The sequence below is a fragment of the Kitasatospora sp. NPDC101176 genome (assembly GCF_044768035.1).
In the GTDB taxonomy this organism is placed as follows: domain Bacteria; phylum Actinomycetota; class Actinomycetes; order Streptomycetales; family Streptomycetaceae; genus Kitasatospora.
Genome location: NZ_JBIWPA010000001.1, coordinates 648,730 through 689,369 on the forward strand (window position 1 = coordinate 648,730; position 40,640 = coordinate 689,369).

At 74.5% G+C, this 40,640-nt stretch carries 17 protein-coding genes and 2 rRNA genes (1 of these 19 running past the window's edge); 6 read left to right on the forward strand and 13 right to left on the reverse strand.

Translation table 11 applies throughout. The features are described 5' to 3' along the window. The 6 genes from ACIRS1_RS02635 to ACIRS1_RS02660 form a co-directional block, all read right to left on the reverse strand. A protein-coding gene (locus ACIRS1_RS02635) for an amino acid adenylation domain-containing protein (RefSeq protein WP_402836251.1) crosses the window boundary here: on the reverse strand, positions 1-4,407 show its 5' portion. It extends 216 nt beyond the left edge of the window; only the first 4,407 of its 4,623 coding nucleotides appear in the window; it begins with the start codon at positions 4,405-4,407; the stop codon falls past the left edge of the window. An 11-nt stretch (positions 4,408-4,418) separates the two neighbouring features. Continuing rightward, a complete protein-coding gene (locus ACIRS1_RS02640) occupies positions 4,419-16,904 on the reverse strand; it encodes an amino acid adenylation domain-containing protein (RefSeq protein ID WP_402836253.1) in 12,486 nt (4,161 codons plus the stop codon). Next, positions 16,901-23,236, reverse strand: a complete 6,336-nt coding sequence (locus tag ACIRS1_RS02645) for an amino acid adenylation domain-containing protein (protein WP_402836255.1) — start codon at positions 23,234-23,236, stop codon at positions 16,901-16,903. The genes ACIRS1_RS02640 and ACIRS1_RS02645 overlap by 4 nt, the downstream gene beginning before the upstream one ends. 18 nt (positions 23,237-23,254) lie before the next feature. Next, positions 23,255-24,415, reverse strand: coding sequence for a serine hydrolase domain-containing protein (locus ACIRS1_RS02650; RefSeq protein WP_402836257.1), 1,161 nt, complete (start codon positions 24,413-24,415; stop codon positions 23,255-23,257). Positions 24,416-24,846: 431 nt separating this feature from the next. Then, positions 24,847-27,417, reverse strand: a complete 2,571-nt coding sequence (locus tag ACIRS1_RS02655; RefSeq protein ID WP_360214068.1) for an FtsX-like permease family protein — start codon at positions 27,415-27,417, stop codon at positions 24,847-24,849. A gap of 3 nt (positions 27,418-27,420) precedes the next feature. Next, complete coding sequence (locus tag ACIRS1_RS02660) at positions 27,421-28,155, reverse strand: ABC transporter ATP-binding protein (RefSeq protein WP_360214112.1); 735 nt, start codon at positions 28,153-28,155, stop codon at positions 27,421-27,423. A 244-nt stretch (positions 28,156-28,399) separates the two neighbouring features. Here ACIRS1_RS02660 and ACIRS1_RS02665 point away from each other — a divergent pair, with 244 nt between their 5' ends. Beyond that, the gene (locus ACIRS1_RS02665; RefSeq protein ID WP_360214066.1) at positions 28,400-29,740 is read left to right on the forward strand and encodes a sensor domain-containing protein; all 1,341 of its coding nucleotides are present in this window, start codon (positions 28,400-28,402) and stop codon (positions 29,738-29,740) included. Then, positions 29,728-30,372 carry a response regulator gene (locus ACIRS1_RS02670; RefSeq protein ID WP_402836259.1) on the forward strand — a complete coding sequence of 215 codons (645 nt, stop codon included), beginning with the start codon at positions 29,728-29,730 and terminating at the stop codon, positions 30,370-30,372. The genes ACIRS1_RS02665 and ACIRS1_RS02670 overlap by 13 nt, the downstream gene beginning before the upstream one ends. Positions 30,373-30,492: 120 nt before the next feature. Here the strand turns inward: ACIRS1_RS02670 and ACIRS1_RS02675 are convergent, their stop codons facing one another. Genes ACIRS1_RS02675 through leuC form a run of 5 tightly spaced genes read right to left on the reverse strand, consistent with a single transcriptional unit; the run spans position 30,493 to position 36,141 of the window. Next, entirely contained in the window at positions 30,493-31,827 is a 1,335-nt protein-coding gene (locus tag ACIRS1_RS02675) for an MFS transporter (RefSeq protein WP_402836261.1), read from the reverse strand. Beyond that, the gene (locus tag ACIRS1_RS02680; RefSeq protein ID WP_360214060.1) at positions 31,824-32,852 is read right to left on the reverse strand and encodes a TauD/TfdA family dioxygenase; all 1,029 of its coding nucleotides are present in this window, start codon (positions 32,850-32,852) and stop codon (positions 31,824-31,826) included. The genes ACIRS1_RS02675 and ACIRS1_RS02680 overlap by 4 nt, the downstream gene beginning before the upstream one ends. Then, the gene (locus ACIRS1_RS02685; RefSeq protein WP_402836263.1) at positions 32,849-34,060 is read right to left on the reverse strand and encodes a pyridoxal phosphate-dependent aminotransferase; all 1,212 of its coding nucleotides are present in this window, start codon (positions 34,058-34,060) and stop codon (positions 32,849-32,851) included. The genes ACIRS1_RS02680 and ACIRS1_RS02685 overlap by 4 nt, the downstream gene beginning before the upstream one ends. After that, positions 34,057-34,704 (reverse strand): 3-isopropylmalate dehydratase small subunit, encoded by a 648-nt coding sequence (gene leuD, locus ACIRS1_RS02690; RefSeq protein WP_360214056.1) that lies wholly within the window; start codon positions 34,702-34,704, stop codon positions 34,057-34,059. The genes ACIRS1_RS02685 and leuD overlap by 4 nt, the downstream gene beginning before the upstream one ends. A gap of 36 nt (positions 34,705-34,740) precedes the next feature. Beyond that, positions 34,741-36,141, reverse strand: a complete 1,401-nt coding sequence (gene leuC / locus ACIRS1_RS02695) for a 3-isopropylmalate dehydratase large subunit (protein WP_360214054.1) — start codon at positions 36,139-36,141, stop codon at positions 34,741-34,743. Positions 36,142-36,459: 318 nt separating this feature from the next. On the opposite strand from leuC, the gene ACIRS1_RS02700 reads away from it, so the two are divergent. From ACIRS1_RS02700 to ACIRS1_RS02715, 4 genes are all read left to right on the forward strand, one after another. Continuing rightward, positions 36,460-36,888, forward strand: a complete 429-nt coding sequence (locus ACIRS1_RS02700) for a hypothetical protein (protein ID WP_360214052.1) — start codon at positions 36,460-36,462, stop codon at positions 36,886-36,888. Between the two features lie 760 nt (positions 36,889-37,648). After that, the gene (locus tag ACIRS1_RS02705) at positions 37,649-38,278 is read left to right on the forward strand and encodes a hypothetical protein (RefSeq protein ID WP_402836266.1); all 630 of its coding nucleotides are present in this window, start codon (positions 37,649-37,651) and stop codon (positions 38,276-38,278) included. A gap of 117 nt (positions 38,279-38,395) precedes the next feature. Next, positions 38,396-39,199, forward strand: coding sequence for a winged helix-turn-helix domain-containing protein (locus ACIRS1_RS02710; protein WP_360214048.1), 804 nt, complete (start codon positions 38,396-38,398; stop codon positions 39,197-39,199). A 289-nt stretch (positions 39,200-39,488) separates the two neighbouring features. Continuing rightward, the gene (locus ACIRS1_RS02715) at positions 39,489-40,148 is read left to right on the forward strand and encodes an ATP-binding cassette domain-containing protein (RefSeq protein ID WP_402836268.1); all 660 of its coding nucleotides are present in this window, start codon (positions 39,489-39,491) and stop codon (positions 40,146-40,148) included. A gap of 211 nt (positions 40,149-40,359) precedes the next feature. Here ACIRS1_RS02715 and rrf read toward each other — a convergent pair. Both rrf and ACIRS1_RS02725 read right to left on the reverse strand, forming a co-directional pair. Further along, positions 40,360-40,476, reverse strand: a 5S ribosomal RNA gene (rrf, locus tag ACIRS1_RS02720). A 71-nt stretch (positions 40,477-40,547) separates the two neighbouring features. Beyond that, a 23S ribosomal RNA gene (locus ACIRS1_RS02725) occupies positions 40,548-40,640 on the reverse strand; the annotation flags it as partial.

Sequence of the window (40,640 nt, forward strand, 5' to 3'; positions counted from 1 at the left end):
CCCCTCGGGCAGCTGGTTGTCCCACTGGCCGAGGTAGTTGAAGCCGATCCGCGCCCGCGGCGCGGGGACCCGCAGGTCCTCGCGGCCGCCGGCGGCCACCAGCCCGAGGACGCCGTGGCCGAGGCCGCGGCGCGGGACGGCCCGCAGCCGGCGCTTGACGACCCGGACCGCGGCGGCCGGTGCGAGGTCCGCGGGCGCGTCCAGCAGCACCGGGTAGATGGTGGTGAACCAGCCGACGGTGCGGGACAGGTCGACCCCGTCCAGGATCTCCTCGCGGCCGTGGCCCTCCAGGTCGACCACGGTGCCGCCCTCCTCGGCGTACCCGCGGACGGCGAGCGCCCGGGCCAGTGCGGTCAGCAGCACCTCGTGCACCTGGGCGCGCAGCACCCCGGGCACCCGACGCAGCAGCGCCTCGGTCTCCTCCTCGCCCAGGGTGCGCCGCACGGTGCGCCGGTCGCCGAAGCGGCCGGCCGCGGCCGGCTCGCCGACGGGCGCGGGCAGGGCCCGCCAGTGCGCCAGCTCGTCGTCGAAGCCGCCGGCCAGGGCGTGCTCGCGCAGCCGGCGCGACCACTGCCCGAAGGAGGTGGAGCGCGGGGCGGGGCGCAGCGGCCGGCCGGCCGCCAGCTCGGCGTAGCCGGCGCGCAGGTCGTCCAGCAGGATGCGCCAGGAGACGCCGTCCACCACCAGGTGGTGCGCGGTGAGGAAGAGCCGGGCCGGACGGTCCGGTCCGAGGTCGGCGAGGACGGCGCGCAGCAGCGGGCCGTCGGCCAGCCGCAGGCCGCGCTGGGCCCGCCCGAAGGCCTCGGCGGTCCGCTCCCGCACCGTGGCGTCGTCCGCGCCGGCGAGGTCGAGCGGTTCGAACCCCCAGTGGCCGTCGGACTCCTCGGCGACCTCGGCGACCTCCTGGGACCACCGCCCCGCGTCGTCGCGGGTGTAGCGGGCGCGCAGCACGTCGTGCCGGTCGACCAGCCCGGCCAGGGCCGCGCGCACCGCCGCGAGGTCGGCGCCCGGGACCAGCTCGAACAGCACGGACTGGTTGAAGTGGTCCGGGTTGACGGTGTGGTGGTCGAAGAACCACTGCTGGACGGCGGTCAGCGGGACGGGGCCGGTGCGGTACGGGTCCGCCTCCTCCGGCTCGTCCTCCCCGGTGCCGGCCACCCTGGCCAGTGCGGCCACGGTCTTGTGCTGGAAGAGGTCCCGGGCGGTGAAGTGCAGGCCCGCCTCGCGGGCCCGGGCGACCACCTGGGTGGAGAGGATGGAGTCCCCGCCGAGCAGGAAGAAGTCGTCCTCCGCGCCGACCTCCTGGACGCCCAGCACCGAACGGAACACCTCGGCCAGCGCGGTCTCCACCGGGCCGTCGGGCGGGGTGACGGCCCGGGCCAGCGCCTCCCGGGCGTCCGGGAGGGCGTCCCGGTCGACCTTGCCGTTGACGGTGAGCGGCAGCGCGTCCAGCGGGACGAGCGCGGCCGGCACCATGAAGGCGGGCAGCTCCTCGGTGAGGGCCTCGCGGAGCTCGCGGACGGCCCCGCCCGGCTCGTGGCCGTCCGCGGCGACCAGGTAGCCGACGAGCTGCTTGCCGCGGTCGCTCTCGCGGACCACCACGGCGGCCTCGGCGACGGCCGGGTGGCGCTGCATGGCGGCCTCGATCTCGCCGGGTTCGACCCGGAAGCCGCGGATCTTGACCTGGTCGTCGGCGCGGCCGCGGAAGTCGATCCGTCCGTCCGGCAGCCAGGCGGCGAGGTCGCCGGTGCGGTAGAGCCGGGCCTTCGGGTCCTCGTCGAAGGGGTGCGGGACGAACCTCCGGCGGGTCAGCTCGGGGCGGCCCAGGTAGCCCTGGGCGACGCCGCGGCCGCCGAGGTGGATCTCACCGGTGACGGTGGGCGGCACCGGGTTGCCCTGCCCGTCCAGCAGGTACACCTCGGTGTTGGGCAGCGGCCGCCCGATGGACAGCCGGTCGCCGCCCTCCTCGGCGCCGACCTCGAACATGGTGGCGCCGACGGTGTTCTCGGTCGGGCCGTAGCCATTGATGAACCGGTGCACCCGCGACCACCGGCGGGCCAGGCCGACGGGGCAGCGGTCGCCGACCGCGAGCACCACCGAGCCGGCCGGCAGCGCCTGCGGGTCGACGGCGGCGAGCGCCGCCGGCGGCAGTCCGAGCACGGTGGGCCGGCCCGCCGCCATGGCGCGCAGCTGCTCGGTGCCGAGCGCCTCGGACTCGTTCGCCGGGACGGCGAGCGCCGCACCGGACACCAGGGCGAGGAAGGTCTCCCAGACCGCGCCGTCGAAGCTCGGCGAGGAGAGCTGGCAAACGGTGTGGGCGGGGCCGGTGCCGACGATCAGCCGGGAGGCGTTGATCATGTTGGTCAGGCCGCCGTGGCCCAGCAGCACGCCCTTGGGCGTACCGGTGGAGCCGGAGGTGTAGACGACGTAGGCGAGCGCGTCCGGCTCCACCGCCAGGCCCTCGGGCACCTCCCCGGTGTGCGCCTCCAGCAGCGGCCGCAGGTCCTCCAGGACCAGCGGTTCGGCGGCGGACTCGCCCGGCGCGGCGGCCAGCGAGCGCTGGGTGAGGACGAACCGGGCGCCGGTCTCCCCCAGCATCAGCTCCCGGCGGGCGGCCGGGAAGCGCGGGTTGAGCGGCAGGAAGGCCGCCCCGGCCCGGAGCACCGCGAGGGTGGCGGCCACCTGCGCGGGCCCGCGCTCGCAGCAGATGCCGACCACGTCGCCGGGGCGGGTGCCGCGCTCGCGCAGCACCCCGGCCAGCAGGCCTGCCATCCGGTCGAGTTCGGCGTAGCTGAGGCGCTCCTCGCCGCGCACCACCGCGAGGTCGTCGGGCCGCTCGGCGGCCCGCCTGGCGACCAGCAGGTGCACCGGCTCCTGCTCCGGGAACGCCACCGGGTTGCGGGCCCAGTCCACGGTGAGCCGGTGGTGCTCCTTCGGGCTCAGCAGGTCGAGCGCGCCGATCGCCCGGTCGGGGTCGGCCGCGATCGAGCCGAGCAGGGTGGTGAGGTGGCCGGCGAACCGGCGCACCGTCGCCTCGTCGTACAGGTCGGTGCTGTACTCCAGGGCCGACCAGAGGCTGCCGTCGGGCCGCTCCTCGAAGGCCACCACCAGGTCGAAGCCGGTGCTGGCCTGCGGCAGGGCGAGCTGCTCCATGGTCAGCCCGGGCAGGTCGAGCCGCGCCTCGGGGGCGTTCTGCAGGACGACGAGCACCTGGGCGAGCGGCATCCGGCTGGGGTCGCGCTCGGGCTGGACGGCGTCCACCACCCGCTCGAACGGGACCTCGGCGTGGTCGAAGCCGGCCAGCACGGTGTCCCGGACCCGGCCCAGGAACTCCCGGAAGCTCAGGTCGGGTTCGGGCCGGGCGCGGAGCACCAGGGTGTTCAGGAAGAGCCCGACCAGGTCCGCCAGCTCGGGCTCGTCGCGCCCGGCCACCGGCGTTCCGACGGCGACGTCCTCCTGCCGGGAGAGCCGGGCCAGCAGCAGCTGGGTGGCGGCGGTGAGCGTCATGAAGAGCGTCGCCGCGGAGGCCTCGGTGAGCTCGCGCAGCCCGGCGAGCGTCCGGGCCGGGACGGTGAACTCGTGGAAGGCGCCGGCGCCGGTGGGCACCGCGGGGCGCTGCCGGTCGGTCGGCAGCTCCAGCACCGGCACGCCGGCGAGCTGCTCGCGCCAGTAGTCGACCTGCTCGTCGAGCCGCCCGTCGGAGAGCCGCTCGCGCTGCCACACCGAGTAGTCCGCGTACTGCGGCCCGGGCGCCGGGAGGTCCGGCTCGCGGCCCTGGAGCGCGGCCGCGTAGTTCTGGCCGAGCTCCCGGGTGACGATCGACAGCGACCAGCCGTCGTGGGCGATGTGGTGGATGCTCAGCACGAGGACGTGCTCGCGCTCGGAGAGCCGCACCAGCAGGGTCCGCAGCACCGGGCCGGTGCGCAGGTCGAAGGGCCGCACCGCCTCCTCGCGGACCAGCCGCAGCAGCTCCTCCTCGCGGTCCTCGGCGCTCCCGCCGACGGCCTCCACGACCGGCAGCGGGATGTCCACCGACGGGTGCGGGACCTGCACGGGGACGCCGTCCACCTGGTCGTAGGTGGTGCGCAGCGCCTCGTGCCGGTCGACGACCGCGGCCAGCGCACGGCGCAGCGCGGCGTGGTCGAGCTCGCCGCGCAGCCGCAGCGCGAACGAGGAGTTGTAACCGACCGCCAGCGGGTCGAACTCGTAGAGGAACCACATCCGCTGCTGGGCGAAGGACATCGGCAGCGGGCGGCCGCGCTCGACGGTGCGCAGCGCGGTGGGCGCGGCCGCCGCCGGGGCGGGCGCCTCGGCGCCCGCCAGCCGGTCCCGCAGCAGGGCCCTGAGGTGTTCGGGCAGGGCCGCGATGCGGTCCTCCCGGGACGTGGTCGTCCGGACTTCACTCATGGTCGTCGTCCTCACTCCGCCGCGGGCGCCGACTGGCGCGCGGCCTCTCGCTCGAGTTCCTCCAGCAGCGCGTCCTCGACCAGCCGGGCGACCGCGGCCACGGTGGGGTTCTCGAGGAGGCTGCGGAACGCGATCCGGACACCGAAGGTCTGCTTGATCCTGGTGATCGCCTGGACGCTGGTCAGGGACTGCCCGCCGAGGGCGAAGAAGCTGTCGTGCGCGCCGACCCGCTCGACGTGCAGGGTCTCGGCCCAGATCCCGGCGATCAGCCGTTCCGTCCCGTCGCGCGGCTCCACCCACTCCTCGGCGGCCTCGACGGCCGTCTCCTCCGGGTCGGGCAGCGCGGCCCGGTCGATCTTGCCGTGCCGGGTGAGCGGGAACTCCGCCACCTCGGTGTAGGCGGCCGGCACCAGGTGGGCGGGGAGCCGCTCCGCGAGGTAGCCGGCCAGTTCGGCGCCGCCGGGCAGGCCGCCCGCGGCGGGGCGCAGGTAGGCGACCAGGCGGGCGTGCTCGGCCTCGCCGCGGACCAGGACCACCGACTCGGCGACGCCCGGGTGCTCGTCCAGGGCCGCGGTGATCTCGCCCGGCTCGATCCGGTAGCCGCGCAGCTTGACCTGGTCGTCGAGCCGGCCGAGGAACTCCAGCCGGCCGTCGGAGAGCCGGCGGACCCGGTCCCCGGTGCGGTACAGCCGCTCCTTCGGGTCGAACGGGGCGGCCAGGAAGGCCCGTTCGGTCAGGTCGGGCCGGCCCAGGTAGCCGCGGGCCAGGCCGTCGCCGGCCAGGTACAGCTCGCCGGGCGCGCCGACCGGGGCGAGGTTGCGCTCGGCGTCGAGGACGTAGGCCCGGACGTTCTGGACCGGCAGGCCGAGGACCGGCCGGGGGCTGTCGGCGATCCGGCAGACCAGCGCGTCCACGGTCGCCTCGGTGGGCCCGTAGAAGTTGTAGGCGAGCAGGCCGGTGCGGGCCCGCAGCCGGTCCCACTGGGCCTGGCCGATCGCCTCGCCGCCGAGCGCGGCGCCGCGCAGCGGGTGGGCGCCGTCGTCGAGCAGTCCGGCGTCGTCCAGCTGGCGGAACCAGGACGGGGTGGTCTGCAGGAAGTCGATCCGCTGCTCGGCACGGTACGCGACCAGGGCGTGCGCGTCGCGCCGGACCTCGTCGTCGACCAGGTGCAGCTCGTGCCCGGCGACCATCCACAGGACCGGGTTCCACGAGGCGTCGAAGGAGGCGGGCGCCAGGTGGGCGACCCGGACCTGCCGGCCGCCGCAGGCCTCGCGCAGCGGCTCGAAGACCGTCCGCAGGTGGCTGTCGAACAGGTTCGCCAGGCTGCCGTGCTCGATCAGCACGCCCTTGGGCCGGCCGGTGGAGCCGGAAGTGTGGATGACGTAGGCGGCGTGCTCGGGGGCGAGCGCCACCTCGGGCGCGGTGGCCGGCCGGGCGGCGATCGCGTCCCGCTCCCGGTCCGGGGCGAGCAGGTCGACGTCCGCGGGCAGCGTCAGCAGGGCGCCGGTCGCCTCGTCGGCGATCACCACCCGGGGGCGGACGTCCTCGACCAGCAGCCGCAGCCGCTCGGCCGGGGCGGCCGGGTCCAGCGGGGTGTACACGCCGCCCGCCTTGAGCACCGCGAGCAGCGCGGTGATCAGGCCGGTCCCGCGCCGCAGGCAGACCGCGACCGGCACCTCGGGGCCGACGCCCCGGTCGGCGAGGTGGTGGGCGAGCCGGTTGGCCCGCTCGTCCAGCTCGGCGAACGTGAGCCGCTCGCCGTCGTGGACCAGCGCGACGGCCTGCGGGGTCTGCGCGGCCCGGCGGGCGAACCGCCCGGGCACCAGGGCGTCGTCGGTCAGCGCGGTCTCGGTGGCGTTGTACCCGGTGACCAGCCGCTCCCGGTGGGCGGGGGCGAGCGCGGGCAGCTCGGCCAGGGTGCGCCCGGGCTCGGCCGCGAGGTCCTCCAGCAGGGCCCGCAGGTCTCCGGTGACCCGGTCGGCGGTGTCCGCGTCGAAGAGCCCGGGGTCGTAGGCGAGCCGGAAGGAGAGCCGCTCGCCCGCGAAGACCGCCAGCACCATCGCGTAGCTGGTGGGCTCCTGCGAGCGCACGTCACGGATACCGATGCCCTGGTCGGAGCCCATCTCGCCGTCGAAGGGGTAGTTCTCGACGACCACGTAGCTGTCGAACAGGTCGACGCCGGCGGGCAGTCCGGTCCAGCCGCGGATCTGCGCCAGCGACACGTACTCGTGGCTGCGGGCCTGGACCTGACCGCGCTGGAGGTCGCCCAGCCAGTCGAGGACGGGCTGCTCGGGCCTGACCTCCACCCGCACCGGCAGGTTGTTGATGAACAGACCGATCATCGACTCGACGTCGGGCAGGTCCGCGGGGCGGCCGGAGACGGCCGAGCCGAAGCAGACCTCCCGTTCGCCCGAGTAGCGCGAGAGCAGCAGGGCCCAGGCGCCCTGGGCGAGCGTGTTGATGGTGAGGCGGTGGCGCCGGGCGACCTCGGCGAGGCGCTCGGTGGTGGCCCGGTCCAGCTGGAAGACGCTGGTCGCCTCGCTGCCCTGGCGGGCCGCCTCCTCGCCGGTGCGGTCGGCCGGCAGCGCGGTCGGGGCGGTGAAGCCGTCCAGCAGCCCGCGCCAGTAGCGTTCGGCGTCGCCGAGGTCCTGCTCGCCGAGCCAGGCGACGTAGTCGCGGAACGGGCGGCGGGCGGCCGGGGCGGGCCGGTCGTGGCCGGTCAGCCGCAGGTAGTCGTCGACCACCTCGGAGACCAGCTCGGCGCTGCTCCAGCCGTCCAGCAGCAGGTGGTGCGAGGTCCAGACGACCCGCAGGGCGCCGTCCGGCTCGTCGATCAGGGCCAGCCGCATCAGCGGCGCGGCGGCCAGGTCGATGCCGCGGGTGCGGTCCTCGGCGAGGTGGCGGGCGAGCCGCTCCTCGCGCTCGGCGGCGGGCAGGTCCCGCCAGTCCAGCCGCTCGACGGGCACGGTGACCTTCTCCCGGACGACCTGCAGCGGCTGGTCGGTGTCCACCCGGGCGAAGGCGGTGCGCAGCATCGGGGTGCGGTCGGCGAGGCGCTGCCAGGCCTCGGCGAAGGCGTCCGGGTCCACGCCGCCCTCCAGGAGGAAGGACAGCTGGCCGAGGTAGACGCCCTCGCCCTCCTCGGTGAGGCTGTGGAACAGCAGGCCGTGCTGCATCGGGGTGGCCGGGTAGAGGTCGGCGATCCGGCCGGCGCGGCCGAGCTCGTCCAGCAGCGGCTGGTCGACCCGGGCGAGCGGGAAGTCCGAGGGGGTCGCGCCGGAGGCGGTGGCACCGGCCTCCCGGCAGTGCGCGACGATCCCGCGCAGGGCCGCCACCAGCTGGTCGGCGACCCGCTGGACGGTCTCCGTGGTGTGGGTGGCGGTGGAGTGGAACAGCTCGAAGCCCAGCTCGCCGTCGCGCACGTACGCGACGATGTCGAGCGGGTACTCCAGCAGCTCCGCGGGCGACTGCTCGTCGCCGTAGCCGAGCCGCACGTCCCGCAGCAGGGCGCCGTCGTGGCCGTCGACGACCCGGCCGAGGTAGTTGAAGCCGACCTGGGCGCGGGCCCCCTCGGCGAGCAGCTCGCCGGGCGCGCCGGCGGGGCTGAGGTGGCGCAGCGCGCCGTAGCCGATGCCGCGCTGCGGGAGGCTGCGCAGCTGCTCCTTGACGGACCGCAGGCGGGCGCCCCAGTCGGCGTCGGCGTCGGTGTCCAGGGCGACCGGGAAGGAGCTGGTGAACCAGCCGGTGGTGCGGCTCAGGTCGACGTCGTCGAAGATCTCCTCGCGGCCGTGGCCCTCCAGGTCGACCAGGACGGCGGAGCCGCCGGTCCAGTCGGCGAGGACCCGGGCGAGCGCGGTCAGCAGCACGTCGTTGACCTGGGTGCGGTAGACCGCCGGGACCTCGCGCAGCAGCGCGTCGGTGGTCCCGGCGTCGAGGGCGGCCCGGACGGCGGCCGCGGTGGCCACGGTCGGGGTGCCGTCGGCGTCGGCGGGCAGCGGCGCGGCGGCCGCGCGGCCGGCCGCGAACCAGTGGTCGAGCTCTTCGTCGAAGCCGCCGACCGCGGTGTGCTCGGACAGCCGCCGGGACCAGTCCGGGAAGGAGGTGCCGCGCGGGCCGAGGTCGACCGGGCGCCCCGCGGCGGCCTGCCGGTAGGCGGTCTCCAGGTCGCCCAGCAGGATCTGCCAGGAGACCGCGTCGACGACCAGGTGGTGGGCGGTCAGGAAGAGCCGGGCGCCGGCGGTGCCGCCGAGGTCGGCGAGCACGGCCTTCACCAGCGGGCCCTCGGCCAGGTCGAAGCCGGCCTGGGCGGCGGTGGCGGCGGCCAGCAGTGCGCCCTCCGGGTCGGCCTCCAGGGCGAGGTCCAGCCGCTCCAGCGGCCAGGCGTCGCCGGGGGCGGCGATCTCCTGCTGCCAGCGGCCGTAGACGGTGCGGAACCGGGTGCGCAGCGCGTCGTGGTGGGTGAGCAGCGCGTCCAGCGCGGTGCGCAGGTGCGCCTCGTCGGGGAGCTCCCGCAGCTCGGCCAGCACGGACATGGTGCTGTGCTGCGGGGCCTCGGTGTGGTGCTGGAAGAAGGCCCGCTGGATCGGGGTCAGCGGCGCCCTTCCGGTGACGGGTTCGGTGTTCACGCCGGCCGGCTCCTCGGGTTCGTGGGTGGTGGTCGCCGCGGCGATCCCGGCGATGGTCTGGTGGCTGAAGATGTCCTGCGAGCTGAGGCGCAGGCCCAGCTGGCGTGCCCGGGAGACGACCTGGATGCTCAGGATCGAGTCGCCGCCGAGGTCGAAGAAGTTGTCGTCGACGCCGACCTCGGGCACCCGGAAGACCTCGGCCCAGAGCCCGGCGAGCGCCTGCTCGGCGGGGGTGCGGGGGGCGGTCCTGGTGGTGGCGGGGCGGTCGTCGGCGGCGGCCGCGGGCAGCGCCCGGCGGTCGACCTTGCCGTTGGCGTTCAGCGGCAGCCGGTCGAGCCGGACGAAGGCCTGCGGCACCATGTGCCGGGGCAGCGAGCCCTCCAGGTACCGGCGCAGGTCGGCGCTCTGCGGGTCGGTGCCGGGCACGGCCACCACGTAGCCGGTGAGCACGGCGCCGGGTTCGGTGCGCAGCGCCGCGACGGCGTCCAGGACGTCGGGGTGGCGGCGCAGCACGGCCTCGATCTCGGCCAGTTCCACCCGGAAGCCGCGGATCTTGACCTGGTCGTCGCCGCGGCCGAGGAACTCGACGTCCCCGGTGGGCAGGAAGCGCGCCTGGTCGCCGGTGCGGTAGAGCCGGCCGTCGGGGTGCGGGGTGAACGGGTCGGCGCTGAAGCGCTCCTCGGTGAGGTCGGGGCGGTTGAGGTAGCCGCGGGTGACGCCGAAGCCGCCGAGGTAGAGCTCGCCGACGACGCCGACCGGCAGCGGTTCGAGGTCCGCGTCCAGGACGTACATCCGGGTGCCCGGGACGGGCCGTCCGATCGGCACGCTCGCGACGTCGGGCAGCGACTGCGGGGTGACGGTGAAGTACGAGGACTCGACGGTGGCCTCGGTGACGCCGTAGGAGTTGAGCACCACGGTGCCGGGGGCGACGGCGGCCAGCAGCCGGCGGCAGTCGTCGGTGCGCCAGTTGTCCGAGCCGACGGCCAGGTAGCGCAGCGGCGGGAAGGGCCGGCCGGTGCGGGCGGCCTCGTCGGCCAGCGCGTTGGCCAGCGACGGGACGGTCTCGACGTGGGTGACGCGGTGGCGCTCGATCAGGTCGAACAGGCGGGCCGGGTCGGTGGTGGCCTCCTTCGGGCAGAGCACCAGGGCGCCGCCGGTGGTCAGCGCGTGGGTGAGGTCGGAAACGAAGACGTCGAAGGCCATGCTGGCGAGGTTGAGCTGGCGGGCCGGCGCCTGGTCGAGCCGGTACGCCTCGCGCCAGGCCGCGGCGGCCCGGGCGACGCTGCGGTGCTCGACCGTGACGCCCTTGGGCCGGCCGGTGGAGCCGGAGGTGTAGATGACGTAGGCCAGGTTGTCCGGGGTGACCTCGGTGCTGGGCGCCTCGGCGGGCCAGCTGTCGATCTCGGCGCGGTCGGCGTCCAGGCAGAGCACCGTCGCGTCGCAGAGCGGGAGCCGCTCGGCGAGGTCCTGCTGGGTGACGAGCATGGCGGCGGCGCTGTCGTCCAGCACCAGGCGCAGCCGCTCGGCCGGGTGGGAGGGGTCCAGCGGCAGGTAGGCGGCGCCCGCCTTGAGCACGCCGAGGGCGGCGACGACGGTGTCCGGGCCGCGGTCCAGGCAGATCGCGACCACGGTCTCCGGGCCGATGCCCTGGCCGACGAGGTGCTGGGCCAGCCGGTTGGCGCGGGCGTCGAGCTGGGTGTAGGTCAGCGAGGTGTCCTCGAAGACCACCGCCTCGGCGTCCGGGGTCAGCCGGACCTGCTCGGCGAACAGCTCGTGCAGGCAGGCGTCGCTGCCCGGGGTGCCGGTGTCGTTCCACTCGTACAGCACCCGGTCGCGGGCGCGCAGCGACAGCATCGGGACGTCGCCGACCCGCTGCTCGGGGGCGCTCGGCATGCTGCCGAGCAGGACGGCCAGCTGGTCGGCCAGCGCCTCGGCCCGGGCCCGGTCGTAGAGCGCCGGGTCGTAGGAGAGCAGCAGGGTCAGCGAGCCGTCGTCGTCGTAGGCGGTGAGGTCCAGCGTGAAGCTGGTGGTGTCGACGGCGCGGACGTCGCTGAGCCGCAGTCCGTGGCGCTCGGCGGCGGCGCCGTTGCCCGGGTAGTTCTCGAACACCACCAGGGTCTGGAAGAGCGCGCTGCCGCGCGGGACGCCGCTGCTGCGCTGGATCTCGGCGATCGAGGAGTACTCGAAGCGGCGGGACTCCGCCTGGTCGGCCTGCAGCGCCGCGAGCCACTCCACCAGCGGCGCGTCCGGGTCGACGGCGGTGCGCAGCGGCAGGGTGTTCAGCAGGTTGCCGACCATGGTGTCGGCGCCGGGCAGGTCGGTCGGGCGGCCGGCCACGGTGGTGCCGAAGCAGACGTCGCGCTGCCCCGAGTGTCGGGCCAGCAGGATCGCCCAGGCGCCCTGGACGGCGGTGTTGAGGGTGAGCCGGTGACGCCGGACCATCGCGACCAGCGCGTCCGTCTCGGCGCCCGACAGGCCGACCCGGACCTGACCGGCGGACTGCGACTCGTGGCCCTGCGGCACCGTGCAGCCGAACGGCAGCGGGGTCGGCGCGTCCAGGTCGCCCAGCAGGGCGCTCCAGTGCGCGGCGGCCGCGTCCTTGTCCTGCCGGGCCAGCCAGGCGACGTAGTCGCGGAAGGGCCGGCGCTCGGGCAGCGCGGGGGCCGCGCCCCGGCCGTCGGTGAGCGCCCGGTAGGCGGCGAAGAGGTCGGCGAACAGGTGCGAGGTGCTCCAGCCGTCCAGCACGGCGTGGTGGAAGGTCCACACGACGCGCACCGTCCGCTCGTCCTCGCGGGCCAGCGCCAGGCGCATCAGCGGCGCCCGGGACAGCTCGATCCCGGTGGCGCGCTCCTCGTCGATCAGGGCCCTGACCCGGCGCTCCAGCTCGGCGGCGGGCAGGCCGGTCCAGTCGAGGCGGCGGACCGTCAGTTCGGCGGTGCGCTCGACCACCTGGACGGGCTCGGGGACGCCGTCCCAGACCAGCCGGGTGCGCAGCGCGGGCGTGCGGTCGACGACGTGCTGCCAGGCGGCGGCCAGCGCGTCGACGTCGCGCACGCCCTCCAGCCGGAAGGCGACGTGGTCGGAGTAGGCGCCGACGCCGTCCTGGTTGAGGGTGTGGAAGAGCATGCCGCTCTGCATCGGGGTGAGCGGGTGGACGTCCTCGACCGAGGAGCCGGCCGGCACCAGCCGGTCGACGGTGGCCTGGTCGAGGCTGAGCAGCGGGAAGTCGCCGGGGGTGGCGCCGCCCGCGCCGGGGGTGAGGCAGTGTTCGACGAGTTCGGCCAGGGCCGCAGCGAAGTTGTCGGCGAAGCGCTGGACGGTGGCCCGGTCGTGGCGCTGCGGGGCGTAGTGGACGTCGAAGGTCAGTACGCCGTTGCGGACCTCGCCGACGACGTCCAGCAGGTGCGGCCGTTCCTCGTCCGGGTGGTGGTCGCGGCCGTAGTCCGGCTCGACGGCGCGGAACAGCTCGCTGCCGGCCGCCGCGTCGCTCCACTGGCCGAGGTAGTTGAAGCTCACCTGCGGCTGCGGCGCCGCGGCCAGCGCGCGGGCCCGCGGCTCGTCGCCGCGCAGGTGGCGCAGCGGGCCGTAGCCGGCGCCGCGGGCGGGCACGGCGCGCAGCAGCTCCTTGGTGTCGCGGATCAGCCGGCCGAGCGGGCGGTCGGCCGGGGACTCCAGCAGCACCGGGAAGATCGAGGTGAACCAGCCGACCGTGCGGGAGACGTCGACGCCGTCGAGGATCTCCTCGCGGCCGTGGCCCTCCAGGGTGATCAGGGTGCGGGACCGGCCGGTGAAACGGGCCAGCGCGCGGCCGAGCGCGGTCAGCAGGACGTCGTTGACCTGGGTGCGGTAGACGGCCGGCACGTCCTGGAGCAGCTGCCGGGTGCGCTCGGCGTCCAGGCCGGCGGAGACGGCACGGGTCTCGCCGACGGTGTTGCGGCCCTCCCGGTCGGTGGGCAGCTCGGCGGAGCCGGCCGGCACCGGGCGGGCCCAGTGGTCCAGCTCGGCGTCCAGGCCGCCGTCCCGGGTGAGGGCGGCGAGCCGGCGGGCCCAGCCGCGGTAGGAGGTGCCGGCCGGGCCGAGGTCGACGGCCCCGCCCCGGACGGCCTGGCGGTAGGCGGCCTCCAGGTCGTCCAGCAGGATGCGCCAGGAGACGCCGTCCACCGCGAGGTGGTGCACGGTGATCAGCAGGCGGGGCGGCCGGCCGGCGCCGTGGTCGAAGAGCAGGGTGCGCAGCAGCGGGCCCTCGACCGGGTCCAGCGAGGCCTGGGCGGCCTCGGCGAGGGCGCGCATGGCGGCGTCCCGCTCCTCGGGGGCGGCCTGGTCGAGGGTGATCCGCTCGATCCGGGCCTCGGAGGGCGTGCTGCCGGGTTCGAGCGCGGGGACGAGCTGCACGCGCCGGCCGTCGGGGCCGGTGGCGAAGCGGGAGCGCAGGGCGTCGTGCCGGCCGACCAGGCCGGCCACCGCGCGGGCCAGCGCCGCCTCGTCGACCGCGCCGTCCAGGGTGATCAGCACGGACTGGTTGAAGTGGTGCGCACCCCGGGTGTGGTGTTCGAAGAACCACTCCTGGACGGGGCCGAGCGGGGCCGGCTCGTGGTCCTCGGCCTCGGGCCCGGCCGCCGGGGCCTGCTCGACGGGCCGGGCGGCGCGGGCCAGGTCGGCGAGCGACTGCCGGGAGAAGATGTCCTTCGAGGTGATGACGAGGCCGGCCCGGCGGGCCCTGGCGACCACCTGGATGCTGAGGATGGAGTCGCCGCCGAGCTCGAAGAAGTTGTCGTCGGCGCCGACCCGGTCGATGCCGAGGACCTCCGACCAGACCTCGGCGAGCGCCTGCTCGGCCGGGTCCTCGGGGGCCCGGTAGTCCTCCCGTTCCAGGGTGGTCTCCGGCGCGGGCAGGGCCCGGACGTCGACCTTGCCGTTGGCGGTGAGCGGGAAGGCGTCCAGGGTGACGAAGGCCGTCGGCACGCTGTAGGACGGCAGCCGTTCCTCGGCGAAGGCGCGCAGGTCGAGCGGTGCCGGCGCGGCGCCGGGCTCCGCCCGCAGGTAGCCGACCAGCCGCTTGTGGTCGCCGTCGGCGAGGGCGACGACCAGGGCGGCGGCCACCCCCGGGTGCTGCTCCAGTACGGCCTCGACCTCGCCGGGCTCGATCCGGTAGCCGCGCACCTTGACCTGCGTGTCGGCGCGGCCGAGGTACTCGACCAGGCCGTCGGCCCAGCGCACCACGTCCCCGGTGCGGTACATCCGCTCGCCGGGACCGGTGGCGAACGGCGACGGGAGGAAGCGCTCCTCGGTCAGCTCGGGGCGGCCCAGGTAGCCGCGGGCCACGCCCGGGCCGGCGATCCAGAGCTCGCCGGGGGTGCCCGGCGGGACGGGCCGGCGGCGCTCGTCGAGGACGTACACCGCGGTGTTGGAGATCGGGCGACCGATCGGGATGGCGCGCACGCCGTCGGTCTCGCGGATCAGGTGGGTGACGGCGAAGGTGGTGGTCTCGGTCGGCCCGTAGGCGTTGACCAGCCGCTGCGGCGGGCGGCCGCCCGCCAGCAGCTCGGCGATCCGGCGCGGGTTGAGCGCCTCGCCGCCGACCAGCAGGTGGCGCATGCCGCCGAAGGCGGTCGGCTCCAGGCTGACGACCTGGTTGAAGACGCCGGCGGTGAGGAACATCGCGGTGGTGCCGGTGGAGGCCAGCGCGGCGGCGAAGGCCGGCGGGTCGAGCAGGACGTCCTTGGTGATGACGGCGATCCGCGCGCCGACCACGAGCGGCGCCCAGAACTCGAAGGTGGCGGCGTCGAAGGTGGCGTCGGCGACCTGGGCGACCACGTCGTCGGCCCGCAGCGGGGCGTAGTCGGCGCCGTGGACCAGCCGGACGACGGCGCGGTGCTCGACCACGACGCCCTTGGGCCGGCCGGTGGAGCCGGAGGTGTAGATGACGTAGGCGGCGGTCTCCGGGCCGGCGTCGGTCGGCGGCGGGCCGGCCGGCAGCGCGGCCAGGTCGGCGGCGTGCTCGGCGGGGAGCAGGGCGGGCACGGCCAGGTCGGGCAGTCGGGCGAGCAGCTCGCGGTCGGTGACGCAGAGCGCGGCCGCGGTGTCCGCCAGCATGAACTCCAGCCGGTCGGCCGGGTAGTCCGGGTCCAGCGGCACGTAGGTGCAGCCGGCCTTGAGCACCGCCAGCAGGGCGACGACCAGCCCCGTCCCGCGGGGCAGGCAGACCGCGACGTGCTGGCCGGAGCCTGCGCCCCGCTCGACCAGCAGCCGGGCCAGCCGGTCCGACCGCTCGTCGAGTTGACGGTACGTCAGTTCGCCGTCCGGGTCGGAGGCGGCGATCGCGTCGGGGGTGGCCGAAGCCTGCTCGGCGACCAGGGAGTGGACCGTCCGGTCGGACGGGTAGGGCACCCGGTTCTCGGCCCACTCGCCGGTGACGAGGGCGAGTTCGGCGGCGGTGAGCAGCGGCAGGTCGCCGACCGGCCGGTCGGCGTCGGCGGCCACGCCGGCCAGCAGGAGCAGCAGACGGGTGCAGAGCGCGTCGACGGTGGCGGCGTCGAACAGGTCGGTGTTGTACTCCACCGTCCCGCCCAGCCCGCCGCCGGCGTCCGGGGTGAACTCCAGCGTCAGGTCGAAGATGGAGGAGACCGAGGGCGCGCGGAACTCGGAGACCTCCGGGCCGCCGAAGTCGGGCAGCCCGCCGGGCGCGTTCTGCAGCACCAGGGCGGCCTGCACCAGCGGGGTGCGGCTCGGGTCGCGCTCGGGCTGGATCTCGTCCACCAGGCGGTGGAAGGGCACGTCCTGGTTGCTCAGGGCGTCCCACAGCTGGTCGGTGGTGCGCTCCAGCAGCTCGCCGAAGGGCTCGTCCAGGTCGATCCGGCCCTGCAGGACCAGGGTGTTCACGAAGAAGCCGACCAGTGGCTCCAGTTCGGAGCGGTCGCGGCCGACCGAGACGGTGCCGAGGCCCACCGTGCGCTGCCCGGTGTGCCGGGCCAGCAGGACCTGGGTGGCCGCGGCGAGCACGGCGAACAGGGTGGTGCCGCGTTCGGCGCCGAGCTCCTCCAGGCCGCGGGCCACCGCCGCGTCCACCCGGAAGGCGTGCAGGGCGCCGACGGTGGTGCGCACCGCGGGCCGGGGCCGGTCGGTGGGCAGCTCCAGCGGCTGGAGGTCGGCCAGTTCCTCGCGCCAGTGGTCCAGCTGGCCGGCGAGGAGCTCCTCGGTGCAGCGTTCGCGCTGCCAGCGGGAGTAGTCGCGGTAGCTGACCGGCAGCGGGGCGAGGGTGTGCGGGCGGCCCTCGACCGCGGCCCGGTAGAGCTCGCCCAGCTCGGTGGTCAGCAGGCCCTTGGACCAGCCGTCGGCGGCGATGTGGTGCAGGTTGAGGAAGAGCGCGTGGTCGTCCGGGGCGTGCCGCACCACGGTGGAGCGCAGCAGCGGGCCGCGGGACAGGTCGAAGGGCGTGGCGAGTTCGCGCTGCAGCAGCGCGGCGAACTCGGCCTCGCGCTCCTCGGCGCCGAGCCCGGCGAGGTCCACCGGCTCGGTGTCCGGGGTGTAGGCGGGGCGCACCTCCTGGCGGGCGACGCCGTCCTCGGTGGTGAAGACGGTGCGCAGCGGCTCGTGCCGCTCGACCAGGGCGGTCAGGGCGGTGCGCAGCGCGTCCAGGTCCAGGCCGCCGCGCAGCCGCAGGCCGAAGGAGGTGGTGTACTCCACCGCGTCGGTCTCGAACTCCTGCAGGAACCAGAGCCGTTCCTGGCCGAAGGAGAGCGGGGCCGGCCCGTCCCCGCCGGGGCGGACGGCGTCCCGGTCGCCGCCGGCCGCGGTGGCCAGCCGGCGGCGCAGGATCTCGTCGGCGTCCGGCTCGGCGGCCGTGGTGTCGTCGCCGTGTCGCTGGTCTGTCATCGCTTGCTCCCCCGCGCGACGCCGCGCTTCGTGGTCCGGTCCGCCGGTGTCCGGCGCACGTCTTCGAGTACTTGCTTGCGGACGCGGTCCGCCAGGGCGGCCACGGTGCGGGCGGCGAACACGTGCCGCGCCGAGACGCCGACGCCGAACACCTCGCGGATCCGGGCGGTCACCTGCAGGGTGAGCACGGAGTTGGCGCCGTGGTCGAAGATGTCGTCCTCGGCTCCCACCGCGGCCACGCCCAGGACGTCGGCCCAGATCCCGGCCAGGGCCGCCTCGGTCTCGTCCCGCGGGGCGGTCGGTTCGGCGGCCGGGCGGCGTTCCTGCGGCTCCGGCAGGGCCCGGCGGTCGATCTTCCCGCTGGTGGTCATCGGGAACGCGTCCAGCACCACGACCACCGGCGGCACCATGTAGCCGGGCAGCCGCTCGGCGAGCCGGGCCCGGATCCGCTCCGGGTCGGCGGTGCCGCCCGCGGGCACCACGTAGCCGGTCAGTGCGGTCTGCCCGGACGGCCCGGTGCGGGCGACGACGGCGGTCTGCTCGACGCTCTCGTCGTCGAGCAGCGCGGTCTCGATCTCGCCGAGCTCGATCCGGTAGCCGCGCACCTTGACCTGGTCGTCGATCCGGCCGAGGAACTCCAGGGTGCCGTCGGGCAGCCAGCGGACGAGGTCGCCGGTGCGGTAGAGCCGGGCGCCGGGCCCGGCGCCGAGGTGGTCCGGGACGAACCGTTCCTCGGTCAGCTCGGGGCGGCCCAGGTAGCCGCGGGCCACCCCGGCACCGCCGACGTACAGCTCGCCGGGGACGCCGACCGGCACCGGCGCGCGGCGCTCGTCGAGCACGTAGCCGGTGGTGTTGGCGATCGGCCGGCCGATCGAGGGCAGCCGCCCGGCCGGGGCGTCCTCCTCGCACTCCAGGACGGTGCCGGTGGTCAGCACCGTGGTCTCGGTCGGGCCGTAGAGGTTGGCCAGCGAGAACGCGGTGCCGCGCGGCAGCCGCCGGCGCACCACGTCGGCGCCGGTGATGACGTGCCGCACCCGGCCCCGGTACAGCGCGGGCTGGTCCAGCAGGGCCTCCAGCCTCGGCGCCGGGACGAGGATCAGGGTGATGCCCTGGTCGACGATCCAGTCCGCCGTCAGGTGCGGGTCCTCCAGCACCCGGTCGGGCAGGTAGCGGATCTCGACGCCGCAGGCGAGGGCGCCCCACTGCTCCAGGACGGTGGGGTCGAAGCCGGGCGGCACCATCTGGGTGGCCCGGTCGCCCGGCCGGGCGTCGAAGAACTCCCGGTACCAGTCGCAGAGGTTGACCACACCGCGGTGCTCGATCAGCACGCCCTTGGCCTGGCCGGTGGAGCCCGAGGTGTAGATCACGTAGGCGAGGTCGGACGGGCCGACGGCCACCTCGGGCGGTCCGTCGGGGCCACCGGCCGGGGTGCCCGCCGCGGTGTCCTCGACGTAGAGCGTCTCGACTCCCTCCGGCGCCCCGGGCCCGGCCAGGCCGCGCTGGGTGAGCAGCACCGGCACACCGGCGTCGCCGAGTACGAAGAGCGTGCGGTCGTCGGGGAGTTCCGGGTCGAGCGGCAGGTAGGCGCCGCCGGCCTTGAGCACCGCGAGCTGGGCGATCGTCATCTCGGCGCCGCGCAGCGTCCGGACGCCGACCACGGTGCCGGGTGCGACGCCGCGATCGACCAGCCGGTGCGCCAGCGCGTCGGTGAGCGCGTCGAGTTCGGCGAAGGTCAGGCTGCGGTCCTCGGCGGTGACGGCGGGGGCGTCCGGGGTGCGCCGGGCCTGCTCGGCCACCAGCCGGTGGACGGTGGCGGTGCGGAAGCGGGCGTCGGTGGCGGTGGCGTTCCAGCCGGTGGTGACGAGCCGGCGCTCCTCCTCCCCCATGATCGGCACGTCGTCGACGAGCCGGTCCGGGTCCGCCGCCATGCCCGCGAGCAGGGCGGTGAGGTGGCCGGCGATCCGCTCGACGGTCTCCGGGTCGAACAGCGCCGTGCTGTACTCGACCAGGCCACCGATCCGGCCGTCGCGCTCCTCGAACTCGAAGCCGATGTCGAACAGCGCGTGCATCCGCGGCAGCGCGGCCTCCTCGACCCGCAGGCCGTCGGGGCCGGGCAGGGCGTCCTGGGCGCGCTTGAGCATCAGCGCCGCCTGGATCAGCGGGGTGCGGCTCGGGTCGCGGTCGGGCTTGAGCTCGTCGATCAGCCGGTCGTACGGCAGGTGCTGGTGGGTGAAGGCGTCCAGCACGGTCTGCCGGACCTCGGCCAGGAAGGCGCCGACGGTCGTCTCCGGCGTGGTGCGGGCGCGCAGCACCAGGGTGTTGACGAAGAAGCCGAGCACGTCCTCGAGTTCGCTGTGCTCGCGCCCGGAGACGATGGTGCCGACCGCGACGTCGCGCTGGCGGGCGTAGCGGGACAGCAGCAGCTGGACGCCGGCGGTCAGCACGGTGAACAGGGTGCTGCCCTCGCGGCGGCAGAGCCGGGTCAGGTCGGCGACCAGGGCGGCGGGGAGCTCGAAGGCGTGGACGGCGCCGACGGTGCTGCGGGTGGCCGGCCGGGGGCGGTCGGTGGGCAGCTCCAGCGGCACCACACCGTCCAGCCGGCCCTTCCAGTAGGCCAGGTCGGCGGCCTCCCGCTCGCCGTGCTCGGCGTGCTGGTGCGCGGCGTAGTCGGCGTACTGCAGCGGCAGCGGGGCGAGCCCGGCGGGCCGGCCGGTGGTCTCCCGGTCGAGCAGCGCGACGAGTTCGCGGGCCATCACCTCCTTGGACCAGCCGTCGGTGACGACGTGGTGCATGTCGAGGACCAGCAGGTGCTCCTCGTCGCCCAGCCGGATCAGCCAGGGGCGCAGCAGCGGGCCGCCGCGCAGGTCGAAGCTGCGGCTCAGCCCGGTGCGCAGCAGCGCGTCCAGGCCCTCGGCGCCGCCCTCCTGCGCGAGGTCGGTGCGGCGCAGCGGCCGCGGTGCGGGGTCGTGGACGACCTGGACGCCCCGGCCGTCCTCGGTGGCGAAGGTGGTGCGCAGGATCTCGTGCCGCTCGACCAGGGCGTCGACGGCGCGGCCGAGGGCGGCGACGTCGAGCGGCCCGGTGAGCCGCAGGCCCAGCGGCGAGTTGTACTCGGTGCCCTGGGACTCGTAGTCGTACAGGAACCAGAGCCGCTGCTGCCCGTAGGACAGCGGCAGCGGCCGCTCGCGCCCGACCGGGACGAGCCCGGCCCGGCGGGCCGGCACGCCGCCCAGACGGCCGGCCAGCCCGGCGACGGTGGGCGACTCGAACAGGGTGCGGATCGGCACCTCGACGTCCATCACCGAGCGGATCCGGCCGATCAGCCGGGTGGCGAGCAGGGAGTGCCCGCCGAGGTCGAAGAAGCTGTCGTCGACGCCGACGGAGCCGACCCCGAGCACCTCGCTGAAGAGGTCGCACAGCTGCTCCTCCCGGGCGCTGCGCGGCCCGTGCCCGGCGCCGGCCGCGGCGGTGCCCGGGTCCGGGAGGGCGGACCGGTCGGTCTTGCCGTTGGGGGTCAGCGGGATGCCGGCGATCGGCACGACCACGGCCGGGACCATGTAGCCGGGCAGGGTCGCGGCGGCGTGCGCGCGCAGCTCGGCCGGGTCGGCCCCGGCAGGGCCGGCCGGCACCACGTAGGAGACCAGCCGGGTGTCCGCGGTGCCGTAGTCGCGGGCCACCGTGACGGCCCGGGCGACCGCGGGGTGCCGTTCCAGGACGGCGTCGATCTCGCCGGGCTCGATCCGGAAGCCGCGCACCTTCAGCTGGAAGTCGGCGCGGCCGACGTACTCGAGGTTGCCGTCGGCGGCCCAGCGGACGATGTCGCCGGTGCGGTACATCCGTTCGCCGTCGGCGCCGTACGGGTCGGGCAGGAAGCGGTCCCGGGTGAGGTCCTCGCGGTGCAGGTAGCCGGTGCCCACGCCGTCGCCGGCGATGTACAGCTCGCCCGCGACACCGACGGGCACCAGGCGCAGCCCCTCGTCCAGGACGCGCACCCGGGTGTTGCCGATCGGGCGCCCGATGGTCGGCGCGCCGGGGCGGTCGTCGAGGCGGGCGGCGGTGGACCAGACGGTGGTCTCGGTGGGCCCGTACAGGTTGGTGACCTCGCGGCCGGTGCGGCGCATCCGCTCGGCGAGGGCGGCCGGCAGGGCCTCCCCGCCGACGAGCATCCGCAGGCCCGTCAGCGCCTGCGGCACCTCGTCGCAGAGCGCCTGCCAGAGGCTGGGGGTGGCCTGCAGGACGGTGGTGCCGGTGCGGGTGACCAGGGCGCCCAGCGCGGCCGGGTCGGTGACGGTCGCGCGGTCGGCGAGGACGACGGTGGCGCCGCCGACCAGCGGCAGGTAGATCTCCAGGGCCGCGATGTCGAAGGCGATGGTGGTGACGGAGGTCCAGACGTCCTCGGCGGCCAGCGGGAAGAGGTCCGCCATCGAGACCAGGAAGTTGGTGAGCGCGCGGCGGCTGATGACCACGCCCTTGGGGCGGCCGGTGGATCCGGAGGTGTAGATGACGTACGCCGGGTCGGCCGCGGTGGCGGCGGGGCCCGGTGCCGGGGCGGGCCCGGCGGCGAGCCGGGCGCGCACCTGCGCGTCGTCCAGCAGCACCGGGTGCGCGGCGGTGGCGGGCAGCCGGGCGGCCGTCGCGGTGTCGGTGACCAGGGCGGAGGGCCCGGCGTGGTCGAGGATGTAGCCGATCCGGTCGGCCGGGTAGTCCGGGTCGAGCGGCACGTAGGCGGCGCCGGTGCGGGCGACGGCGAGCAGGGCGACGACGAGGTCGGCGCAGCGCGGCAGGGCGAGGGCGACCAGCCGGCCCGGGGCGGCACCGTGGCGGCGCAGCTCGCCGGCCAACCGCTCGGCGCGGTCGTCGAGTTCGGCGTAGCTGAGCACGGTGCTGCCGGCGATCAGGGCGGTCCGGTCGGGCTGGGCGACGGCCCGGGCCCGGAACAGCGCGGAGACGTCGGCGTCGGGCACCGGCCGCGCGGTGGCGTTCCACCCGTGCAGCAGGGCCTGCCGCTCGGCCGGGTCCAGCAGGTCGTGGTCGGCCGGGTCCCGGTCCGGCTGCGCGGCGACGGCGGCCAGCAGGCGGACCAGCGCGTCGGTGAGCCGCCGGGCGGTGGCCGGGTCGAACAGCTCGGTGCTGAAGGTGACGTGCAGCCGCAGCCCCCCGCCGTCCGGCGCGGTGCGGAAGGCCAGCCGCAGGTCGAACGGGGAGTGCCGGCGCGGCAGTCGCTCGACGCGGGCGTCGAGCGGGCCGAACGGCAGGCGGGCGGGCAGGTCCTCGGCGAGGTCGAGGGCCACCTGGGCCAGCGGGTGGCGGTTGAGCGCCCGCTCCGGGCGCAGCGCGCCGACCACGGTCTCGAAGGGGACGCCGCCGTTGCGGCGGGCGGTGTCGGCGGCGGCCGCGCAGGCGCGGACCAGCTCGCGGAATCCGGCGCCGGGCCGGGCGGCCGCGCGCAGCACCACCGGGTTGGCCAACGGGCCGACCGTTCCGGCGCGTTCGGCGTCGTCCCGGCCGGGCAGGCTGCCGACCAGGGGGACGTCCGGGCCGGCGCCGAAGCGGCCGAGCAGGACGGTCACGGCGGCGTGCAGCACGGCCTCGACACCGGCGCCGGCGTCGGCGGCCAGGCCGGTGAGGGCGGCGGTCAGCGGGGCGTCCAGCGCGGTGCGGTGCTCGTCGGCGGCGTAGCGGGTGACGGCCGGGCGGGGCCGGTCGACGGGCAGCTCCAGCTGCGTCGGGGCGCCGTCCAGCACGGCGCGCCAGTGGGCGAGTTCGGCCGCGGCCTGGTCGGTGGGCCGGTCGGGGGCGCCGTAGCGGGCGCGGTCGGCGGCGGCCGCCGCGGCGTACTGGGGCGCGGGGGCCGCGTCCTGGTCGGCGGTGTACGCGCGGGCCAGGTCGTCGAGGATCAGGCCGAGCGAGCGCTCGTCGGCGGCGATCTCGTGCACGGTCAGCAGCAGCACGTGGTCCTGCGGGCCGGCGGCCAGCAGCCGGGCCCGCAGCGGGGCCTCCCGCGTGAGGTCCAGGCCTTCCGCGGCGGCCCGGGCCAGCGCCTCGTCCACCCGGTCGGGGTCGACGGGTTCGGCGCGCAGCCCGGCGAACGGCGCGCCGTCGGGGGCCGCACCGGGCCGGCAGCGGCCCTCCTCCTCGCGGTGCACGGTGCCCAGCAGCGGGTGCCGGCGCACCAGGGCGTCCAGCGCGGCGCGCAGGCGGTCCGGGAGCAGCGCGCCGGTCAGGCGCAGCGCCACCGCGTGGGTGTGGCCGGCGGCGCCCTCCTGGAAGCGGTTCAGGAACCACAGGCGCTGCTGCGCCGGCGACAGGGCACTGTCGTTGGTGATCGTCACGTTCGCTCTCCAGCCTGTTCAGGCGACGCGTCGCAGGACGCGGCCGCCGAACTGCATGTGGTCCGCGCGCCCGGTCTCCGGGTCGAGCAGGAAGCGGCCGAGGTGTTCCACCTCGGGCAGCCGCGGGTGCCGGGCGGCGAAGACGCGCTCGCTCCGGCCGGTCAGGTCGTACTCCGTCCCGTCGTCGTCGACCAGGACGGTGGCGCCGGGCAGGGCGCGGTCGTCCGCCGCGGCGCCGGGGCGGATCCAGTAGACGGTCTCGCCGTTGGCCCACCGCCCGGTGCAGTCCGGCAGCTCCTGCCCGGCGCCGGCCGCGGGGGCCGGGGCGGGGCCGGGGACGTCCACGCCGTCTTCCCGGAGCAGGGCCAGCAGGTCCTGCCAGGCGCCGAGCCCGGCCGGGGAGTCGGCCTGCAGCGCGATGACGGTGCCGCGTTCCGGCTGGATCCGCAGGTGGCAGGTGGCGCCGGCGCCGACGCCGTCCAGGCCGAGCCAGCGGTCGGCGCCGTTGCCGAACCGGGCCCAGCCCAGGCCCCAGCCGTCGGCCAGGCCGAACGGCAGGGTGTCGAAGGCCTGTCGGGCCATCTCCTGGACGGCCTCCCGGTCGAGCAGGGCGGCCAGGGCGGCGGGGCGGTCGTCCAGGTGCAGCCGGGCGAAGGCGACCAGGTCGGTGACGGTCCCGGCGACGGCGGTCGCGGGGGCGAGGTCGCGCGGGTGGGCGCCGGCCGCCAGGAAGGCCGGTTCGACGCCCAGCGGCCGGAGCAGGAACTCCGTCACGGCGGTGCGCCAGCTCGTCCCGGCGACGGCCTCGACGACCTTCCCGGCGAGGGCGAACCCGGCGTTGGAGTAGGAGAAGGCCGTTCCGGGGGCGAACAGCGGCTCCGCCTCGACGGCGGCCCGCAGCCCGCCGCCGCCGGGGGCGTCGGTCACCAGTCCGGAGGAGTGGCTCAGGAAATGACGGATCGTCATGTCGAGTGCGGAGTACGGCGCTTCGTTCAGGTACTCGCCGACCGGACGGTCCAGGTCGAGGTCTCCGTCGAAGGCCAGCTGCACGGCCACCGTCGCGGTGAGGAGCTTGGTGAGCGAGGCGAACGGCAGGACGGGGGCCGCCCCGGCCTCCGCGCCCGGCCCGGCGACCCGGAGTTCGCCGGCGTCGTAGAAGGCGCACCGCAGCGTCCGCACGCCGTGTTCGCGCGCGAGCCGCCCGGCATTTTCACGCCATGACTGTGAATTCACTGAAACCCACCCACCGCATTCACCGGAATCCGAAAAAGGCGCAGCACGACAGTCCCGTTCGGCCGCGTTCGGTCCGCGGCTCGTCGGTACGGGGATTACGCAAAAGGGGAATTCGTTCTGGTGAATGCAGGCTAACACCGGGCGGCGGGGCCGGTCAGGGTCGTTAAGTTGCAGCCGAATGACCCTGGTTGCCGCACTGCGACCTGCCGTCCGACCTGCTGTCCGACCTGCTGTCCGACCTGCCGAACGACGTGCCGTCCGGCCTGCCGGGAAACCCGGCCGGAAACCCGGAAACGCCGATGGGGTCCGCGGTCGCGGACCCCATCGGCGGGTCGGTGCTGCAAAGGGTGCGGTGCGAGCCGCCCCCGTGCTCCGGACTACTCGCGCAGCCCGATGGCCTCCACCGGGCGGGCGCGCAGGGCGAGCTTGGTCGGGATCAGGACGGCGGCGGCCGCCAGGGCCGAGGTCGCCGCCACGATCGCCAGGTACAGCAGCGGGGGGATGTGCGGGACCAGCGAGCCGGTCAGCCCCAGACTGACCGTCACCAGTGGCACGATCGGCACCAGGCTGCCGACCACCACCGCGATCACGATCAGCATCAGCGTCTCGGTGCGCATCATCCGCATGACCTGTTCCGGGGTCGCCCCGACCAGCCGCAGCAGCGCGAACTCCCGTGCTCTGGCCAGTGTGGTCATCACCAGGGTGTTGGCGACGGCCACCGCGATGTACCCGAAGACCAGGACCAGTGGCAGCGCACTGCCGACCAGGCCGGCCACCCCGGCCTTCTGCTGGGCGGCGGACAGCCCGCCCTTGTCGCGGACCTGCACCCCGGGGTAGCGGTCGTTGAGCCCGGTGAGCTCGCCGATCACCTTCTTCTGGTCCGCGCCGGGCTTGACGCGCACCAGTACGGAGTCGTACATCCGGCGCGAACTGTGCTGCAGCACGGTGTCGTAGGCCAGTGTGATGTCGCCGAAGCCCAGGCCGCGCTGGTACACGGCCACCACCTTCGGCTCCAGCGTCTGCCCGTCCGGCATGTGCACCTTGACGGAGCCGCCGACGCCCGCGCCGAGCGTGGCGGACGCCCCGCTGCTGATCGCCACGGTGTCCGCGGTGAGGGCGTCCAGCGAGCCCTCGGAGACGTCCAGGTCGAGGACCCGGTCCAGGTTGCCCGTGGTGAGCCCCTGCGCCTTGTAGTCGAAGATCTCCGGGGAGCCCAGCATCTTCGTGGAGGCGAAGAGGTCGACCCGCACCGTCCCGGCCGCGGCGTCCACCCCGTCCAGGGTCCTGATGAACCCGGGCGCGCTGACCGGCAGTCCGCCGGCCTCGCTGGTCAGGGTGTAGTCGGCGACGACGCCCGCCCGCGCCTGGTCCTCGGCCGCACCCGACGTGGTGGTCGGGATGAACAGCTGCACCGAGGCGAAGCCGATGGCCATGATCAGCGGGCCGATGCCGGCGGCCAGCCGGCGGGCGTTGGCCCGGGTGTTGGCCACCGCGAGGAACCCGAGGGTGCCGAAGCGGCGCTGGAAGGGCGCGGCCATCAGCCGTGTCGCCCTGGCCACCACCGGCGGGGCCAGCATGAGGATCGCGATCACCATGATCAGCCCGCCGCTGCCGGCCCCGGCCACCGCGAAGATGCTGCCGAAGAACAGCGGCAGCAGCGACGCGCCGAAGCCGAGGACGAACAGCAGGACCCCGATGGTCACCCGCGCGCCGCCGATGCCCGGCTGCTCGGTCTGGGCCTCGCTGAGCGCCTCCACCGGCCGGATCGACACCACCCGGCGGGCCACCGCGAACGCCGCCACCTGCGCGGCGATCACCCCGATGCCCACCGCCGCGATCGCCGGGATCGGGCCGTAGGAGAACTCGAAGTCGTCGGGCAGGATGCCGATGGCCCCGAGCGCCCCGCGCAGGATGCCCGCGGCGATCATGCCGGGGAAGCAGCCCAGCACCGAGGCGACCAGCGAGATCACCAGCGCCTCGCCGGAGATCATCTTGTGGATCTGCTTGGGCGTGGCACCGACCGCGCGCAGCAGCGCCAGCTCGCGCCGCCGCTGGTGCACGCTGAGCGCCAGGGTGCTGCCCACCACCATCATGGTGATCAGCACGACGGTGCCGCCGAGCGAGCCGGCCAGCTCCTTGAGGCTGCCCCGGGCCGAGGCGACGTCGGGGTTCTCCACGCTGCTGCGCCCGTCGCCGGTGTAGACGTCGGTGCGGGCGCCCTTGAGCGCCTTCTCGATCCGGTCGGCGAGCTTGCCCGCGTTCGTGCCGCCGGGTGCCAGCACGCCGATGGCGCTGACCTGGTCGGTGCGGCCGAACAGGGTGCGCGCCTCGTCGTCGGAGAAGAACAGCGGCGGGGTGCGCAGCGCCCCGCCGCCGCCCTTGTAGGTCACGATGCCGACGACCCGGTACGAGGAGGCGTCCCGGGTGGAGGCGATCCTGACGCTGTCGCCCACCTTCACCTTGCGGTGGTCGGCGACGGACTTCTCCAGCACCACCTCACCGGCGCGCCGCGGCTCGTCGCCGGCCCGGTCGTACGGGCCGAGCGCCGCCGCGCCCCAGTTGGTGCCGTTGGTCGTCCGGTCGTCGGCGCCCTTGACGAGCTGCTCGCCGTCGTTGGAGACGACCTGCGCGGGGAAGGTGAGCACCGGCACCGCGCGGTCTACGCCCTCGGTCCGGGCCACCTTGTCGACCAGGTCGACGGGGACGCCGACGGCGTCCTTGAGGTCCTTGGACTTGCTCTTCTTGGCCTCGTGGACCGTGAAGTGCTTCTGACCGCCGACCACGACCGCGGCGCCGGAGTAGCGCTGGACCGGCACCCCGTTGCCGATGCCGGACTGCAGGATGATGCCGAAGGCCGTGATGAGCACGGACGCGCCGAACAGGGCGACGAACGCCCCGACGAATCCGGCCTTACGCTCCTTGACGGTCTGTACGACGAGCCTGAACACGACTCACCACTCCCCCAGCCGGGTCATCCGCTCGGCCACCCGGTCCGGGGTGGGGTGCGTCATCTCCTCGGCGTAGCTGCCGTCCGCGAGGAACACCACGCGGTGGGCGTAGGAGGCGGCGACCGGGTCGTGGGTCACCATGATCACGGTCTGCCCGAGGCCGTCCACCACCTCGCGCAGCAGCTGCAGCACCTGGCGGGCGGTGCGGGTGTCCAGCGCACCGGTCGGCTCGTCGGCGAAGACCACCTCCGGCCGGGCCGCCAGCGCCCGGGCGATCGCCACGCGCTGCTGCTGACCGCCGGAGAGCTCGGACGGCCGGTGGCCCATCCGGTCGGACAGTCCCACCTGCGTCACGACCTGCTGCAGCCACTGGTGGTCCGGCCGGCGGTCGGCGAGCATCAGCGGGAGCGTGATGTTGTCGGCGACGGTCAGCGCCGACATCAGGTTGTACGCCTGGAAGATGAAGCCGACCCGCTCCCGGCGCATGATCGTCAGCTCGACCTCGCTCAGCTGCGCCAGCTCCGTACCGCCCAGCACCACCGAACCGGCGTCCGGGCGGTCCAGCCCGGCCGCGCAGTGCAGGAAGGTGCTCTTGCCCGCCCCGGAGGGGCCCATCACCGCGGTGAAGGTGCCCCGGGCGAAGGCGAGGGAGAGGTCGCGCAGCGCGTGCACGGCCCCGGCGCCCTTGCCGTACGTCTTGCGGACCCCGTCGAGGCGGACCACCCAGTGCGCGTCCAGAGCGGCACTCCCGTCCGGCCGCGGCGGATTCGCGTACTCCTCCTGCGCCGCGCCCTGGAGCTCCTCCGTCCGCGCTCCCCGTGCCTTTCTGCTCACTTCCGGCCTCCACCACTCGCACGCACCACTTGACGTTCACGAAGGTAGGTCCCGCGGCAGGGCCCGGACCAGGGCACGAACTGGAGACTCGATGGTGCAGAAAAGTGCCACCCCGCGCCGGATTTGGGACGGTGGTAGGGTGATCGGGATGTTCACTCGGAAGGTTTCAGAAGCCGTACGAGGAGTTCTGGGAGCCGTACGGGCACCCGGCATCGCGGAGTTACGGCGGCTGGAACCGGAGCAGTGGATCCGCCAGACGCTGGCCCGTTTCCCTCCGGCCGCCGGCTACATGCTGCTCTGCCTGATGACCGGCCTCGCCGGTCTGGTGCTGTTCTACCTGATCGCCGTCGTCTTCGCGCTCTGCCTGGTCGGCACCGGCTTCCTGCTGCTGCCGCGGACCCTGCGGCTGCTGCGCAGCTACGCCGAGTTCCACCGCAGGCGGGTGGGGCGGCTGCTGGAGACCACGGTCCGCAGCCCCTACCGCGACCTCGAACCCGGCCGCACCGGCCCCCGCAAGCCCTCGCTGCGCGACCCGGCGGTCCGCAAGGACCTGGTCTGGCTGATCACCCACGGCGTGGTCGGCTCGGCGCTGTCCATCTTCGCCCTGAGCATCTGCGGCAACGCCTTCAACTGGCTCTCCGCACCGGTGTGGTGGAAGCTCGCCGAGAACGAGCGCAACTCCATCATCCTGATGAACGTCGACGGTTGGGCGAAGGCGTTCCTGGCACTGTTCATCGGCATCGGCTACGCCGTGGTGGCGATGGCCGCGATGCGCGGGCTGGCCCTGGTGCACGCCCGGATGTCGCGCCGGCTGCTGACCGCCCGCGCCCGGGTCGCGCTCGCCCAGCGCGTCCGCGAACTCGCGGTGACCCGCGCCGAGGCGCTGGACGCGCACGACGCCGAGCTGCGCCGGATCGAACGCGACCTGCACGACGGCGCCCAGGCCGGCATCGTGGCGGTCTCGCTGCGACTGGGCATGATCAAGCGCGCGCTGGGCCACCGCCCGGAACAGGTGCCGGAGATGGTCGACGCCGCCCAGCACCTGGCCGAGCAGGCCCTGGAGTCACTGCGCCACCTGGTCCGCGGCATCTACCCGCCGGTGCTCGCCGACCGCGGACTCACCGACGCCGTCCGGGCGCTCACCGCGCTCTGCGGGGTCCCGACCCGGATAGACATCGACGAGTCGGCCGGGGCGCCGCCGCGCGCGCCCGCCGCGGCCGAGGCGGCCGCCTACTTCGTGATCTCCGAGGCGCTCACCAACATCGCCAAGCACAGCGGCGCCCGCAGCGCCCTGGTGTGGCTGCGGATCGCCCCGGAGGCGATCTCTATCCGGGTCGAGGACGACGGCAAGGGCGGCGCCACCGAGGGCGCCGGAAGTGGGATCCTCGGACTCCGGCGGCGGGTCGCCGCATTCGACGGGACCACCGAGCTGTTCAGCCCGACCGGGGGCCCGACCGTACTGAAGGTGGAGATTCCATGCGGATCCTGATCGCCGAGGACAACGCCCTGCTCCGTGAGGGGCTGGTGCTGCTGCTCAACAGCGAGGGCCACGAGGTGTGCACCACCGTGGACAACGGGGACGACCTGCTGCCCGCGCTGCTCGAACACCGCCCGGACGTCGCCGTGGTGGACGTCCGGCTGCCGCCCACCTTCCGCGACGAGGGCCTGCGGGCCGTGGTCGAGGCCCGCAAGCAACTGCCCACCCTGCCCGTCCTGGTGCTCTCCCAGTACGTCGAACGGGCTTACGCCACCGAGCTTCTGGCGCAGAGCGCCTCCGGGGTCGGCTACCTGCTCAAGGACCGGGTGGGGCGCGCCGAGGAGTTCCTGCAGGCGCTGGAGCGGGTCGCCGACGGCGGCACCGCGATGGACCCCGAGGTCATCTCGCAGCTGATGGTCCGCCGGGCCGGCGACGACCCGCTCTCCTCGCTGACCCAGCGCGAACGCGAGGTGCTGGCCCTGATGGCGGAGGGGCGCAACAACGGCACCATCGCCGAGATGCTGTTCATCGCCGAGAGCTCGGTGAACAAGCACATCGGCAACATCTTCTCCAAGCTGGACATGCCGACGCCGGACAGCGGGCACCGCCGGGTCCTCGCGGTGCTGACGTACCTCCGGGCCTGACGGACCGCCAGAACGGTGACGGGCTGCGAACGTCAGGGCGGTACGGGCGAAGACGGACAGGGGCGGCGCCGTTCGGGCGCCGCCCCTGTCCGCTGTTCCCCGGACCTCGGATCCCGGGCCTCAACTCCCGGGCGGATGCCCCCGGTCGTCGGGCAGGGCGGGGAAGGCGCGCACCGCGGGGGTGGCGGCGACGCCGAGTGCGATCAGCAGGAACGCCGCCGCACAGCTCAACACGGTGGGCACCCCGTGCACGGTCTCCAGCAGCAGCCCGGACAGCAGCGGGCCCAGCGCCGCCGCGGCGCCCATCGACACCCCGATCAGACCGGCCAGCCGGCCGCGCATGGCGTCCGGGGTGACCATCATCTGGTGGCCGGCCACCAGCGCGGTCGCGGTCGGCGCCAGGAACGCCGCCGCGCCCAACACCAGCCCGGCCGGCCAGCCCGTCGGCACCACCGCGAGCAGCGGCACCAGGGCGGCGCTCGCCCAGGTCAGCACCATCAGCGCGGTGAACGGGGTGAGCGAGCGGCGCAGCACTCCGGCCGACAGCGCGCCCAGCACGCCGCCCGCGCCGATCAGCGCACCGATGGCCCCGATCTCGGCGCCGGACCGGCCGTCCTGCTGCGCCATCACCACCACGGTGATCAGCAGGCCGCTGAACACCAGGTTGAAGGCGGTGCCGAGCAGCACGGTGGCCCGCACCGGCCGGTTGCCGCGCAGCCAGCGCAGCCCGGCGGCCATCGCCTGCAGGGTGCTCTCCTGCGGCCCCTCGCCGGGCCCGTCGGCGGCGTCCCCGCGGCCGGCGTCCGCGCCGTCCGCGGCGGGCCGCGGCGCCGGCGCGCGCAGGAACAGCAGCGTCACGAAGGCGAGCGCCGAGGTGACGGCCTGGGTGAGGAACGGCAGCAACCGCTGGACGCCGTACAGGAATCCGCCGATCCCCGGGCCCACGATGGTCGCCAGGTAGTAGCGGGCGGTGTTGCGGGTCACCGCGTCGGCCAGTTGCGAGGCCGGCACGACGCCCGGCAGCAGCGCCTGGTCGGCGGTGCCGAACAGGGAGGTGCAGACCCCCTCGACGACCGCCACCACCAGGATCACCGCCAGCGGCGCGTGCCCCAGCGCCACCAGGAGCGCCAGCAGGCCCAGGGCCACGGCCCGCCCGAGCTCCGAGACCAGCATCAGCGCCTTGCGGCTGACCCGGTCCGCGAGCGCGCCGGCCGGCAGCGCGGCCAGCGCCCGCGAGCCCGCGATCGCGAACTCCGCCAGCGAGGCCTCGAACGCGGAGCCGCCGAGGCCCAGCACCAATAGCGGGTAGGCGATCAGCGTGCCCTGCGCGCCCAGCTGGGAGACCACGTTCGCGGTCCACAACAGGTTGTACTCGCGGTTGCGGGCGAGCGGCGGCGGGCCCGGCTCGGCGGCCACCGCGTCGGCGGCGTCGGCCGTCGTGCCGGCCGCGGTCACCGCGGCGCGGTCGGCAGCGCCACCGCCGGCGCCGACGTCCGCTCCACCGGGCGGAGCTCCGACCAGGCGTGCGCCCCGGCCATGCTGACGAACAGGTCGCGCGGCGGGACGAACGGCGCCCGCCCGTGCGCCACGCTGATGTTGTCCACGACCAGCACCTCACCGGTGTGCACGTTGACGTCGACCTGCTGCTCCCGGTACGCGGCCTGCAGCTGGTGCACCACCTCGTCCGGGATCTCGCTGCCGTCCGCGTGGAAGGTGTTGGTCGGCATGCCCCACGGGCCGTACTCCTCCAGGAGGAAGTCGGCGACGTCCTCGCGCAGGGTGCGGGCGTGGAAGAAGGTCAGGTGGTTGAACCAGGAGCGGACGCCGGTCTCCGGGTGGGCGGCGACCGCCCAGCGCAGCTGGCGGGTCCGCAGGTGGTTGCGCTCCAGCCACTCCAGTTCGATCCGGTTGGCGTCGCAGTAGGCCTTGACCTCGTCCGGGTCGCTGGTGCCGAACGCCTCCTGCCAGGAGAGGCCCAGGCCGGGGCGGAAGTTGCGGACCAGCAGGTACCCCTCGCGCTCGAAGCGCTCGGCGGTCTCCCGGGGCAGCCCGCGGTACAGGGCGCGGCAGTCGGCCAGCAGGCTGGCGCCGCCGTCGGGCGACTCCTGCCGGCAGAAGAAGAACAGGTAGCGCGGAACGTTCAGGTTGTACGACTGCTCGGTGTGGAGGAAGATCTCCTCGGTCGCCGGGTGGTCGGTCGCGGTGAACACCCCGGGGTGCAGCTCGGTGCGCGGCGAGGAGCGCTCGGTGTAGTCGAGCGGCCGGCCGACCACGGCGTTGACGAAGGTGTCCAGCTCCGGCCACTCCTGCCAGTCGAAGCCGCTGAGCACCACCGCCCCGTGCTCGGTGATCCGCTCGCGGATGAACGACCCCTGCTCCCGGCCGAGGTCGACCAGCCGGTTGCCCGTGGTGTCGGCGGAGATCCCGAGGACCAACCCGTCGTACCGCGCTTCGGTCGAGATGCTGATGGCGGTTGTCACTGGGTGACTCCCTTCTGCGGGCTGCGGGCGCGAAGCCGCTCGGCAGCGGTGTCGAGGGTGTGGAGCGGACGGTTGAACGCGACCCGGACGTAGCGCTCGCCGTCGGCCGGGTCGAGGAAGAACGAGGTGCCCGGCGCCACCAGCACGCCGGTCTCGGCGAGCAGCGTGCGCACGAACCGCGGGCTGGGCTCGTCGGTCAGCCCGTCGATCCGGGCCAGCACGTAGCAGCCGCCGGCCGGCCGGGTGAGGGCGAAGCCCGCGTCCCGCAGCAGGGCCACGGTGCGGTCGCGCCGTTCGCGCATCCCCGCCGCGTGGTCCCAGCGGTCCGGCAGCAGCAGGTCCGCGTCGGCCGCGGCGTGCTGCAGGGCGGCGGCGGCGCCGCCGGTGGTCGCCACGTGCACCTTGCGCAGCAGCGCGGTCAGGGGCGGCGCCGCACGCAGGAAGCCGAGCCGCCAGCCGCTGACCGAGTGGCTCTTGGAGAGGCTGCCGACCACCACCGACCGGTCGGCCAGGCCCTCGACCTCGGCGACCGAGCGGTAGCCGGCCGACTCGTAGACGTAGCCCGCGTACACCTCGTCCGAGACGACGGTGGCGTTCCAGCGGCCGCAGAGCTCGGCGAGCAGCTCCAGGGTGGCGCGGTCCAGGACCGCCCCGGTGGGGTTGGCCGGGCTGTTCACGATCACCGCGCGGGTGCGCGGGCCGAACGCCGCCGCCAGCTCCTCCGGGTCGACGCCCCAGTCGGACTCGCGCAGCCGCACCGGTCGCGGACGCGCGCCGGTGAGCGCGACGGCGCTGAGGAAGTTCTCGTAGAAGGGCTCGAAGACGATCACCTCGTCGCCCGGGTCGACCAGCGAGAGCAGCGCGACGGCCAGGCCCTCGCTGCCGCCGACGGTGACGGTGATCTCACCGACCGGGTCGGGCGCCCCGGGCAGCGCGGCGGCGATCCGCTCGCGCAGGGCGAGCAGGCCGGCCGGGTCCTGGTACTGGTGGACCCCGCGGCGCAGCGCGGCCACCGCCGCCTCGACCAGCCCGGGCGGCGTGTCCGGGTAGGCCGGGGTTCCGACGGCGAGGTCGACGGTGCCCGGCGGCAGCCCCTCCAGGAGCAGCGCGGCCAGTCCGCCGCCGGGCATCGCGTCCACCCGCCCGGCGCCCACCGGGCGGGCCGCGGGATCGGGCCGGCCGGCGTCGCGGTGCGCGGTGGCGGTCATCGGGCCGCCCCCGCCACCGCGTCGGCAGGCTGCTGCCGCGCACGGTCGAAGGCGCCGCGCGGGATCTCCGGCAGCCAGGCCGGGCGGCGGGCCTCGTAGGCCGCGATGGCGGCGTCCTGCAGCAGCGTCTCGGCGATCACGTCCTGTCCCTCCAGCAGCCGGGCCCGGGCCCGGTCGTCCACGGTGAACGGGTGCTCGCCGCCGGGCCAGCGCAGCAGGCCGGCCCGCAGGTCCACGGTGACCGTCAGGCCCCCGGCGGACTCGGCGAGGTCCATCAGCGGCTCGACCACCGGGGTCGGCAGGTCGACGGGGACGAGCCCGTTGTTGAGGGCGTTGCGGCGGAAGATGTCACCGAAGCCGGTGGCCACGACCGCGCGGAAGCCCCCGTCGCGCAGCGCCCACACCGCGTGCTCCCGGGAGCTGCCGATGCCGAAGTCCCGGCCGGCCAGCAGGACGGTCGCGCCCGCGTGCCGGGGCTCCTCCAGGACGAAGCCGCCCTGGGCCCGCCAGCGCGCGAACAGCCCGTCCTGGTAACCGGACTTGGTGACCCGCTTGCAGAACTCTCCGGGCAGGATCTGGTCGGTGTCGATGTCGTCGCGGCGCAGGGCGACCGCGCGTCCGTGGTGTTCCACGAAGGGTTCCATGCTGTGCTGTCCTCTCTCCGGCCGGGCCGGGGGCGGTCAGGCCAGGTCGGCGGGGGCCGCGAGGCGCCCGGCCACCGCCGTGGCGGCGGCGACCGCCGGCGACACCAGGTGGGTGCGGGCCCGCGCGCCCTGCCGGCCTTCGAAGTTGCGGTTCGAGGTGGAGGCGCAGCGCTCGACGCCCTCGAGACGGTCCGTGTTCATGCCCAGGCACATCGAGCAGCCGGGCAGGCGCCACTCGGCACCGGCGGCCAGGAAGACCTCGTGCAGCCCCTCCGCCTCGGCCTCGGCGCGCACCTGCATCGAGCCGGGGACGACCAGCATCCTGGTCCCGTCGGCGACGCTGCGCCCGCGCAGCACGCCGGCCGCGGAGCGCAGGTCCTCGAGCCGGCCGTTGGTGCAGGAGCCGAGGAAGACCACGTCGATGGCGAGGTCCCGCATCGGGGTGCCGGGCCGCAGCCCCATGTACTCCAGCGCCCTTTCGGCGGAGGCGAGTTCGAGCGGGTCGGCGAAGCCGCGCGGGTCCGGGACGACGTCGGCCAGCGGCACGGTCTGGGCGGGGTTGGTGCCCCAGGTGACGAGCGGGGTCAGCGCGCTCACGTCGAGCTCGACGGTACGGTCGAACACCGCGCCGGGGTCGGTGACCAGGGTGGCCCAGTCGGCGACGGCCTCGTCCCAGCGCGCCCCGGTGGGGGCGTGCGGGCGGCCGCGCAGGTACTCCAGGGTGGTGTCGTCGGGTGCGACGATCCCGGCCCGGGCACCGGCCTCGATGCTCATGTTGCAGAGCGTCATCCGGGCCTCCATGGACAGCCCGCGGACCGCCTCGCCGCGGTACTCGATGAGGTGGCCCTGCGCCCCGTTGGCGCCGATCCGGGCGATCAGTGCGAGGATCAGCTCCTTCGCCCCCACCTCCGCGGGGAGCCGGCCGGTGAACTCGACGGCGAGCGTGCGCGGCCGGGCGATCTCCAGGCACTGGGTGGCCAGCACGTGCTCGACGTCGCTGGTGCCGATGCCGAAGGCGAGCGCGCCGAAGGCCCCGTGGGTGGCGGTGTGGCTGTCTCCGCAGACGATCGTCATGCCGGGCTGGACCAGGCCGAGTTCGGGCCCGACGACGTGCACGATGCCCTGTCGCCGGTGTCCCACCGAGTAGAGCTCGACGCCCTGTTCGGCGCAGTTGCGGCGCAGCGTCCGCAGCTGGACGAGGCTCACCGGGTCGAGGACCGCGTCGGGCGTGGTGGCCACGTTGTGGTCCTCCAGCGCCAGGGTGAGCCCCGGGCGCCGGACGCCGCGTCCGGCCAGTCGCAGCCCGTCGAAGGCCTGCGGCGAGGTGGCCTCGTGGGTCAGGTGCAGGTCGATGTAGAGGAGGTCCGGTCCGCCGGGCCGGGAGGCCACCACGTGGCGCTCCCACAGCTTCTCCGCGAGTGTCCGTGCTGGGCCCATCGTCGTCCCTCTCTCCTGCGCTCCCCGTGCAGCACGGCCCTGGGGCGGAACCCCGGGTACCGCCCGTCGCCCCGGCCGTACGGATCTCAGCCTCCATGTCCGCGCCCACCCCCCACCACGTCTTTAAGCGGGGCCGAAAACGCGCAGGACAGTCGCCGGCGTGCACGAAGAAAGGTGCAGAGAACTGCACCTTCGATCGGAAGTAAGCCCCCATGAAAACCACTTCGCCGGGCGTCAGGATGGAGTCATCCGACGGCGGCAGCGACGCCGGGAGGACGGGCACATCACATCGGATCCCACGGGAGCCAGGGAGGAAGCATGCACCCCACGCGGAGGAGCCGCGGGGCCGGGCCAGGAGGCCGGCGGAGCAGAACAGCGGTTCTGGCCCTGGCCGCCGCGCTCCTGGTCGGCGCGGGAACGTCCGCCTGCGAGGTCAGCACCAAGGCGGCCGACCGGATCGAGCTGTGCGCGAAGATCTTCGGCAAGACCTTCACCGACCCGTTCCCCGACAACGTGGACGAGGCCCGCAAGAAGATGCGCGAGCGGGCCGACGAGCTCGACGGGCTGTCCAAACAGGCGCCCGACGACAAGCTCCGCGACGCGATCCACTCGACCGCCGAGAAGATGCGCAACGCCGACATCCGGGAGAAGGGTACGGCGCGCACCGTGGTGGGTTACATCGGAGAGCAGAACGACCGCATCAAGGAACTGCGCCAGACCTGCCTCGACCACCACGACTACCCGTGAGGACTGGTCTTCCGAACCAGCGTCACCGCCGGCGTTCCCGTCGAGCGCCGCGGTGAACCCAGACCGGAATCGGTGAACAGGGCACAAACAGTTCCCGCACCGATTCCCTTGGCCGGGCCCCTCGTTGGGTCCCCCGTCTTCCGAGGGGCCCGGCCGTAAACCTCCCCGTACCAATACAAGCCAGGAGCAGTCATGCCCGATTCGACCGGCTGGAAGCCCACTAAGGAACGCCCCATGTGGCCCTGGGTCGTCCTCGCCGTGGTCGCCGTTGGCGTTCTGATCAACGTGCTCATCACGCTCTGACGGGACATCGGTCCCGCGCCGGAGGAACTTCCGCGCTCTTGGCTGGTCCGCCGAGGGCGCGGACCCGTGTCCGGACCCGGGTGCGTCACCGCGTCCGGCCCCGCGGAGGGGCCCGCGCCGATCGCCCCACCGGCCCCTCCGGCCCCTCTCGTCACTTCCGCCCCTGGGGTCACGACCGCCTCGGGAGGCGGGCGGAGCGAGTCGAGTCCGCTATCCGGATCAGGTGCAGAGAACTGCACCTTCGAACTGGCGAAGACTCGACTGTCACCCCCCTAAAGTGCGACGTAGCGTAGTAGGTACGGGAACGGGCATGGCCATGCCGACCTTGCGGAACCGCAGGGTCGGCTTTCCACCTCACCGTGGATCCCGTTCCCGACCCGCACACATCAACGGCATTCATGGGGGACTCGTGCCACGTCTGCACTTCACGTCGGCAAGCCTGTTGAGAACGCGTATCATGCCGACCCCTGACTGGGTCAGCGAATCACTCTTCGCCCTGGACCTGCTCGCCTCCCGACACCGCCAGTCGAAACGCCGGCTGCGATGGCATAAAACCCGCCCTGCGGGCCCGGCGCGCCGGCTCGCCCCGGCCCACCGCCTGGGCTCCACCCGGCGGCTCGTCGAACTCGCCCGGACCATCCGCCCGTTCCCCGACATGGACACCATGATCCGGCGCGCCCGACAGGGCGGGACCAGCGCCGACACCCGCCTCCTGCGGGACCTGGAGTCCTTCTACCGCATCATGGTCGCCCCCCACTGGGACGTCATCTCGCACACCGTCCAGAGCGAGCGCACGAAGCGGCTGGAAATCCTCCAGGACTGCGGCGCGCGAAGCCTGTTGAGCACCCTCCACCCGACGCTCCGGCTGTCCACCTGCTCGCTGGAGATTCCCGGGCAGAGCGAGGACCGGCGGCTGGAGGACGTCGGGCTGACGATCGCCCCGTCCTACTTCCTGGCGCCGGATTCCCCGGTCCTGGTGGACGACCACGCCATTGCCGACGGACCGACGCTCTTCTATCCGATTCTCCCCGACGAGCCCGACCGTGCGTCCGAGGACGTGATCGAAGCAGCCGCCATGCCGGCCTGAGAACGATTACCTCCGATCACGAACGCGTCGGACCTCAAGGGGGACTTGGCAATGCGACGCATATTCTTCAGTCCGGCAAGTCTGGCCAAAGTGTCGTCGGCCGCACATCCGGATCCGATGAGAGAGGCACTGTGCGCACTGGAAACCTTCGCCACGGGCGGCGGAGGACCGGTTTTCCATTCCTGGCGCCGCCGGGTCGCGGGTGAACGGGACGGCCGGGCACTGGCCGAACTCGCCCGCACCGTACGACCTTTCCCGGACCTCTACCGAATTCTCGAACACTCCGCCTCGGCCGGCTCCGGAACCGACTTCCGACCGCGCGTCCTGCGCGATCTGGAGACATTCCACCGCATCGCGGTCGAGCCGTACTGGAGCCAGGTCTCGACCCTCCTGGAGGTGGACCGCAACGCCCGGGCGCAGATCATGATGAGCGGCGGGGTCGACCAGCTGCTCAGCACGCTCCACCCGGCGATCCGCTGGCGCCCGCCGGTCCTGGAGGTCCCCGGCACCGGGAACGACATCAAGCTCGAGGCGACCGGCCTGGAGATCGCCCCGTCGCTGTTCCTGTTCTCCCGGTCGCCGATCCTCATCGAGCAGCAGGGCAACCGCCCCCTGCTGCTGCTCTACCCCATCCCGGTCCCCCGCGAGCGGGAGAACCTGTGGGATCCGGCGCCCGACGGCGACCAGGCCCTGGGAGCCCTCCTGGGGCGCACCAGGGCGGCCGTCCTGCAGGTCCTGACGACCACCTGCACCACCACCGAGGTCGGCGAGCTGGTGGGCATCTCCACGGCCGCCGCGAGCCAGCACACCGCCGTCCTGCGGGCCGCCGGCCTCATCACCACGCTGCGCTCGCTCAACAAGGTCCACCACACCCTGACCCCGCTGGGCGGGGCCCTTCTGCGCGGAGATCCGCTGGTCTGACTAATTCTCTGACAATTCGCCCTATTCCGACGATCCCCGAACCGACGAACCGGCGGCACCACCACCGGCACGATCCTGATCCGGCACGCATGGTCTAGGAAAGTGCACCATACAAACGGATGCGGGCAGCATGGCCTAAACCCATTACGAGCGAGTAGGTTCGGGGCATGCAAGCACGATGCCTTGTCGCCGCACGCATCATTTACGGAAGCCTGGGAGCGGATTCATGATGGGAGGAGCACCGGCCGAGCGGGAAGCCGCACCTGGCTGTGCCGTCACGCTGGAAAACGTGTCGAAAATCCACCCGGGCACGAACGGTCCCACGGCGGTGCTGCGCGAGTTCTCGCTCGGTGTTCGAAAAGGACGCTTCTGCGCCGTCATGGGGGACGAACGCGCCAGCACCACGGCGCTGCTGGAGTGCATGGCCGGCCTCACCACCCCGTCCACCGGCACGGTCCACTGGGCCGACGGTGAACGGGGTGCCGTCGGCGCGCTCTGGGGCCAACACGAGCCCGTCCACCCGAACGTGACGGTCCGTGAGTTCGTCGACCCGGGCACCCCCCGGCTCGGCCGCCGCCAGGCCTGGCAGATCAGCCGGGTCACCCGGCTCTGGTTCTGGCGGCGGCCGCTGCGCAAGCTCGGCCGGGCACAGCAGCACAACGCGATGCTGGCCCGCCTGCTGGCCGGCTCACCACGGCTGCTCCTGGTCGACGCCCCCGGACACGACGACTCGCCCGAACTCGCGCGCGCCGTCGGCGCCTCGCTGCGCCGCGCGGTCCAGGCTCTCGACGTCACGGCGGTCCTCGTCACCACCGACCCCGAAGCCGCCGCCAGCGCCGACAGCGTCGTCTTCCTCCACAACGGCCGCCTCGCCGACGCCCTCGGCCCGTCGACGCCGGCCGAGATCGCCGAGTGCCTCCGGCAGCTCCGCAGATCCACGACCCCCTGAACCACCCGCGCCTCCCCGGCGCCCACCCTCCCGGCGCCTCCGCGGCCGCAGCGCCCCCTCTCCGGCACCTCCCCCGCCGGACCCGGCCCGGCCCACCCCCACCGGAAGGCCCCGCGGCGTCCTCCCCCCGCGGCTCCCCCACGCCCGGTCCGCGCGCGGAAATGCAGAAAACCCCCGCCGGATATCCCGGCGAGGGTTTTCTCGAAGAATTGTTCGGCGGCGTCCTACTCTCCCACAGGGTCCCCCCTGCAGTACCATCGGCGCTGTGAGGCTTAGCTTCCGGGTTCGGAATGTAACCGGGCGTTTCCCTCACGCTATGACCACCGAAACACTATGAAACTGTCGACCCGCCGACAAGGCGGTCGTTGTTTCAGAACAACACAGTGGACGCGAGCAACTGAGGACAAGCCCTCGGCCTATTAGTACCGGTCAACTCCACCCCTCACAGGGCTTCCATATCCGGCCTATCAACCCAGTCGTCTACTGGGAGCC

Coding starts and splice junctions, on each gene's coding strand:
- ACIRS1_RS02640 (WP_402836253.1), bottom strand. CDS start 16,904: ATGACAGACCAGCGACACGGCGACGACACCACGGCCGCCGAGCCGGAC.
- ACIRS1_RS02665 (WP_360214066.1), top strand. CDS start 28,400: ATGTTCACTCGGAAGGTTTCAGAAGCCGTACGAGGAGTTCTGGGAGCC.
- ACIRS1_RS02670 (WP_402836259.1), top strand. CDS start 29,728: ATGCGGATCCTGATCGCCGAGGACAACGCCCTGCTCCGTGAGGGGCTG.
- ACIRS1_RS02685 (WP_402836263.1), bottom strand. CDS start 34,060: ATGACCGCCACCGCGCACCGCGACGCCGGCCGGCCCGATCCCGCGGCC.
- leuD (WP_360214056.1), bottom strand. CDS start 34,704: ATGGAACCCTTCGTGGAACACCACGGACGCGCGGTCGCCCTGCGCCGC.
- leuC (WP_360214054.1), bottom strand. CDS start 36,141: ATGGGCCCAGCACGGACACTCGCGGAGAAGCTGTGGGAGCGCCACGTG.
- ACIRS1_RS02700 (WP_360214052.1), top strand. CDS start 36,460: ATGCACCCCACGCGGAGGAGCCGCGGGGCCGGGCCAGGAGGCCGGCGG.
- ACIRS1_RS02705 (WP_402836266.1), top strand. CDS start 37,649: ATGCCGACCCCTGACTGGGTCAGCGAATCACTCTTCGCCCTGGACCTG.
- ACIRS1_RS02710 (WP_360214048.1), top strand. CDS start 38,396: ATGAGAGAGGCACTGTGCGCACTGGAAACCTTCGCCACGGGCGGCGGA.